The following is a 57,671-nucleotide window of genomic DNA, read 5'->3' as shown; positions in this document are numbered from 1 at the left end:
CATGGCGAGGGCCTCGCGGGGCGAGATGCCGAAGAAGCCGGGGTCGAAGGCGCACGCGTCGTGGAGGAATCCGCCTTCGCGCGTGTACGAGGTTCCCGGCGCGTCCGGGTCGTCGTCGAAGACGCCGTCGAGGTCCCAGCCCCGGTCGGCGGGGAAGCCGGTGACGGCGTCCCGCTCCTTGACGAGCAGTTCCCACAGGTCTTCCGGCGACTCGACGCCGCCGGGGAAGCGGCAGCTCATCGCCACCACGGCGACCGGCTCGCGGGCGCCGTCCGCCTCGTCGGCGAGCCTGCGGTTCTCCTGACGCAGGCGCTGGTTGTCGAGGAGGGAGGCCCGCAGAGCCTCGACCACCTGGTCGTCCGTGGACATGTTCTTCCCTTCTTCCCGCGCCGGATCAGGCACGATCGCCGCCGCCGAGTGCCATCCGCACGAGGCTGTCCACTTCCATCTCCCTGATCGCGTCGGTGTCGTCCGCCGTGGCCTCGGCCTCAGGCGCGGCTTCGGTTTCGGTTTCAGTGAGGCGGAGCACCGCGTCCAGGAGGCCGGCCGCGCGCAGCCGGGCCACCGGGACGGCGGCGAGCCGCCGTTGGAGCTCCCGGTCGCCGTCCGGACCGTCCGGGGCCGCGGGGGCGGTGGGGTCGGTGGCCGGGGCGAGGCGCGCGGTCACGTAGGCGGCCGCGGCCGCCGGGGTCGGGTGGTCGAAGACGAGGGTGGCGGGCAGCCGCAGGCCGGTGGCCGCGTTCAGGCGGTTACGGAGGTCGACGGCGGTCAGGGAGTCGAAGCCGAGGTCCTTGAACGCCTGCTCCGGGTCGATCGCTTCGGCCCCCCCGTGCCCGAGGACGTCGGCGACCCGGGCCCGTACCAGCTCCTCGATCCGCTCCCGGCGCTCCTCGGCACCAAGGGAAGCCAACTGCTCGCGCAGAGACGCTGCTTGAGCGATGCCGGCTCCGTCGGCGGTGGGGCGGGCGCCGCGCACCAGGCCGCGCAGCAGCGGCGGCACGGTGCCGCGCGCGGCACCCGCCCGCAGCCGGGCGGTGTCGAGCCGCACGGGCACGAGCAGGGCGTCGTCGCGGCGCAGTGCCGCGTCGAACAGCGCGAGGCCCTGGGTGTCGGTGAGCGCGGCGACACCGCCGCGGGTCATCCGCCGGGTTCCGGTCCCGTCCAGCGTGCCGGTCATCTCGCTGCGCTGTTCCCACAGGCCCCAGGCGAGCGACTGGGCGGGCAGCCCCGCCGCGCCGCGGCGCTCGGCCAGGGCGTCCAGGTAGGCGTTGGCGGCCGCGTAGTTGGCCTGGCCCGCGTTGCCGATGACGCCCGCGGCGGAGGAGAACAGGACGAACGCCGTCAGCGGCATGCCGCGCGTCGCCTCGTGCAGGGCGAGGGCCGCGTCCACCTTGGGCCGCAGCACGCGGTCGAGACGTTCCGGTGTGAGCGAGGTGATGACGCCGTCGTCGAGGACACCGGCGGCGTGCACGACGCCCGTCAGGGGGTGCTCGGCGGGCACCCTCGCCAGCAACTCCGCGACGGCGTCCGGGTCGGCGACGTCGCAGGCCGCGAACTCCGCCTCGGCGCCGAGGGCCCGGAGGTCGGCGAGGAGCACGCCGGCCCCGGGCGCGGCGGCTCCGCGCCGCCCGGCCAGGAGCAGGTGTCGGACGCCGTGGCGGTCCACGAGGTGCCGGGCCACGAGTCCGCCGAGTACGCCTCCGGCCCCTGTGACGAGGACGGTGCCGTCGGGGTCGAGCGGCGCGGGACGGTGGTCGGTCTCCCCGCCCGGCGCCGGGCCTCGGGTGAGGCGCGCCGCGAGCAGTTTCCCTTCGCGTACGGCCAGTTGGGGCTCGTCGAGGTCCAGGGCGCCCGGCAGCAGGGCGAGCGCGTCCTCGTGGTCCTGGGTGTCGACGAGGACGAGACGGCCCGGGTGTTCGGACTGGGCCGAGCGCACCAGGCCGCGTGCCGCCGCGGCCGCGGGATCGCTCAGGCTGTCGTCCGGACCCGTGCGGACGGCGCCGCGCGTGAGGAACACCAGGCGGGTGTCGGCGAACCGGTCGTCGGCGAACCATGCCTGGAGGGTTTCGAGGGTGGCGCCCACGAGGGCGCGTACGGCGGACGCGTCGCCCCCGTTCTTCCCCCGGACGTCCTCCCCGGCGGCCGCGGCGCACGGCACGAGGACCACGTCGGGCACGGGCGCCCCGCCGTCGACGGCCTCGGCGAGGCCCGCGAGGTCCGGGTAGCCGTCGGGCAGCGGCACGCCGGGGCCGAGTGCGACCCAACGGCCCTGCCGGGTGCGGTCGGCGGCGCCGGTGGACACGGGCGTCCACTCCAGGCGGTACAGGGGGTCGTCCGCCGCCGGGGCGGTGGCGGCGCGCAGGGCGTCGACGTCGACAGGCCGGACGGCGAGCCCTGTCACTGTGATCACCGGTCGGCCGGAGAGGTCGTGCGCGGTGAGGGACACGGCCCCGTCGGTGTCCGGGCTGTCGGCGCCGGGTACGCCGGTGTCCTGGGAGAGGCGGACGCGCAGGGCGGTGGCACCGGAGGCGTGCAGCGTCACGCCGGTCCACGCGAACGGGAGCCGTGCGGTGCCCGGTGCGAGGTCCGCGCCCCCGCTGCCGCCGGGCGCCAGCCACAGCCCTTGGAGCGCCGCGTCGAGCAGCGCGGGGTGGATGCCGAAGGCTGCGGCCGCCGCTTGCTGGTCCTCGTCCAGGCGTACTTCGGTGTAGAGGTCGCCGCCGTGCCGCCAGGCGGCTCGCAGCCCCTGGAAGGCGGGGCCGTAGCCGTATCCGGCCGTGGCGAAGCGCTCGTAGAGGTCGCCGACGTCGACGGGCTCGGCGCCGGCCGGGGGCCGCCCCGCCCTGCCGTCCCGTGGTTCTTCCGCGGCCGTTTCGGCCAGGACCCCCGAGGCGTGCGGCGTCCATGGCGCGTCGGCCTCGGCGTCCGGCCGCGCGTGTACGTCCACGGTGCGGCGGCCGGTGTCGTCCGGGGCGCCGACGCGTACCTGGAGCTGTACGCCGCCGGTGGCGGGCAGCACCAGGGGGGCCTGGAGGGTGAGTTCCTCCAGGACGGGGCATCCGGTCTCGTCCCCGGCGCGGACGGCGAGGTCCACGAACGCGGCGCCGGGCAGCAGCACGACGTCCGATACGGCGTGGTCGGCGAGCCAGGGGTGGGTGCGCGCCGAGATGCGCCCGCTGAGCAGCGTCTCGCCGGTGTCGGCGAGCTCGACGGACGCGGCCAGGAGGGGGTGACCGGTCGTGCCGAGGCCCGCTGCCGTGACGTCACCGCCGGTGTCCGGGCCCGGCACGGCCCAGTACGGCTGGTGCTGGAAGGCGTACGTCGGCAGGTCGACGCGGCGTGCCGCCGTGCCCGCGAACAGCGGTGCCCAGTCGACGGGGGCGCCGTGCGCCCAGGCGGCGCCGAGGGACTGAAGCAGGCGCTCCATGCCGCCCTCGTCGCGCCGCAGCGTACCGAGCACGGCCGCCGCTTCGGCGCCCGCCGACTCCAGGGTCTCCTCCACTGCCGGGGTGAGGACGGGGTGCGGGCTCACCTCGATGTACGTACGGTGGCCCGCCGCGGCGAGCGCGCGGACGGCGGACTCGAAACCCACGGTGCGGCGGAGGTTGGCGTACCAGTAGCGGGCGTCCATCGTCGCCGTGTCGAGCCAGTCGTCCGTCACCGTGGAGTACAGCGGGATGTCCGCCGTGACGGCCTCGATGTCCTTGAGGGCGGTGGTCAGTTCGGCTTCGAGGGCCTCCATGTGGGCGGAGTGGGAGGCGTAGTCGACGTCGACGCGCCGGGCGCGCACCCCGTCGGCCTCGCACGCCGTCACGAGCTCGTCCAGGGCGTCCACGTCACCGGAGACCACCACCGCCGACGGCCCGTTGACCGCCGCCACCGACAGCCGTCCGTCCCAGGCCGCGATCCGCTCGGCGGCCCGGCACGACGGCAGCGCGAGCGACACCATGCCGCCGTGCCCGGCGAGCCGGGCTATCGCGCGGCTGCGCAGGGCGACGACCTTCGCCCCGTCGTCCAGCGTCAGCGCGCCGGCCACCACGGCCGCCGCGATCTCGCCCTGGGAGTGCCCGACGACGGCGTCCGGGACGACGCCGTACGCCTTCCACAGTCGTGCGAGGGACACCATCACGGCGAAGAGGACGGGCTGCACCACGTCGACGCGCTCCAGTCCGCCGCCGTCGCGCACGGCGTCGAGCAGCGACCAGTCGACGTGCGGGGCGAGCGCGGCCGCGCAGGCGCGCATGCCGTCGGCGAACTCGGGTGACTCGTCGAGGAGTTGACGGGCCATGCCGGTCCACTGCGAGCCCTGCCCCGGGAACATCAGGACGGTGCGTGCGTCGGGGTCGGCGACGCCGCTGATGGCGGGGGCGTCGCCTGCTGCCCACTCCTTCAGAGCGGGCAGCAGGCGGTCCCGGTCGCCGACGAGGACGGCGCGGTGCGGGAAGGCGGTGCGCCCCGCGAGGGACAGGGCGACGTCCGCCGCGTCGGCTGGGCCCGTCCGGGTCAGGTGCCGGAGCAGGCGGTCGGCCTGGGCGCGCAGGGCGTCGGCCGAGCGGGCCGACAGGAGCCAGGGCACGACCTGGGCGGGCGGTACGGCCGGGGCGGCCGGGGCGAGTTCGGGCTGCGCTGCGGTGCGCTCGGAGCCCGGTGCGGTCTCCGAGTCTTCGGGGGGCTCGGAGCCTTGTGCGGCCTCCGGGGCTTCGGTGAGTCCGGGGCCTTGTGCGGTCTCCGGGGCTTCGGACAGCTCGGGGCCTTGTGCGGTCTCCTGGGCTTCGGGCAGCTCGGGCGCCTGTTCCAGTACGACGTGGGCGTTGGTGCCGCTGAGGCCGAAGGAGGACACACCCGCACGCCGCGGCCTGCCGGTCTCAGGCCACCGCTCGGCCTCGGTGACGAGCACGACGTCGCCCTCGGTCCAGTCCACGTGGGTGGTGGGGCGGTCGGCGTGGAGCGTCGCCGGGACGGTGGCGTGGCGCAGGGCCAGCGCCGTCTTCATGACGCCCGCGACACCCGAAAGTGCCTGTGTGTGGCCGATGTTGGACTTGAGGGAGCCGATCAGGAGGGGCCGCCCCTCGGGCCGGTCCTGACCGTACGTGGCGAGGAGCGCCTGGGCCTCGATGGGATCGCCCAGGGTCGTACCGGTGCCGTGGGCCTCTACCACGTCGACGTCCGCGCCGGACAGACCCGCGTCGGCGAGGGCGGCGCGGATGACGCGCTGCTGGCTGGGGCCGTTGGGGGCCGACAGGCCGTTGCTGGCACCGTCCTGGTTGACGGCCGAGCCGCGCAGCACGGCGAGGACGGGGTGGCCGTTGCGGTGGGCCTCGCCGAGCCGCTCGACGAGCAGCACGCCGGCTCCCTCGCCCATGCCCATGCCGTCGGCGTCTTCGGAGAACGCCTTGCACCGGCCGTCGGCGGCGAGGCCGCGCTGCCGCGAGAAGCTGATGAGGGCGCCGGGCGTCGCCATCACCGCGACGCCGCCGACCAGGGCCAGCGTGCAGTCACCGGCGCGCAGCGCGCGGGCGGCCAGGTGCAGGGCGACCAGGGACGACGAGCAGGCGGTGTCGACGGTGACCGCCGGGCCCTCCAGGCCGAGCGTGTAGGCGACGCGCCCGGAGACGACGCTGGGGGCGCTGCCGGTCAGCAGATGGCCCTCGCCCTCCGCGGAACGGGCCACCGCGGCGCCGTAGTCGCTGTAGTTGACGCCGGTGAAGACACCCGTACGGCTGCCGCGCAGCGCCTCCGGGTCCAGGCCCGCGCGTTCCAGGGCCTCCCAGGAGACTTCCAGGAGGAGCCGCTGCTGCGGGTCCATGGCGAGGGCCTCGCGGGGCGAGATGCCGAAGAAGGCGGCGTCGAAGTCGGCGGCGTCGTGCAGGAATCCTCCGTGCCGGGTGGTCGAGGTGCCCGGGTTCTCCGGGTCGGGGTCGTAGAGCGCGTCGAGGTCCCAGCCGCGCCCGGCCGGGAATCCGGTGACGGCGTCGCCGCGGTCGTCGAGCAATTGCCAGAGCTCCTCGGGCGAGGTGACGCCGCCGGGCAGGCGGCAGCCCATGGAGACGATGGCGATCGGTTCGTCGGCGGCTTCGGGAAGGGCGTCCGCCATGGCCACCGCCGACGCCGGGGCCCTCTCGTCCGCGCCGAGCAGGCAGGACTTCAGGTGGGTGGCGAGCGCGGTGGCCGACGGGTGGTCGAAGACGAGGGTCGACGGCAGCCGGAGGCCGGTGGCCTTGTTGAGGCGGTTGCGGAGATCGACGGCGGTGAGGGAGGCGAAGCCGAGATCCTGGAACGCCCTCCCCGGCGGTACGGCGTCGGCGCGGTCGTGGCCGAGGACGGCGGCGGCGTGGCCTCGGACTAGGTCCAGCAGCAGCCGGTCCCGCTCGGCGGGCCGCCGCAGCGCGGTGAGCCGCCGCCGCAGCTCGGACGCGGCCGGGGCGTCGGCTACGCCGTGGCCCTCAAGGGCGCGGCGGGCCTCGGGGACGGTGCGCAGGAGCGGGCTGGGGCGGCTGGAGGTGAACACCGGGGCGAACTGCTCCCAGTCCACGTCGGCGACGGTCACGAGCGTCTCGTCGTAGTCGAGGACGTGCTGGAGCGCGGTGAGCGCCCGTTCGGCGTCGATCCGGGGCAGGCCGTGCTCTTCGAGGTTGAAGAGATCGGTGTCCTCGGTGTCCTCGTTGACCGGCGCGCCGCCCTCGGCCGGGGGCGGCCCGGCCCGCCAGATGCCCCAGTCGACGGTGGTCGCGCTCAGGCCGCGGCCGCGTCGGTGCTGGGCGAGGGCGTCGAGGTGGGCGTTGGCCGCGGAGTACGCGCCGTGGTCGCCGCTCCCCCAGACGCCGGCGATCGAGGAGAACAGCACGAACGCGTCGAGTTCGCGGTCCAGCAGCGCGTCGAGGTGAGCCGCGCCGGCCGCCTTGGCGGCGACGACGCTCTCGTACGCCGATACAGGGATGGTGTCGAGTGGGGCGAGCGCGATGTACGCGGCGGCGTGCACGACGGCGGTGACGGGTGTGCCGTCGGCGTCGAGCCCGGCGAGGAGCCCTTCGACCTGGTCGCGGTCGGCCAGGTCGCAGACCGGCATGGCGAGCGTCGTACCGAACTCGTCGAGCTCGGCCCGGAGTTCGTCCGCTCCCGGTACGTCTTCCCCGCGCCGTCCGGGCAGGACCAGGTGCGCGGCGCCGCCGCGGGCCAGCCAGCGGGCCAGGTGCGGGCCGAGCGCTCCGGTGCCACCGGTGAGCAGGACGGTGCCCCGGGGCTTCCAGGAGCGCGCGGGGCGGGCGGGCCGGGGGGCGCGGACGAGACGGCGGACGAGGAGACCGGTGGGGCGCACCGCGAGCTGGTCCTCGCCGTCGGGGCCGCCGAGCGCGGCGCAGAGCCGTTCCCCGGCGCGGGCGTCGACCTCCCCGGGCAGATCCACCAACCCGCCCCAGCGCTGCGGGTGTTCCAGCGCGGCGACCATGCCGGTGCCCCACACCTGCGCCTGCGCGGGCGCGCTGAGCGGATCGGCCGCATCCGTGGACACGGCGCCCTGGGTGACACACCACAGGGGCGCGCCGACACCTAGGTCACCCAGCGCCTGGACGAGCGCGAGGGTCAGAGCCGTCCCGGCGGGCAGGCCCGGATGGCACGGGTGCGGGAAGTCGGCCATCCCGAGCAGCGAGAGAACCCCGACGAGGGGCCGCCCGTCGACGACGTCGGCGAGGACGACGGCGAGACGGGTGCGGTCGGTGGTGTCGCGGGGGGCGGGGGCGGGGTGGTCGGTGGTGTCGCGGGGAGCGGAGACGGGGTGGTCAGGGGCGCGGAGGTCGGTCGACGGGTGGTCGGTGCTGGGGCGGGTGGCAGCCGGGTGGTCGGCGGCGGGGAGGATGCCTGTGGCCGGGTGGTCGGAGGTGGGGACGTCTGGGGCCGCGTGGTCGGCGGCGCCGAGGCCGGTCGCCGGGCGGTCAGAGGCGCGGAAGTCTGGGGCCGCGTGGCCGGTGACTCCCAAGCCCGTCGCCGGGCGGTCAGCGGCGCGGAGATCTGGGGCCGCGTGGTCGGCGGCACCCAAGCCCTTCGCCGGGCGGTCGGAGGCGCGGAAGTCTGGGGCCGCGTGGTCGGCGGCGCCCAGGCCCGTCGCCGGGCGGTCGGAGGCGGGGAAGTCTGGGGCGCCAAGACCGGGCGCCGGGTGGGCGGAGGACGGGTGGGGGGCCTCGGGGCTCCGTACCCCACCTGTCACCGGGACCTCTGTCGTGAGTACCTCGGCTCCGTGTCGCCGCAGGGCCCGTACGACGTCACGTGCCGTTTCGGTCTCCTCGTGTCCCTCGGGGAGCAGAACCAGCCATGTTCCGTCGAGCGCGGGGGCCGGCGGGTCGGGGACGGGGTGCCAGGCGACGTGGTAGCGCCAGGCGTCGGAGAGGTCAGGGGTGGCCCGGTGGCGCCACTGGTTCAGGGCGGGGAGGACCTCGCGCAGGGGTGCCGCGTCCACGTCGAGGGCGGTGGCCGCTTCCGTCACGTCGCCGCGTTCCACCAGGTTCCAGAAGTCCGTGTCGCTGTGGACGGGGGGCGGCGGCGACGTGGGCGTCAGCCAGTGGCGGCGCTGTTGGAACGGGTACGTGGGCAGGTCGACGCGGCGCGCGTCCCGGCCCTCGTACACCTTCCGCCAGTCCACCGGCACACCGCGCGCCCACAGTTCGGCAGCGGAGGTGAGGGCGCGGCGCAGACCGCCCTCGTCACGGCGCAGGGTGCCGGTGACGACCGCGTCGGGGACGCCCGCGGACTCGGCGGTGTCCTGGACCGGCACCGTGAGGACGGGGTGCGGGGACACTTCGAGGAAGACGCCGTGGCCCTGCTCGGCGAGTGCGCGGACAGCGGTGTCGAAGCGCACGGTACGGCGCAGGTTGCGGTACCAGTACGCGGCGTCCATGACCGTGGTGTCCAGCCACTCCCCCGTGACGGTGGAGAGGAGCGGGACGCGGGAGGCGGCCGGGGCGATGCCCGAGAGGGCCGTCAGGATGTCGTGCTCGATGCTCTCGACGTGCGCGGAGTGGGAGGCGTAGTCGACGGGGACCGTGCGGGCGCGCACGCCGTTCGCGGCGCAGGCCGCGGTCAGTTCGGCGAGGGCCGCCGCGTCGCCGGACACCACCACCGACGCGGGGCCGTTGACGGCGGCGACCGACAGCCGCGACGCCCAGGGGGCGATCACTTCCTCGGCCCGCTCACGGGGCACCGCGAGCGAGACCATGCCGCCGTCGCCCGCGAGCGCGGCGATGGCCCGGCTGCGCAGGGCGACAACCTTCGCCCCGTCCTCCAGCGACAGCGCCCCGGCGACGACCGCCGCGGCGATCTCCCCCTGCGAGTGCCCCACCACGGCGTCCGGCTCGACACCCCAGGAACGCCACAGGGCGGCGAGCGACACCATCGTCGCGAACAGCGCGGGCTGCACCACGTCGACCCGGTCCAACGCCGCCGCGCCGGGGCCGCCGCGTACGGCATCGCGCAGCGACCAGTCGACGAAGGGGGCCAGCGCGTCCTCGCAGGCGGCCATGGAGCGGGCGAACTCCGGTGCGGTCCCGAGGAGTTCGCGGCCCATGCCGGGCCACTGCGCGCCCTGCCCCGGGAAGACCATGGCGATCCGGCCGGGTCCGGGCTCCGCGAGGCCGGTGACGGCGGCCGTGGCGTTCTCGGGGTCGCGGGCCGTCTCGTCCAGCGCCGCGAGGAGTTCGGCGCGGTCGGCGGCCGTCACGGCGGCGCGGTGCGCGAACGCGGTCCGCGTGGTGGCGAGCGAGTAGCCGATGTCGGCGGGGCGCGCCTGCGGGTCCGCGGCGAGGCGCGCCCTGAGGCGTACGGCCTGGTCGCGCAGGGCGCCCGCGGTGCGCGCGGAGAGCACGCAGGGCACGACGTCCGGGACGGTGCCGCCGGTGCTCTCGGTGCCTGAGGTGCTCTCGCTGTCCGGGGTGCTCTCGGCGCCCGGGGTGGCCTCGGTGCCCGCGGAACGCAGCGGCGGCTCGGCCTCCGGGGCCTCTTCCAGGATGACGTGGGCGTTGGTGCCGCTCATGCCGAAGGAGGAGACGCCCGCCCGGCGCGGCCCGCCGGTCTCGGGCCACTCCCTGGCCTCGGTCAGGAGCGCGACACCGCCTTCGCTCCAGTCCACGTGCGGTGTCGGCTCGGTGATGTGCAGGGTCGGCGGCAGCATCCCATGGCGCAGCGCGAGGACCGTCTTGATGACGCCCGCGACTCCGGCGGCGGCCTGGGTGTGGCCGATGTTGGACTTCATCGAGCCGAGCCACAGCGGCTGTCCGGCGCGGCGTTCCCTGCCGTACGTGGCGAGCAGCGCGTCGGCCTCGATGGGGTCGCCGAGGGTGGTGCCCGTGCCGTGGGCCTCGACGGCGTCGACATCGGCGGCGGACAGGCCCGCGTCGGCGAGCGCGTCGCGGATGACGCGCTGCTGGCTGGGCCCGTTCGGCGCGGTGAGACCGTTGCTCGCGCCGTCCTGGTTGACGGCGGAGCCGCGCAGCACGGCGAGGACGGGGTGCCCATTGCGGCGGGCGTCCGAGAGGCGTTCCAGGAGGAGCACGCCGACGCCCTCGCCCCAGCCGGTGCCGTCGGCGGTGGCCGAGAACGGCTTGCAGCGGCCGTCGGCGGCCATGGCTCCCTGCCGGCTGAACTCGGTGAAAACCGATGGCCGCGACATCACGGTGACGCCGCCCGCCAGGGCGAGCGAGCACTCCTCGGCGCGCAGCGCCCGCGCCGCCTGGTGCAGGGCGACGAGCGACGCCGAGCAGGCCGTGTCGACGGTGACGGCAGGCCCCTCCAGGCCGAGTGCGTAGGCGATGCGACCGGACATGACGCTCATCGAGTTGCCGGTCATCAGGAAGCCCTGGACGGTCTCGGGGGCGCCGGCGCCGAGCTGCGCGTAACCCTGGTCGATGGCGGCGGCGAACACGCCGGTGCGGGTGGCGCGCAGCGACGCCGGGTCGATGCCGGCGCGTTCGACGGCTTCCCACGCGGCCTGGAGCAGCAGCCGCTGCTGCGGGTCCATCGCGACGGCCTCGTGCGGCGACACGGCGAAGAACTCGGCGTCGAAGTCGGCGGCGCCGTCGATGAAGGCGCCCCGGCAGGGCACGCCGCCCGCGGTGAGGCGTGCGGTGTCCCAGCCGCGGTCGCCGGGCACGCCGGTGACGGTGTCACGGCCGGCGGCCAGGAGGTCCCACAGCTCTTCGGGGGTGCGGACACCGCCGGGGAAGCGGCAGCTCATCGAGACCACGGCGATCGGCTCGCGGTTCCTGCCCTCGGCCTCGCGCAGCCGTCGGCGGGTGTCGCGCAGGTCGACGGTGACGCGGTTGAGGTAGTCACGGAGCTTCTGCTCCGTGGGCTGCGACTTCGGTTCGGTGGACTGGGACTTCTGCTCGGTGGGCTGCGACTTCTGCTCGGTGGACTGAGCCTTTTGCTCGTCCCATGCGTGCTGCGGCTTCTGTACGGGACTCACGAGATGCCCAGCTCCTTGTCGATCAGGTCGAAGATCTCTTCGTTGGTGGCGGACTCGACGGCTTCGGCGGAGTCCGCGCCGCCGTCGGTCCCCGTGGCCTCCGCCGCCGGTTCGAGGCGGGCGAGGGCGCCGCGCAGCCGCCGGGCGAGGTCCGCGCGCCGCTGTGCCCCGTCGGTGCCCGCGCCGGCCAGTTCGGTCGCGAGCGCGTCGAGCCGGTCGAGTTCGGCGGCGCCCGGTGGCGCGGCCGGCGCGGCACCGGCGAGGAGCCGGGTGGCGAGGTGCCGGGCGAGCGCTTCGGGGGTGGGGTGGTCGAAGACGAGCGCGGCCGGCAGCCGGGTCCCGGTCACCGCCGTGAGCCGGTTGCGGAGTTCGACGCCGGTGAGAGAGTCGAAGCCGAGCTCCTTGAACGGCCGTTCCGCGCCGATCAGGTCGGTCGAGGCGTGGCCGAGCACGGCGGCCGCGTTGCCGCGCACCAGGTCGAGCAGGGCCCGGTGCGCCTCGGCGGGCGGCAGCTCCGCCAGCTGTTCGGCGAGCGAAGGCCCGGCGGGCGCGGCGGGCGCGGCGGAGACCGCGGGCACGGCGCCCTTGCGCGGTGCGCCGCGCACGAGACCGCTGAGCAGCGGCGGCAGCGGGCTTCCGGTGGCGGCCGCGGCGCGCAACGTCGCCGTGTCGACATCGGCGGCCAGTACGTGCGGCTGCGCCGCGGTCAGTGCCGCGTCGAAGAGGGCGAGGGCCGCTTCGGTGGACAGGGCGCCGATGCCGCCCCGCGCCATTTTCCGCACGTCGGTGTCGGTGAGGTGCGCGGTCAGGTTGCTGCGCTCCTCCCACATGCCCCATGCGACGGAGACGGCGGGCAGCCCTTCGGCACGGCGGCGTGCGGCCAGTGCGTCGAGTGAGGCGTTGGCGGCGGCGTAGTTGGCCTGTCCGGCGCTGCCGAGCAGGGCCGCGCCGGAGGAGAACAGGACGAAGGCAGCCAGGTCGTGTTCCCGGGTCAGCTCGTGCAGGGCGAGTGCGGCGTCCGCCTTGGGCCGCAGGACGCTTTCGAGCTGCTCGGGCGTGAGCGCGGTGACGGTGGCGTCGTCGAGGACTCCAGCGGCGTGCACGACACCGGTGAGCGGGTGCGCGTCCGGTACGTGCGCGAGGAGTTCGGCGAGCGCGGCGCGGTCGGTCACGTCGCAGGCCTCGACGCTCACCTCGGCGCCCGCCTCGGCGAGTTCGCGTACGAGCCGTTCGGCACCCGGGGCCGCCGTGCCGAGGCGTCCCGTCAGGAGCAGCCTGCGTACGCCGTGGGCGGTGACGAGGTGGCGGGCGACGAGCCCGCCGAGGGTGCCGGTGCCGCCGGTGACCAGGACGGTGCCCTGTGGGTCGAGGGGTGCGGGCAGGGTGAGGACGTTCTTGCCGATGTGCCGGGACTGGCTCAGGTGGCGGAACGCCTGTGGGGCCTGGCGCAGGTCCCAGCAGGTGAGGGGCAGCGGCTTCAGGACGCCCCGCTCGAACAGGGACAGGACTTCGGCGAGCATCGCGCCGACCCGTTCGGCCCCGGCCTCCATCAGGTCGAAGGCCCGGTAGTGGACGCCGGGGTGCTCGCGTGCCACCTCGGCGGCGTCACGTACGTCGGTCTTGCCCATTTCCACGAAGCGGCCGCCGCGCGGCAGCAGCGTCAGAGACGCGTCGACGAACTCCCGTGCCAGGCAGTCGAGTACGACGTCCACGCCCTGGCCGCCGCTGGTTTCGAGGAAGCGGTCGGCGAAGTCGAGGGTGCGGGTGGAGGCGATGTGGTCGTCGGTGAGGCCGGAAGACCGCAGCACGTGCTGCTTGGCCTGGCTCGCCGTCCCGTACACCTCGGCTCCGGCATGCCGGGCGAGCTGGACGGCGGCCATGCCGACGCCGCCTGCCGCCGCGTGCACCAGGACCGACTGGCCGCGCCGCAGCCCTCCGAGGTCGAACAGGCCGTAGTACGCGGTGAGGTAGACGATCGGCACCGACGCGGCCTGCGCGAAGGTCCAGCCGGCCGGTATCCGGGCGAGGGTGCGGCGGTCGGCGACGGCGGTCGGCCCGAAGGCACCGCCGAAGACTCCCATCACCCTGTCCCCCGGCGCCAGGTCGCCGACGCCCGCGCCCACCTCCAGGACGACTCCGGCGCCTTCGCTGCCGAGCCCCGCCTGGTCCGGGTCGAGTCCGAGGGAGACCACCACGTCGTGGAAGTTGAGGCCCGCGGCCCGTACGGCGACGCGCACCTGGCCGACGCCGAGCGGGGCGAGCGCGTCGGGCGCGGGGGCGATCGTGAGGCCGTCGACCGTGCCGTCCCCGGACAGGGCGATCCGCCAGGCGTCCGCACTGTCGGCGGGCGGCACCAGGGTGTCCCGGCCGGGCCCCGCGGTCAGGCGCGGCACGAGGACCTCCCCTGCGCGCACGGCGACGTGGGGTTCGCCCGAGGCGAGCGCGGCGGGCAGGGCGGCACGGGATTCCGGCCGGCCGTCGAGGTCCACGAGCAGGAACCGGCCGGGGTGTTCGGTCTGCGCTGTCCGCAGCAGCCCCCACACGCCGGACCGCGTCCAGTCGGCCGCCCGGTCGCCGGGTCCGGTGCTCACCGCGCCCTGGGTGACGACGGCGAGGACGGAGTCGTCGAACCGCTCGTCGGACAGCCACTCCTGTACGAGGGCGAGGCACTCGGCGGTGGCGGTGTGGAGCCCCGAGGCCTCGTCCGTACCGACGCCCGGGCCACCGTCCGTACCGCCTTCCGTACTGCCGGGCGGGCCTGCGTGTGCGGCGTCCTGCTGCGGGCAGTCGGCGACGACCACGGCAGGTACAGGACGGTCCGGCTCGGCACGCAGGACAGCTATGTCGGCCCAGCTCGGCGCCTCCACCGAGGCCTTGGCGTCCGGTGCGGACACCCAGTCCACCCGGTGCAGCCCGTCCCGGCCGTGCCCGGCACGCCGTGGCCCGGCCGCCGACGCGGGGCGAAGAGCGAGCGAACCGGCCGACAGGACCTCCTGTCCCGCGAGGTCGTACACGGTCAGGGCGACGGCTTCCGGCCCCTCGCCGGTGAGCCGGACCCGTACGGCGGTGGCTCCCGTGGCGTGCGCGGTCACGTCGTTCCAGCTGAACGGCAGGCGCGCGGTGTCGTCGCGGCCCGGCAGCAGCGCGGCGGTCTGCAGGGCGGCGTCCAGAAGTGCCGGGTGCAGGCGGTAACCGGGGGCGTCGGCGTGCTGCCGCTCGTCCAGGACGAGTTCGGCGCAGACCTCGCCGTCCCGGACCCAGGCGGCGCGGATGCCCTGGAACGTCGGCCCGTACGTGTATCCGGCGGCCGCGAACCGTTCGTAGAGGCCGCCGATGGCCACGGCCTCGCCGCCGGGCGGCGGCCAGGCGACGAGGGCGGGCCCCGCGGGCCGGGCCGAGGGGGCGACGGCTCCGGTCGCGTGGGCCGTCCACGAGTGCCCGGAGGACCCCGAGGCCCCCGAGGACACGGCCTCGGAGTCCGGGTCGGACTCGCGCTCGGCCCGCGAGAAGAGGCCGAGCGTGCGCCGCCCGTCCTCGTCGGGTGCCCCGAGCCGCACCTGTATGCGGACGGCACCCTCATTGGGCAGCAGGAGCGGCGCGGACAGGGTGAGTTCGTCCACGGTGGCGCAGTCGGCTTCGGCGGCGGCGCGCAGTGCGAGTTCCAGGAAGGCGGTGCCGGGCAGCAGGACGGTTCCGTCGACCGCGTGCTCGGTCAGCCACGGGTGGGTGCGCCGCGAGAGGCGGCCGGTGCACAGGAGTTCACCTGTGTCGGCGATCTCCACGGCGGCGCCCAGGAGCGGATGCCCTGTCGTCCCGAGCCCCGCGGAGGCGACGTCCCAGCTGGTGGTCGGGACGTCCAGCCAGAGACGGCGCTCCTGGAAGGGGTAGGTGGGCAGGTCGGTGCGGGTGGCTCCGGTGCCCTCGAAGACGGGCGACCAGTCGACCGTGATGCCGTGCGCGTGGGCCTGCCCCAGAGCGAGCAGCATCCGCCGGAGCCCGCCTTCGTCCCGGCGGAGCGTGCCCAGGACCACACCGCCGCTCGCCTCGGCCGCCTCCAGGGTCTCCTCGACCGCCATGGCCAGCACCGGATGCGGACTCACCTCGACGAAGGCGCCGAAGCCGTCACCGGCCAGGTCCCGTACGGCCGCCTCGAAGCCGACCGTGCGACGCAGATTCGCGTACCAGTACCCGCCATCCATCACCGAGGTGTCCAGCCAGTCGCCGGTCACCGTGGAGAACAGCGGGACGTCTCCGGCAACCGGCTCGACCCCTTCAAGGGCCTCCCTCAACTCCTTCTCGATCTCCTCCACATGGACCGAGTGCGAGGCGTAGTCCACGTCGATGCGTCGGGCCCGCACCCCCTCGGCCTCACAGCCGTCCAGCAGCTCTTCGAGGGCGTCGGAGTCACCCGACACCACCACTGCCGCGGGCCCGTTGACGGCGGCCATCGACAGGCGTCCGTCCCAGGCGGTCAGTCGCTCCTCCACCGAGGCGGACGTCAGCGCCAGCGACACCATTCCGCCGCGCCCGGCGAGGCGCACGATGGCCCGGCTGCGCAGGGCGACGACCTTCGCCCCGTCCGCCAGGGACAGCCCACCGGCCACGGTCGCCGCCGCGATCTCCCCCTGCGAATGCCCGACGACGGCATCGGGCACCACCCCGTAGACACGCCACAACCGCGCCAACGACACCATCACCGCGAACAGCACCGGCTGCACCACATCCACCCGCTCGAACCCCTCGCCCGAGCGCACCACATCCAACAGCGACCACTCCACGTAAGGAGCCAGCGCCGCCCCACACTCCCCCATGAACCCGGCGAACTCCACCGACTCATCCAGGAGTTCACGCGCCATGCCCACCCACTGCGCACCCTGCCCCGGGAACACGAACACCGTCCCGCCGGACACCGTCGCCTTCCCCGTCACGACATGCGGCGAGGGCTCGCCGGACGCCAAAGCGCCCACCCCTTGCAGCAGTTGCGCGCGATCACCGGCCACTACGGCCCGGTACTCGTGGAGCGCGCGGGTCACCGCCAGCGACAGGCCCACGTCACCGATCCGGACGACGTCCTCACCGCACGCCTCCAGCAGGCGCGCCGCCTGCTCCCGCAACGCCTCCGGCGACTTCGCCGAGAACACCCACGGCACCGGCGCACGCGCCTCGAAAGCCGGCGCGGCGGCGTCCTCCGGCACCTGCTCCAGAATCACGTGAGCGTTCGTCCCGCTCACGCCGAACGACGACACCCCGGCCCGGCGCGGACCGTCGGCGGCGCCCCATGGGCGCGCCTCGGCGAGCAGCCGCACCTCCCCCGCCGTCCAGTCGACCTGAGGGGTCGGTTCGTCGACGTGGAGGGTCTGCGGCAGCGTCCCGTGCCGCATGGCGAGGACCATCTTCATCACTCCGGCGACACCGGCCGCAGCGGAGGTGTGGCCGATGTTGGACTTCAGCGAACCCAGCCACAACGGCCGCCCCTCCACCCGCTCCTGGCCGTACGTCGCCAGCAGCGCCTGCGCCTCGATCGGATCCCCCAACGTGGTCCCCGTACCATGCGCCTCCACCGCGTCGACATCCATCGCCGACAACCCCGCATCAGCCAACGCCGCACGAATCACCCGCTGCTGCGAAGGACCGTTCGGCGCCGTCAGACCATTGCTCGCACCGTCCTGATTGACCGCGCTCCCCCGCACCACCGCCAGCACCGGACGACCGTTGCGGCGGGCGTCCGACAACCGCTCCAGGAGCAGGATTCCGGCTCCTTCGCCGAAGCCGGTGCCGTCCGCGCCCGCGGCGAAGGACTTGCAGCGGCCGTCGGCCGCCAGACCGCCCTGGCGGCTGAACTCCACGAAGAGTTCGGGGCTGGACATCACGGTGACCCCGCCCGCGAGGGCGAGCGCGCACTCGCCGCGGCGCAGCGACTGCACCGCTGTGTGCAGGGCCACCAGCGAGGAGGAGCACGCCGTGTCGATGGTGAGGGCGGGGCCTTCGAGGCCGAAGGCGTAGGCGATGCGGCCGGACACGACGCTGCCGGAGTTGCCGGTGCCCAGGAAGCCCTCGACGTCCTCGGGGATGTGCGGGAGGAGCCGTACCGCGTAGTCCTGCTGCATCAGGCCGATGAAGACGCCCGCGGGGGTGCCGCGCAGCGCGGCGGGGTCGATGCCGGCCCGTTCGAATGCCTCCCAGGTGAGCGTGAGCAGCAGGCGCTGCTGCGGGTCCATGGCGATCGCCTCGCGGGGCGAGATGCCGAAGAAGTCTGCGTCGAAGTCGCCTGCGCCGGTGAGGAATCCGCCTTCGCGCACGTACGAGGTGCCGGTGTGCGCCGGGTCCGGGTCGTAGAGCGTGTCGAGGTCCCAGCCGCGGTCGGTGGGGAACGCGGAGATGCCGTCGCCCCCGGAGGCCACGAGGCGCCACAGGTCGTCCGGGGTGCGGACGTCTCCGGGGAAGCGGCAGCCCATCGCGACGATGGCGATGGGTTCATCGGCGACGGAGACGGTGGACGTGGTCGAAGGCGCGGACGCGGATGCGGTGGGTTCCGCGTCCGTACCGGTCAGTTCGTCCCGCAGGTGGGCCGCGAGTGCCTCCGGCGACGGGTGGTCGAAGACCAGCGTGGCGGGGAGCCGCAGTCCGGTGGCGGCGTTCAGGCGGTTGCGCAGCTCGACGGAGGCGAGTGAGTCGAAGCCGAGGTCACGGAAGGCCCGCGCCGGAACGACCGCACTGTCGGAGGTGTGGCCGAGCACGGCGGCGGCCTGTGCGCACACCAACTGGACGAGTGTGCGCAGGCGTTCGGCCTCGGACAGTACGGCGAGACGCTCGGACAGTGCGGTGCCGGTGCCGGTGACCCCGGAGGGCGGGGCGATGGCTGCGGCGGCCCTGCGCACGGGCACGGGTACGCGGACGAACGATCGCAGCAGCGGCGGCACCGGCTCTCCCTCGGCCGCCCTGGCCCGCAGCGCGCGCGGGTCGAGCCGGAGCGGCACGAGCGCCGGTGCGTCGACGGTGAGGGCCGCGTCGAGGAGCGCGAGACCCTCGTCGGTGGTGAGCGGCGGCATGCCCGAGCGGGCCAGGCGGCGCAGGTCGGCGTCGTCGAGGTGGCCGGTCAGGGCGGAGCGCTGCTCCCACAGGGTCCAGGCGAGGGACTGCGCGGGGAGGCCGAGGGCGTGGCGGTGCCGGGCTAGGGCGTCCACGTAGGCGTTGGCGGCGGCGTAGTTGCCCTGCCCGGGGCCGCCGAAGGTGCCCGCGGCGGAGGAGAAGAGGACGAAGGCCCGCAGGTCCATGTCCCGGGTGAGTTCGTGCAGGTGGAGCGCGGCGTCGGCCTTGGGGCGCAGCACCGTGTCGACGCGGTCGGGCGTGAGGGAGGTGATGACGCCGTCGTCGAGGGTGCCGGCGGCGTGCACGACGGCCGTCAGGGGGTGGTCGGCCGGTATGCCGTCGAGCAGGGCGGCGAGCGCGTCCCGGTCGGCGACGTCGCAGGCGGCGACGGTGACGTGGGCGCCGAGCCCGGTGAGTTCCGCGGTGAGTTCCGTGACGCCCGGCGCGTCGGGTCCTGAACGCCCGGCGAGGAGGAGGTGGCGGACGCCGTGCCGGGCGACGAGGTGACGGGCCACGCGGGAGCCGAGCAGCCCGGTGCCGCCGGTGACGAGGACGGTGCCGTCGGGGTCGAGGGCGACCGGTACCGGGTCGGTGGCGGGGACCTTGGCGAGACGGGGCGCGAAGACGGTGCCACCGCGTACGGCGAGTTGCTGTTCGCCGGAGGCGAGCGCGGAAGTGAGGGCGAGAGGGAAGGTGGGAGTGAAGGCGGAGGTGAGCGGCGAGGTGGCAGCCTCCGAAGCCGCCTCCACCTCGGGCTCAGACTCAGGCTCCAGCGCCACCGCAGCCTCCAGCGCCACCTCAGCCTCCGCCTCCGCCCCGCCGTCCAGGTCCACGAGGACGAAGCGGCCGGGATGTTCGGACTGCGCGGAACGCACCAGCCCCCACACGGCGGCGCGGGCCGGGTCGACGGGCGCTTCCCCGACGGTGCTCCCATCGGCAACGGCGTCCCCGACGGCAGCGGTGCCCACGACGGCAACGACGTCCCCGGCCGCGAGGGCGTCCCGGGTGAGGACCGCGCCCCGCGTGACGAAGGCGAGTCGCGTGTCGCCGAGACGCTCGTCGGCGAGCCACGCCTGGAGGGTTTCCAGTGCCCGGTGAACGGCGGCGTGCGCCTCCTCCACGCCGTCCGTATCGCCGTCGCTGGAGGGCAGTTGAGGCACCAGCACCAGCGCGGGAGGTGCCGTGCCCGCGTCGAGGGCGGCGACGAACGCGGCGGTGTCGGCATGGACTGTCGCCCCCGGCAGGCCGAGGCCGTCGGGCCCGATGACCGTCCAGTCGGCGTCGACAGGAGCGGGCGGGCAGGTTACGGGGGCCCACTCGACCTGGAACAGCGAGTCGTGGTGGGTGCGGGCGGCGCCGGTACCCGGTGCGGCCGGGCGCAGGATCAGGGACTCCACGGAGGCGACGGGGCCTCCGGTGGCGTCGGCGACGTCGAGGGCGAGGGTGTCCGGTGCGGTCCGGGTCAGGCGGACGCGCAGCGCGGTGGCGCCCGACGCGTGAAGAGTCGCCCCCGACCAGACGAACGGCATGCGGCCGCCGTCGCCGCCGTCCACGCTGCCCCGGGCAAAGCCCTCCCCGCCGCTCTGGGCGAAGCCCTCCGCGCCGCTCCGCACGGCGGCCTGCGCGAAGCCCTCCCCACTGCCCTGGGCGAAGCCCTCCGCGCCGCTCTGCACGGCGGCCTGCGCGAAGCCCTGCCCGCCGCCTTGGGCGAAGCTCTCCGCGCCGCTCTGCACGGCGGCCTGCGGGAAGCCCTCCCCACTACCCTGCGCGAAGCCCTCCGCGCCGCCCTGTACGGCGGCCTGCGCGAAGCCCTCCCCGTCGCTCTGGGCGAAGCCCTCCGCGCCGCCCTGCACGGCGGCCTGCACGGCGGCCTGCACGGAGCCGCCCTCCGCGGCGCCACGCGCGTCCTCGGCGACGAGCCCAGTGGCATGCAGAGCCGCGTCGAGCAGCGCCGGGTGCAGAGCGAACCGCTGCGCGTCCTCGTGGAGTTCGAGCGGCAGCGCCGCTTCGGCGTACAGGTCGTCGCCGAGCCGCCACGCCGCCGTGAGCCCCTGGAAGGCGGGCCCGTAGGCGAAGCCGCCCTCGGCGTAGCGCTCGTACATGCCGTCGAGGCCGATGGGCTCGGCGCCGGGCGGCGGCCAGGCGCTCAGGTCCGCGGGGGACGCGGCGGCGGCCGGGGTGAGGACTCCCGTGGCGTGGCGGGTCCACTCCTCGTCCGTGTCCGGGTCGTCGGGCCGCGCGTGCAGGGCCAGGGTGCGGGTGCCGTCGGCGGCCGGCGCGCCGACGGACAGGCGCAGCACGACGGCTCCGTCCGGCGGCAGCGTCAGGGGGGCTTCGAGGGTGAGGTCGTCGACGCGGGGGCAGCCGGTGCGGTCGCCCGCGAGGACGGCGAGTTCGAGGAAGGCGGTGCCGGGCAGCAGGGCGTTCCCCTGGACGGCGTGGTCGGCGAGCCAGGGGTGGGTGCGCAGCGAGAGCCTGCCGGTGAACAGCATGCTCTCGCTGTCGGCGAGTGCGACGACAGCGCCGAGGAGCGGGTGCCCGGAGGGGTCGAGGCCGAGCGAGGCGGCGTCGGTCGCGGGGGCGCCGGTGTCCTCCAGCCAGTACCGCTCCCGCTGGAAGGCGTACGTGGGCAGGTCGACGCGGCGCGTGCTGTGCGCTGCGAGAGCGGTGTCCCAGTCGACGTGGACGCCGCGCACGTGCAGCTCGGCGAGTGCGGTGAGCACCCGGCGCGGGCCGCCGTCGTCGCGGCGCAGCGTGCCGAGGGCGAGGGCGTCGGTGCCGGTGGCGGCAGCGGTGTCCTGGAGGCTCGCGGTGAGCACGGGGTGCGGGCTGACCTCGACGAGTACGCGGTGGCCGTCGGCCAGCAGGGCGCGCGTGGCCTGCTCGAACTCCACGGTGTGGCGGAGGTTGTCGTACCAGTAGGAGGCGTCGAGGCGCTCGGTGGCCAGGAGGCCGCCGGTGACGGTCGAGTAGAAGGGGACGGCGGCCGGGCGGGGTGTGATGTCCGCCAAGGCCTCGGACAGCTCGTCGCGGATCGCTTCGACGTGCGGGCCGTGCGAGGCGTAGTCGACGGGGACGGCGCGGGCCCGTACACCCTCGGCTTCGAGGGCGGCGAGGAGTTCGGCGAGCGCTTCGGGGTCGCCGGAGACGACGGCCGACTCGGGGCCGTTCACGGCGGCGAGCGCGATGCGCCCGTCCCAGGGCGCGACACGTTCCCGTACGCGGTCGGCGGGGAGCGACACCGACGCCATGCCGCCGTGCCCGGCGAGAGCCCGCAGCGCTTTGGCGCGCAGGGCGACGACCTTCGCGGCGTCGTCGAGGGTGAGGGCCCCGGCGACGCAGGCGGCGGCCATCTCCCCCTGGCTGTGACCGACCACGGCGGCGGGCTCGACACCGTGGGCGCGCCACACCTCCGCGAGAGAGACCATCACCGCGAACAGGGCGGGCTGCACGACGTCCACGCGGTCGAACCCCGGGGCGCCGGGAGCCCCGCGGACCACGTCGAGGAGGGAGAAGTCGGTGTACGGGGCGAGGGCGTCGGCGCACTGGGCGAGGCGGGCGGCGAACACCGGTGAGGACGCGAGGAGTTCACGGGCCATGCCGGGCCATTGGGAGCCCTGGCCGGGGAAGACGAAGGCGACGGCCTCCCCGGTGCGGGCCGTGCCGCGCACGATGCCAGGCGGCAGCGGGTCGGCGTCACGGGCGAGTGCGTCGAGGCCGTCGAGCAGCGTCTGCCGGTCCTCGGTGATGAGGGCGGCCCGGTGTTCGTGCGCGGCCCGGCCCGTAGCCAAGCTGTGCGCGACGTCCGCGGGATGCAGGTCGGGCGCGCGCTCCACGTGGGCGTGCAGCGCGGCTGCTTGGGCCCGCAGGGCGTCGGCGCTGCGCCCCGAGACGACGCAGGGCACGGGTCCGGCGGGTTCCTCGGCGGGTGGCGGTACGTCGGCAGGCTGCGGCACGTCGGCGGGCTGCGGCACGTCGGCGGGTTCGGCCTCTTCCAGGACGACGTGGCCGTTGGTGCCGCTGACGCCGAAGGAGGACACGGCGGCGCGGCGCGGGCGCCCGGTCCCGGGCCATTCGGTGGGGTCCGTGACGAGCTTCAGCGCGCCCGTGGACCAGTCGACCTGCGGGGTGAGGTCCGTGCCGTGCAGGGAGGGCGGCACCACGCCGTGCCGCATGGCGAGGACCATCTTGATGACGCCGCCGACACCGGCGGCGGCCTGGGTGTGGCCGATGTTGGACTTCAACGAGCCGAGCAGCAGCGGCTGTTCGTCGGTGTGCTCCCGGCCGTACGTGGCGAGGAGCGCCTGCGCCTCGATGGGGTCGCCGAGCGGGGTGCCCGTGCCGTGGGCCTCGACGACGTCGACGTCCGCCGCCGTGAGCCGTGCGTTGGCGAGTGCCTGGCGTATGACGCGCTGCTGGGAGGGCCCGTTGGGAGCGGTGAGGCGGCTGCTGGCGCCGTCCTGGTTGACGGCGGAGCCACGGACGAGCGCGAGCACCGGGTGGCCGTTGCGGCGGGCGTCCGACAGGCGTTCCAGGAGGAGCATGCCGACGCCCTCGCCCCAGCCGGTGCCGTCGGCGGAGGCCGCGAACGACTTGCAGCGCCCGTCGCCCGCGAGACCGTTCTGCCGGCTCATCTCCACGAACGGCACCGGCGTGGACATCACCATGGCGCCGCCCGCGAGCGCGAGCGTGCAGTCGCCGTGCCGCAGCGCCTGGCAGGCCAGGTGGAGGGCGACGAGCGACGACGAGCAGGCGGTGTCGACGGAGACGGCCGGGCCTTCGAGGCCGAAGGTGTAGGCGATGCGGCCGGACGCGACGCTGTCGGAGCTGCCGTTTCCGAGGTAGCCCTGGACGTCGTCGGGCACTTGGCGCAGCCGGACCGCGTAGTCCTGGTACATCACTCCGGCGAAGACGCCGGTGCGGCTGCCGCGCAGGGTGTGCGGGTCGATCCCGGCGCGTTCGAAGGTCTCCCAGGTGGTCTCCAGGAAGAGCCGCTGCTGCGGGTCCATGGCGAGGGCCTCGCGCGGGGAGATCCCGAAGAAGCCGGGGTCGAAGCCGGCGACGTCGTCGAGGAAGCCTCCCTCGGCGCTGTAGGTGGTGCCGGGGCGCTCCCCCGCCGGATCGTGCAGCGCGGCGAGGTCCCAGCCGCGGTCGGCGGGGAAGGGCGTGATCGCGTCGGTGCCCGTCGACACGAGGTCCCACAGGTCCTCGGGGGTACGGACGCCGCCGGGATAGCGGCAGCCCATGGCGACGACGGCGATGGGTTCCCGGTCCTTGGCCTCGGCCTCGCCGAGGCGCTGCTTGGTCCGGTGCAGGTCGGCGGCCACCCGCTTGAGATAGTCGCGCAGCTTGTCGTCATTCACCGTGCATCGTCACCTTTGGTACGCGGGGGCGGGCGGAGGGCTGTCGGGGCGTGCGGGTGGCGTCGGTTACGTCATGGGCGGCCGAGTTCGCTGTCGATGAAGTCGAAGAGTTCGTCGTCGGTGGAGCCCATGCGGTCCTCGACGGCGTCCGCTTCGGGGTCGGTGTCCGGGCGCAGGGTCTCCAGGAGGCCCTGGAGCCGGGCCGCGAGCGCGGCGCGTGTCCCGTCGTCGTGCACGAGGTCGCGCATCGCGGACTCCAGGCGGTCGAGTTCGGCGAGGACCGCGGGTGCGGGACCGTCCGGGCCGTCCTCCGGGGCGAGCTCCTCGGCGAGGTGGCGGGCGACGGCGGCGGCCGTGGGGTGGTCGAAGAGGAGGGTCGCGGGGAGGTGCAGGCCGGTGGCGGACCGCAGCCGGTTGCGCAGCTCGACCGCGGTCAGCGAGTCGAAGCCGAGTTCGAGCAGGGGCAGTTCGGGGCCGACGGCCACCGGGTCGGGGAAGCCGAGCACCAGTGCGGCGTGGGTGCGGACCAGGTCGACGAGGGCCCGTTCGCGCTGCGCCGGGGGCAGCCCTGTCAGGCGCTGTCGCAGCGCGTCCGCGGCGTCGGGGCCCGGTCCCTCGCCCGCCGCGGCACGGCGTACGGGGGTGCGGACGAGTCCGCGCAGGAAGGCGGGCACTCCGCCCGCGGCGGCCTGTTCCGCGAGGGCGCCGGTGTCGAGGCGCAGCGGCATGAGCGCGGGTGCGTCCAGGCCGGTGGCCGTGTCGAAGAGGGCGATGCCGTCGGCGGGCGCGAAGGCGACGATGCCGCCGCGTGCGATGCGGGCGAGGTCGGCCTCGCCGAGGTGTCCTGTCATGCCTCCGCCGGTGGCCCACAGGCCCCAGGCGAGTGAGGTGCCGGGCAGGCCGCGTGCGCGCCGCCGGTGGGCGAGGGCGTCGAGGAAGGCGTTGGCGGCCGCGTAGTTGGCCTGGCCCATGCCGCCGAAGACGCCGGCGATGGAGGAGAACACGACGAACGCGGTGAGGTCCTGGTCGGCGGTCAGTTCGTGCAGGTTGACGGCGGCGTCGACCTTGGGGCGCAGCACGTGGTGGAGCTGCTCGGGCGTCATGTCGGCGACCACGCCGTCGTCGATGACGCCCGCGGTGTGCACGACCGCGCGCAGCGGATGCTCCAGGCCGTCGAGGAGTTTTTCCAGGGCTTCCCGGTCGGCGGCGTCGCAGGCGACGATCTCGGTGTCGGCCCCCAACGCGGCGAGTTCTTCGAGGAGTTCACCCGCGCCGTCGGCGGTGGGTCCGCTGCGGCTGGTGAGCAGCAGGTGTCGTACGCCGTGCTCGCCCGCGAGGTGGCGGGCGACCAGCGCGCCGATGGAGCCGGTGCCGCCGGTGATCAGGACGGTGCCGTCGGGGTCCCAGGGGGCTTCGGCCGTGGGCAGGGAGTCGGGCACGCGGGCCAGGCGCGCGATGTGGAGTCGCCCGGCGCGCAGGGCGAGTTGGGGCTCGCCCGTGGCGAGCGCCGTGCCGAGTGCCGCGGTCAGGGCCTCGCGGGAGGCCGCGTCGCCGTCGGTGTCGAGGAGTACGAACCGGTCGGGGTTCTCGGTTTGCGCGGAGCGGACCAGGCCCCACACGGCGGCGTGCGCCGGGTCGGGCACGTCGTCGCCGGGGGCCACGGGGACGCCGCCCTCGGTGACGAGGACCAGCCGCGCCTTCGCGAACCGTTCATCGGCGAGCCACCTCTGGACCAACTCAAGCACGTGCGCGGTGAGTTCGTGCACGGACGCGACCAGGTCGTCGCCGCTGCCCGCACCCGACAGGGCGGTCAGCACCAAGCGGGGCATCTCGGCGCCCGCGTCGACCGCCGCGCCCAGGGCGGCGAGGTCGGCGAAGTCACTTCCGTCGGCGAAGTCACTTCCGAGGACGGCCAGGGACTCGGGCCCGTCCGTGGCGTTCGCGGCGACGGGCCACTCGAGGCGGAACATGTCCTCGTACGCGCCCGTGCCGCCGGACTCGGCGCCCGTGCGGGACTCCTGGATCCGCTCGGCCGTCACCGGCCTGAGCACCAGGGAACGGGCGGAGGCGACCGGCGCTCCGGTGGGGTCGGCGACCGTCAGGGCGACAGCGTCGCCCCCCGTGGGCGTCATGTGCAGCCGCAGGGCCGCCGCACCCGACGCGTGCAGCCGTACGCAGCTCCAGGAGAAGGGCAGCCAGCCCTGGTCGCTGCCTTCGAGCACGCTGAAGGCCAGCGAGTGCAGGACGCTGTCGAGGAGCGCCGGGTGGAGACCGTAATGGCCGGCGTCCGCCTGCTGCTCCTCGGGCAGGCGTGCTTCCGCGTAGATGTCGGCGCCGAGGCGCCAGGCGGCGCGCAGGCCCTGGAAGGCGGGCCCATAGGCGAAACCGCCGTCGGCGAGACGCTCGTAGAGGTCGTCGACGTCGAGGGCTTCGGCTCCGGGGGGCGGCCATGCCGTGAGGTCGTCGGCCTTCGCCGGCGCACCGTCGCCGAGGTGGCCGCTCGCGTGCCGGATCCAGGGCTCGTCGGGCGCGGCGTGTTCGGTCCTGGCGTGTACGGCGAAGGCCCGGCCGCCCGTCGCGTCGGGCGGCTGCACGGTGAGCTGGAGGGTGACGGCGCCCTGCTCGGGCAGGGGCAGGGGGGCTTCCAGGGTGAGTTCGTCGACCTCCGCGCAGCCGACCTGGTCGCCCGCGTGGACCGCGAGTTCGAGGAAGGCCGTGGCGGGGAAGAGGGCGCCGCCGTGGACGGCGTGGTCGGCGAGCCAGGGGTGGGCGGCCACGGACAGCCGGCCGGTGAACAGGAATCCTCCGGTGTCGGCGAGCGGGGAGCCCGCGCCGAGCAGCGGGTGCGTGGACGGCAGGAGACCCGCCGCGGGCATGTCGCCCGCGGCCTGGGTGGGCGGCAGCCAGTAGCGGGAGCGCTGGAAGGCGTACGTGGGCAGCGCGACGTGTCCGTCGGGCACGTCGGCGAACAGCGGTGCCCAGTCGACGGCGACGCCGTGGACGTGCAGGCGGGCCAGGGCGGCGGTGACCGCGGCGGGCTCCGGCGTGTCCTTGCGCAGCAGCGCCACCGAGGCGACACCGGCAGCCCCATCGACACCGGCAGCCCCATCGACACTGGCAGCCCCATCGGCCCCGTCGACACCGTCGGTGCTGCCGTCGGCTCCGGTCAGGCAGTCCTGGCTGAGCGCGGCCAGGGCGCCGTCGGGGCCGAGGTCCAGCAGGGCGGTGGCGCCCTCGGCCGCCAGGGCGCGTACGACGTCGTGGAAGCGGACGGTGGAGCGGACGTGGCGGACCCAGTGGTCGGGGTCGCGCAGTTCGTCGGTGGTGGCGAGGGCGCCCGTGAGGTCGGAGACGACGGGGATGCGCGGCTCGTGATAGGTGATCTGTTCGGCGACGGCCCGGAACTCGGCCAGCATGCCGTCCATGTGCGGCGAGTGGAAGGCGTGGCTGACGGTGAGCCGCCGGGTCTTGGCGCCCTTCTCGCGCCAGTGTGCGGCGATCTCCTCGACGGCCGCGGCGTCGCCGGACAGGACGGTGGCGGCGGGCCCGTTGACGGCGGCGACCGCGACCTCGTGCTCCCGGCCCGCCAGTTGGGGCAGCAGCTCCGCCTCGGGCACGGTGAGCGCGACCATCGCGCCGCCCTCGGGCATGGCCTGCATCAGGCGGCCGCGCGCGGCCACGAGAGCGGCCGCGTCGGGCAGCGACAGCACCCCGGCGACGTGCGCGGCGGCCAGCTGTCCCACGGAGTGCCCGGTGACGAGGTCGGGCCGTACCCCGTACGACTCGACGAGCCGGTGGAGGGCGACGCCGAGCGCGAACAGGGCGGGCTGGGTGTAGGCCGTGGTGTCGAGCAGCGCCGCGTCGTCGCTGCCCGCCACGGCGTGGACGACATCGCGCAGCGGCCGGTCCAGGAGAGGGTCGATCTCCGCGCACACCGCGTCGAAGGCGTCGGCGAACACCGTGGAACTGTCGAGGAGTTGGGCGCCCATGCCGAGGCGTTGGCTGCCCTGCCCCGGGAACAGGAAGGCGGTCTTGCCGACCCGTCCGGCGACGCCCGTGATCACGTCGGGTGAGGCGGTGCCGTCGGCGAGCGCGGCCAGGGCGGCTACCAGCGCGTCCTGGTCGGCGCCGACCAGGACGGCCCGGTGCTCGAAGGAGCTGCGGCCGGTGGCCAGGGCCTTGCCGATGGCGTCGGCATGGGCAAGGGCATGGGCATGGGCATGGGGCGACGGATCGGCGGTGCCGACGGTGACACGGTCGAGGAGCCGGCGGGCCTGGGCGCGCAGCGCCTCCTCGCCGCGGGCGGAAAGCAGCCATGGCAGGAAGGACGCGTCCGACGGTACTGCGGCAGGCGTCGGGGCCGGGGGCTCGGGGACGTGTTCCAGGATGGTGTGGGCGTTGGTGCCGCTGACGCCGAAGGACGACACGGCGGCGCGGCGCGGCCGGTCGCCGTCGGGCCACGCGGTGTTCTCGGTGAGCAGCCGCACATGGCCCGCCGTCCAGTCCACGTACGGCGTCGGCTCGTCGACGTGGAGGGTCGCCGGGAGCGTGCCGTGCCGCATGGCGAGGACCATTTTGATGATCCCCGCGATGCCCGCGGCGGCCTGGCTGTGCCCGATGTTGGACTTCAGCGAGCCGACGAGCAGCGGGCGTTCGGCGGGGCGCTGCTGCCCGTACGTGGCGAGGAGCGCCTGTGCCTCGATGGGGTCGCCGAGCTTCGTTCCCGTGCCGTGGGCCTCCACGGCGTCGACGTCTCCGGGTGCGAGGCCCGCGCCGGCGAGTGCCTGGCGGATGACGCGTTGCTGGGAGGGCCCGTTCGGGGCGGTGAGGCCGTTGCTCGCGCCGTCCTGGTTGACGGCGGAGCCACGGACGAGCGCGAGTACCGGGTGGCCGTTGCGGCGGGCGTCCGACAGCCGCTCCAGGAGCACCATGCCCGCGCCCTCGGCCCAGGCGGTGCCGTCGGCGGCGGCCGCGAACGGCTTGCACCGGCCGTCGGCGGCGAGGCCGCGCTGGCGGCTGAACTCGACGAACGCGCCCGGCGTCGCCATCACGGTGACACCGCCCGCGAGCGCCAGCGAGCACTCGCCGCCGCGCAGCGCCTGCGCCGCCATGTGGACGGCGACCAGCGAGGACGAGCAGGCCGTGTCGACGGTCACGGCCGGGCCTTCCAGGCCGAAGGTGTAGGCGATGCGGCCGGAGGCGACGCTGCCCGCGCTGCCGATGCCGAGGTAGCCCTCGAACTCCTCGGACGGCTCGGTGACGCGGGAGCCGTAGTCGCGGTAGCTGGAGCCGACGAAGACGCCGCCGTCGCTGCCCTTGACGGTCCGCGGGTCGATGCCCGCCCGCTCGAGCGCCTCCCAGGCGGTTTCAAGGAGGAGGCGCTGCTGCGGGTCGACGGCGAGGGTCTCGCGGGGCGACATGCCGAAGAAGGCCGGGTCGAAGTGGTCGGCGTCGTAGAGGAATCCGCCTTCGCGGGCGTAGGTGCGGCCGACCTTCTCCGGGTCGGGGTCGTAGAGGCCCGCCAGATCCCACCCGCGGTCGGTGGGGAACGCGGAGATGGCGTCGGTGCCTTCGGCCAGGACCTGCCAGAACTCCTCGGGGCTGGTGACGCCGCCGGGGAAGCGGCAGCTCATCGCGACGATCGCGATGGGGTCGTCGTCCAGGACGACGCGGGCCATGGGGGCGTGCTCGGCGGTGGGCGCGCCGGTGGGATGCGACGCGCCGGGCAGTTCCGCGAGCAGGTGCTCGACGAGCGCGGCGGTGGTCGGGTGGTCGAAGACGAGGGTGACGGGAAGGCGCAGGCCGGTGGCCTCGGCCAGGCGGTTGCGGAGCTCGACGGCGGTCAGCGAGTCGAAGCCGAGGTCCTTGAACGCCCGCTCCGGTTCGATCGCGGCGGGGTCGTCGTGGCCGAGGACGTCGGCGGCGCACGACCGCACCAGGTCGGCCAGCTTTTCGCCGCGTTCGGCCTCGGAAAGGCCGGCGAGCCTGGCTGCGAGGCCGTCCTCTCCCCCGCCGGGCGCGGCCGCGTTCTCGGCGACGCGGCGTACCTCGGGGAGGTCGCCGAGGAGGGCGCTGGGGCGCAGCGCGGTGTAGGCGCGGACGAAACGGTCCCAGGCGAAGTCGGAGACGATCAGGCGGGTCTCGTCGTCGTCCAGGGCCTGCCACAGGGCGTCGACGGCGAGCTCGGGGTCCATGGCGGGCAGGCCGTTGCGGACGAGACGCTCGCTGGTGGCGCCCGCGGCCAGGCTGTCGCCGCCCCACAGGCCCCAGGCCACGGAGGTGGCGGGCAGGCCCTGGTCACGGCGGGTCTGTGCGAGGGCGTCGAGGAAGGCGTTGGCGGCGGCGTAGCTGCCCTGCCCGGTGCCGCCGAGCGTCCCGGCGAGCGACGAGAACAGCACGAAGGCCGTCAGGTCCGCACCCCGGGCCCGGGTGAGCTCGTCGAGATGGAGTGCGGCGTCCGTCTTGGGGCGCAGCACTCCGGCGGTGCGCTCGGGGGTGAGGGTGTCGAGGACGCCGTCGTCCAGGACGCCCGCGGCGTGGAACACGGCGCGCAGCGGCCGTTCCGCCGGGATGCCGTCGAGGAGCCGTGCGAGGTCGTCGCGGTCGGCGACGTCGCAGGCGGCGATGGTGAACTCGGCCCCTGTGGCGTTGAGTTCGTCAGCGAGTGCTTCGGCGCCGGGGGCGTCCGGGCCGCCGCGGCTGGTGAGCAGCAGGTGTGCGGTGCCGCTGTGGGCGAGCCTGTGGGCGATGCGGGCGCCGAGCCCGCCGGTGGCGCCGGTGACGAGGACGGTGCCGTCGGGCGTCCAGCCGGTGCCGACGGGTTCGCGCCGCGGCTCGGCGTGGGCGAGGCGCCTGCCGAAGACCCCGGAGGCGCGCACGGCGAGCTGGTCCTCGCCGTCCGGGTGGGCGAGGAGGGCGGCGAGCCTGCCGCGGGCCCGTTCGTCGAGCCGTTCGGGCAGGTCGACGAGGCCGCCCCAGCGCTCGGGGTACTCGACGGCGGCGACCCCGCCGAGGCCCCACAGCAGCGCCTGGAGGGGTGCGCCGAGCCGGTCGGAGCGGCCCACGGCGACCGCGCCCCGGGTCGCGCACCACAGCGGTGCCCGCACGTCCGCGTCGCCGAGCGTCTGAAGCAGCGCGGTGGTGAGGGCCAGGCCGGTGGGCAGGGCGGTCCCTTCGGCGTACGGGGACTCGGCGAGGGCCAGCAGGGAGAGCACGCCGTCGGCCGGAGACTCCTCGGCGAGGGCGCGCAGGCGGTCGGCGAGCGGTCGCCGACCGTCTCTCCCGGCGTCCTCGGCGCCGAGTTCCACCAGGACAAGGTGTGCACCGTGCTCGCGCAGGGCCTGCGCGCAGGCGGTCACGGCCGGGGCCTCGGCGGCACCTTCGGACACTGCGAGCCACCACGTACCCGTGAGACCCGAACCGCGCTGCTGCGCAAGGGCTTTGAAGGTGACGCGGTGGCGCCAGGAGTCCAGCGTGGAGCGGCCCCGGCGCCCGCGCAGCCAGCCGGAGAGGGCGGGCGTCACGGTGGTCATGGCGGCCCGTACGTCGTCGTCCTCGATGCGCAGGTGGGTGGCGAGGGCGTCCGCGTCCCGCCCGGTCACGGCGTCCCAGAAGCCCTGGTCGACGGGGTCGGCGCCGCCTGCCGCCTCGCTGCGGGGCGAGGGCTCCATCCAGTAGTGACGGCGCTGGAAGGCGTACGTGGGCAGCTCGCAGCGGCGGGCCTCGGTGCCGTCGAACACCGCGTCCCAGTCCACCGGGTGGCCGAGGACGTGGAGTTCGGCGAGCGAGGTGAGTACGCGGGCGCGGCCGCCCTCGCCCCGGTGCAGGGTGCCCACGACGCCCCCGGTGCCGCCGGCCGTCTCCAGTGCCTCCTGGAGCCAGACGGTGAGCGCCGGGTGGGTGCTGGTCTCGACGAACAGGCGGTGCCCGTCGGCGACGAGGGCGTCCACGGCCCGGCGGAAGGCGACGGGTTCGCGCAGATTGCGGTACCAGTACGCGGCGTCGAGTCCGGAGGTGTCGAGCGCGCGGCCGGTGACGGTCGAGTAGAAGGGCACGCGGGACGGGCGCGGGGTGATCCCGGCGAGCAGGGTGCGCAGTTCGTCGTGGATCTCGTCGACCTGCGGCGAGTGCCCGGCGAAGTCGACGCCGGGGATGGGCCAGCACAGCACGCCGTCGTCGGCGAGCGCGCCGTGCAGCTCATCGAGGGCGGCGGGGTCGCCCGAGACGGTCACCGTCGTGGGGCCGTTGACGGCGGCGATGTCGAGCCGGTCCGCCCAGGGCGCGAGCCGGGCCTCGACCTGCTCCACGGGCAGCGGGACGTAGAGCATGCCGCCCCGGCCGGTCAGCGCCACCAGCGCCTTGCTGCGCAGGGCGACGACGCGGGCAGCGTCCTCCAACGACAGCGCCCCGGCCACACAGGCAGCCGCGATCTCCCCCTGCGAATGCCCCACCACAGCAGCCGGCTCCACCCCGTACGACCGCCACACCTCCGCCAACGACACCATCACCGCGAACAACACCGGCTGCACCACATCAACACGGTCCAGCGACGGCGCATCAGAAACCTCACGCAGTACGTCGACCAGCGACCAGTCCGTAAACGGAGCGAGAGCATCACCGCACTCGGCGATACGAGCAGCGAACACCGGTGAGGAGTCCAGGAGTTCACGCGCCATCCCCGGCCACTGCGACCCCTGCCCGGGAAAGACGAACACCGCGCGGCCGTCCTGGGCGGCGGTGCCGCGTACGGCGTCGGGGCCGGTGCGGCCGTCGATGAGGGTGTCTAGCGCGGCGAGGAGGGCGCCCCGGTCGGAGCCGACCACGGCGGCGCGGTGCTCGAAGGCGGTGCGCGTGGTGGCCAGGGAGTGCCCGACGTCGGCGGGGCGCAGGCCGGGCCGGTCGGCGACGTGGGCGCGCAACCGTACGGCCTGCTCGTGGAGGGCTTCGGGGGTGCGCGCGGAGAGGACCCACGGCACGTCCAACTCCACGTCCGGAGCCTCGATTACGGCTTCCGCCTCGGCGGGCGGCTGTTCGACGATGACGTGGGCGTTGGTGCCGCTCAGCCCGAAGGAGGAGATTCCCGCGCGCCGCGGGTGTCCGTTCGCGGGCCAGGGCGCGGCGTCGGTGAGCAGTGAGACGGCTCCGGCGGACCAGTCGACGTTCGGGGAGGGCGCGTCCACGTGCAGGGTCGCCGGGAGCACCTCGTGGCGCATCGCCAGGATCATCTTCATGATGCCCGCGACGCCCGCGGCGGCCTGGCTGTGTCCGATGTTGGACTTCAACGAGCCCAGGTGGAGGGGTGTTTCGCGGTCCTGCCCGTACGTGGCGAGGATGGCCTGGGCCTCGATGGGGTCGCCGAGGGTGGTGCCGGTGCCGTGCGCCTCCACGGCGTCGACGTCGGCGGCCGTGAGACCGGCGTCGGCGAGGGCTTCGTTGATCACGCGCTGCTGGGCGAGGCCGCTGGGGGCGGTGAGGCCGTTGCTCGCCCCGTCCTGGTTGATGGCGGAGCCGCGCAGCACGGCGAGCACGGGGTGGCCGTTGCGGCGGGCGTCGCTGAGCCGCTCCAGGAGCAGCAGGCCGACGCCCTCCGCCATGCCGAAGCCGTCGGCCGACGCCGCGAAGGACTTGCAGCGCCCGTCGGCGGCGAGCCCGCGCTGACGGCTGAAGCCGGTGAAGGTGAGCGGTGAGCCGATCACGGTGGCGCCGCCCGCGAGCGCGAGGGCGCAGTCGCCGTTGCGCAGCGCCTGCGCGGCCATGTGGACGGCGACGAGCGAGGACGAGCAGGCCGTGTCCACGGTCACGGCCGGGCCCTCGAGCCCGAGGGTGTACGCGATGCGGCCGGACAGGACACTGGTGGAGATGCCCGCGACGAAGAGCCCTTCGAGCTCCTCGGGGACGTCGTCCATGCTGCCGCCGTACCCCTGGTAGGCGGCGCCCGCGAAGACGCCGGTGCGGCTGCCTCGCAGGGTGCGCGGGTCGACGCCGGCCCGCTCCAGGGTCTCCCAGGAGGTCTCCAGGAGGAGCCGCTGCTGCGGGTCCATGGCGAGGGCCTCGCGCGGCGAGATCCCGAAGAAGCTCGCGTCGAAGCGGCCCGCGTCGTACACGAAGCCGCCCGCCGCCGCGTAGCTGGTGCCGGGCCGGTCGGGGTCGGCGTCGTAGAGCGCGTCCAGGTTCCAGCCGCGGTCGGCGGGGAGTTCGGCGACCGCGTCGCGGCCTTCGGCGACGAGCCGCCACAGCTCGTCGGGGGTGGCGACGCCGCCCGGGTAGCGGCAGCTCATGGAGACGACGACGATCGGGTCGTCGTCGTCCGCGGCGGCGCGTACGACCGGCGTGGCGGCCACGGGGGCCCGGCCGCCCAGGAGTTCGGTGCGCAGGTGGCGGGCGAGGGCGCCGGGCGAGGAGTAGTCGAAGACGACGGTGACGGGCAGGCGCAGACCGGTCGCGGCGGTGAGCCGGTTGCGCATCTCGACCGCGGTGAGCGAGTCGAAGCCGAGGTCGCGGAAGGCGCGGTCGGGCGCGATGGAGTCGTCGGTGTCGTGGCCGAGCACGGCCGCGGCCTCGGTGCGCACCAGGTCGGTCAGGGCGCGTTCGCGCTCGGGTTCGCTCAGGTCGCGCAGCCGGTCGCGGAGGCTCCCGGTGGCCGGGGCCGTGTCGTCGTGGTCCGGGGCGGTGCCCGGCTCCAGGGCGGCGTGGGCCTCGGGGACGGAGCCGATGAAGGGGCTCGGCCTGCCGGTGGTGAAGACCGTGGCGAACCGGTCCCAGTCGATGTCGGCGACCAGGGTGAGGGTCTCGTCGTGGTCGAGGACCTGTTTGAGGGCGGTGACGCAGGTGGCGGGCGGCATGAACACCACGCCCTGGGCGCGCAGTTGGTCCTCGGCGAGGTTCGCGGCCATGCCGCCGCCGTCCTCGGGGCTCCAGATGCCCCACACGACGGAGGTGGCGGTGAGACCGCGTGCCCTGCGGTTCTCTGCGAGCGCGTCTAGGTGGGCGTTGGCGGCGGCGTACGCGCCGTGGATGGCGCTGCCCCACATGCCGGAGATGGAGGAGAACAGCACGAAGGCGTCGAGCGTGTCCCGGTCGAACAGCGCGTCCAGGTGCGCCGCGCCGAGCGCCTTGGCGTGCAGGGTGTCGGCGAACTCGTCCAGGTCCGTCTCTTCGAGGGCCACGAGCGAGCCCCCGGCGGCGGCGTGCAGCACGGAGCGGATCTCACAGCCGTCGGCCGCCAGGTCGGCGACGAGGGCGGCGAGGGCGTCCCGGTCGGTGATGTCGCAGGCGGCGACCGTGGCGCGGGCGCCCAAGTCGGCCAGTTCCCTGACGAGTTCCTCGGCTCCGGGCGCGTCGGGGCCGCGGCGGCTGACGAGGACGAGGTGCTCGGCGCCTTCGCGGGCGAGCCAGCGGGCGATGTACGCGCCGAGGCCGCCGGTGCCGCCGGTGATCAGCGTGGTGCCGCGCGGGGTCCAGGTGCGGCGCGGCGCGGCGTCGCCGAGCGGGGCGCGGACGAGCCGACGGCCGTGCACGCCCGCGCCGCGCACGGCGAGCTGGTCCTCGGCGCCGGGCGCGGCGAGCACCGCGCACAGCCGGGCCGCGGCCCGCGCGTCGAGTTCCCGCGGCAGGTCGACGAGCCCGCCCCAGCGGCGCGGGTGTTCCAGGGCGGCGCACCGGCCGAGGCCCCAGCTCACGTGCTGGGCGGGGCTGACGGCCGCGTCGGCGGGGCCGACGGCGACGGCGCCGCGCGTGGCCCACCACAGCGGCGCGTCGACACCGGCGTCACCGAGTGCCTGGAGGAGGGCGAGATTGAGGGCCGCGCCGACGGGTACCGCCGGACGGCGCGGGTGCGGTTGTACGTCGGTGGCGAGGAGCGACAGGACACCTGTGGGCTCGGCGTCCGCGAGGGCGTCGGTGAGCCGGGTGGCGAGCGGGCCGCGTTCGGTGTCGGTCTCGTCGAGGACGACGGCGACCGCGGTGGCACCGGCCTCCTCCAGGGCGCGTACGCAGGCGAAACTCCACTCGGCCGCGGCCTGCGGGGCGGGCGTCAGGACGAGCCAGGTGCCGGACAGGCGGGCGGCGGCCGGCTCGGGCAGGGGCTGCCAGGTGGGCCGGTAGCGCCAGGACTCGACGGTGGCGAGTTCGGCGCGCCGCTCCCGCCAGGTGGCGAGCGCGGGCAGGACGGCGCTGAGCGGTTCGTCGGGGCCGACACCGAGGGTGGCGGTCAGCTCGGGCAGGTCGCCGGTGCGGACGGCCTCCCAAAAGCGGTCCTCCACGGGGTCGGCGGGCGCTCCCGCCGCGGTCGGCGTGGGCGGCGACTCCAGCCAGTACGGACGTCGGCGGAAGGCGTACGTGGGCAGTTCGGCCACCGCGTCGTGCCCGGCGAACACCCGGGACCAGTCCGGGGAGAGGCCGCGGGTGTGGGCCTGGGAGAGGGCGAGCAGGAAGCGGTCCTGGCCGCCTTCGTCGCGGCGGAGCGTGCCGAGCACGGCGGCGGGCCGTTCGAGGCCCGCGGCTTCGGCGGTCTGCTCCACGCCCACGGTGAGCACCGGGTGGGCGCTGATCTCGACGAAGAAGCCGTACCCCTGGCCGAGCAGACCTCGGACGGCCTCTTCGAAGCGCACGGTCCGCCGCAGGTTGCGGTACCAGTACGCGGGGTCGAGGACCGTCGTGTCCGGCACCCAGTCGGCGTCGACCGTGGAGTAGAACGGCACCGCGCCGGCGCGCGGTGTGATGCCCGCGAGCACGGTGTGCAGCCGCTCCTCGATCTCCTCGACGTGCGCGGAGTGCGAGGCGTAGTCGACGGGGATGACGCGGGCCTGCACGTCCTGCGCGACGAGCGCGGCGACGACGCCCTCGATGGCCTCCGGGTCCCCGGAGAGGACCGTGGCCGACGGCCCGTTGACGGCCGCGACGGACAGCCGCCCGGCCCACGGCTCCAGGTGCGGGCCGACGTCGGCGGCGGGCAGTGGCACGGACGCCATGCCACCGCGCCCCGCGATCTCCCCCAGCGCCCGGCTGCGCAGCGCGACGACCTTCGCCGCGTCGTCCAGGGACAGCGCGCCCGCCACGCACGCGGCGGCGATCTCCCCCTGGGAGTGCCCGACCACCGCGTCCGGCTCGATCCCGTACGAGCGCCACAGCTCCGCCAGCGACACCATCACCGCGAACAGCGCGGGCTGCACGACATCCACGCGCTCCAGGGACGGCGCGCCGTCCGCGCCGCGAAGCACCGCCTCCAACGACCAGTCCACGTACGGCGAGAGCGCCCGCTCGCACGCCGCCATCCGGGCCGCGAACACCGGCTCCGCGTCACGGAGACCGACCGCCATGCCCGGCCACTGGGAGCCCTGGCCGGGGAAGACGAACACGGTCTTGCCGACGGGCCCGGTCGTCCCTCGCACGACGTGCGGGGACGGGGTGCCCGCGGCGAGCGCGGCGAGCCCCCCGACGAACCCGGCCCGGTCGTCCGCCACGACGGCGGCGCGGTGCTCGAAGGCGGAGCGAGTGGTCGCGAGGGCCCGGCCGATGGCGCCGTCCGTCGCTGCCGGAGCCTCCGGGGCCGAGGCCGCGTGCGGGGCCGCCGCCGTGGCCTCGACGTGTGCGAGCAGACGCGCGGCCTGGGCGGGCAGGGCGTCCGCGTCACGCGCGGAGAGCACCCAGGGCAGGGGGCGACCTGGTGCGGCGTCCGGTACGGCGTCCTGCGCGACCTCCTCCGCGGCCACCGGCGCGAGGTCTTCTTCGAGGACGAGGTGCGCGTTGGTGCCGCTCACGCCGAAGGCGGACACCGCGGCCCGGCGCGGCCGCCCCGGCGTGTCCCAGGAGCGGGGCTCGGTCAGGACGCGGACGGCGCCCTGCGACCAGTCGACGAACGGGGTCGGCTCGTCGACGTGCAGGGTGCGGGGCAGCCGCCCGTGGCGCAGCGCCATGACCATCTTGATGACGCCGCCGACGCCGGCCGCGCCCGAGGTGTGGCCGATGTTGGACTTCAACGAGCCGATCCACAGCGGCTGTTCGGGATCGCGCCGCCGCCCGTACGCGGCCAGCAGGGCCTGCGCCTCGATGGGGTCGCCGAGCCGGGTGCCGGTGCCGTGCGCCTCGACGGCGTCGACGTCGCCGGGCGCGAGCCGGGCGTCGGCGAGGGCGTCGGCGATGACGCGTTCCTGGGCGGGCCCGTTGGGGGCGGTGAGGCCGTTGCTCGCGCCGTCCTGGTTGACGGCGGAGCCGCGGACGACGGCGAGCACCCGGTGGCCGTTGCGGCGGGCGTCCGCGAGGCGTTCGAGGACGACGACGCCGGCGCCCTCGGACCAGCCGGTGCCGTCGGCGGAGGCCGCGAAGGCCTTGCAGCGCCCGTCCGCGGACAGGGCGCGCTGGCGGCTGAAGGCGACGAACGCGTCCGGCGTCGCCATCACCGCGACACCGCCCGCGAGGGCGAGGGAGCACTCTCCCGCACGGAGCGAACGGACCGCGAGGTGCAGGGCGACCAGGGACGACGAGCAGGCGGTGTCGACACTGATCGCGGGGCCTTCGAGGCCGAGGGTGTAGGCGACGCGGCCCGAGACGACGCTGGCGGCCGTGCCGGTGTCGAGGAGGCCCTGCAGCTCGGGGATGTCACGCGAGGCGCTGCCGTAGTCGTTGCGCATCGCGCCGATGAACACGCCGGTCCGGGTGGAGCGCAGCGCGGCCGGGTCGATGGCCGCGCGCTCGACGGCCTCCCAGGCGGTCTCCAGGACGAGGCGCTGCTGCGGGTCCATGGCGAGGGCCTCGCGCGGCGAGATCCCGAAGAAGCCCGGGTCGAAGTCGGCGGCGTCGTGCAGGAACCCTCCGTGGCGGGTGGCGGAGGTGCCGGGGTGGTCGGGGTCCGGGTGGTAGAGCGCCTCGGTGTCCCAGCCGCGTCCTGTGGGCCATTCGGTGATGGCGTCGGTGCCGCTGTCGACGAGGTCCCAGAGCCGCTCGGGGGTGTCGGCGCCGCCGGGGTAGCGGCAGCTCATGGCGACGATCGCGACGGGTTCGTGGCGGGCGTCCTCCGCCTCGCGCAGGCGCCGCCTGGCGTCCCCCAGGTCCGCGGTGGCACGCCTGAGGTATTCGAGGAGCTTGTCGTTGTCCGGCATGGGTGTCTCGCTTCTCCCTCAGGCGCCGTAATTGTTGTCGAGCAGTTCGAAGAGTTCGTCGGCGGTGGCGGTGGTCGTGTCGGCGCCCTCCGCCCCGTCGGTGCCGCCGTTCTCCCGCGGTCTGCGGCCGTTCCAGGCGCGCAGCAGCTCCCGCAGACGCGCGCCGATCTCGTCGGCGTCGGGTGTATCCGTGCCCGCGGTGGCCAGCGCGTCGGCCAGTCGGTCCAGTTGGGCGAGGACGGGCCGTTCCGGTTCGGGTGGCGCGGCGAGCCGTTCGTGGAGGTGGCCGGCGAGCGCGGTGGGCGTGGGATGGTCGAAGACCGCGGTGGGCGGCAGCGGAATCCCCGTCGCCTCGCTGAGGCGGTTTCTGAACGTCATGGCGAGCATCGAGTCGAACCCCGCGTCGGAGAAGGGGCGTTCGGGCTCGACGGACGCGGTGCCGGCGTGTCCGAGCAGGGCGGCGGCGTGCGCGACGACCAGGTCGAGGACGGTGCGGCGGCGGTCGGGATCGTCCAACCGGGCGAGCTGCGCGGTGAGTTCGGCCGCCGGGTCGGTCTCCGGCGGTCCGGCCGCGGGTTCGGGGACGGTGACTGCGGCCGTCGCCGCGACGCCGGCGGACCGGCCCGGGGTGGGCAGCCAGTACCGCTCGTGCTGGAAGGCGTAGGTGGGCAGGGGGACGTGCGGGGTCGTGGGCGGGGGCAGCACGGCGGCCCAGTCCACGGTGGCGCCGTGCGTCCACGCCTCGGCGAGCGAGGCGAGGAGGCGGTCGGTGCCGCCGTCGTCGCGGCGTACGCTGCCGACGGCGGCGACGGGCAGTTGCGCCCGCTCGGCGGTGTCGGCGACCGCGGCGGTCAGCACCGGGTGCGGGCTCATCTCGACGAACAGGTCGTGCCCGGCGGCGAGCAGGGTCTCGGTGGCGCGCGCGAACTCGACCGGCTCGCGCAGGTTGCGGTACCAGTAGCCCGCGTCCAGTACGGCTCCGTCGACGACGTCCCCGGTCACGGTCGAGTACAGCGGCACGTTCGGGGTGCGGGGCCGCACTCCGGCGAGGGCGGTGCGCAGCGCGTCGCCGACGTCGGTGACCTGAGCGGAGTGGGCGGCGTAGTCGACGGGGAGCCGCCGGGCCCGTACGGCCTCGCGTTCGCAGTCGGCGAGCAGCGCCTCCAGCGCGGCGGGCTCGCCCGCGACGACGACGGCCTGCGGACCGTTGACCGCGGCGACACCGATCCGCTCGTCGTACGGCAGCAGCATTTCCCGTACGCGTTCCTCGGGTGCGGCCAGGGAGACCATGCCGCCACGGCCCGCGAGGCGCAGCAACTCCCGGCTGCGCAGGGCGACGACGCGGGCGGCGTCCTCCAACGACAGCGCCCCGGCCACACAGGCAGCCGCGATCTCCCCCTGCGAATGCCCCACCACGGCAGCGGGCTCCACCCCGTACGACCGCCACACCTCCGCCAACGACACCATCACCGCGAACAACACCGGCTGCACCACATCAACACGATCAAGCGACGGCGCACCAGGAACCTCACGCAGCACGTCGACCAGCGACCAGTCCGTAAACGGAGCGAGAGCCACACCGCACTCGGCCACACGAGCAGCGAACACCGGTGACGAATCCAGGAGGTCACGCGCCATCCCCGACCACTGCGACCCCTGCCCGGGAAAGACGAACACGGCCCGCGCCTCGCCCGCGCGGCCCGTGACGGCGCCGGGTGCGGGTGCCCCATTACCCAGCGCCGCGAGCGCGCCGAGGATCTCCTGCCGGGTCCGGCCGGTCACCGCGGCGCGGTGGCGGAACGCGGTGCGGGTGGTGGCGAGCGCGTGGGCGAGATCCGTGAGGGGCCGCTCGGGCGCCGTTTCGGCGTGCTCGCGCAGACGGCGGGCCTGGTCGCGCAGGGCGGGTACGGAGGCGGCGGACAGCGGTAGCGCCACGGTGTCGCCAGTGATCGGTTCGGGTGCGGCCGGCCGCTCCGACGACGGCGACAGCCAGGCCTCATCCGGGGCCTGTTCGAGCACCGCGTGCGCGTTGGTTCCGCTCATGCCGAACGACGAGACACCCGCGCGGCGCGGGCGGCCGGTGTCGTCCCACGGCCGTGCCTCGGTCAGCAGCCGTACCGCGCCCTTGGACCAGTCCACCTTGGTGGAGGGTGTGTCGACGTGGAGGGTGCGGGGCAGCAGGCCGTGGCGCAGGGCCATGACCGTCTTGATGACGCCCGCGACACCCGCGGCGGCCTGCGTGTGGCCGATGTTGGACTTCAGCGAGCCGAGCCACAACGGCTGTTCCTCGGGGCGGTCCTGGCCGTAGACGGCGAGCAGGGCCTGCGCCTCGATGGGGTCGCCGAGTGTGGTGCCGGTGCCGTGCGCCTCGACGAGGTCGATGTCGCCGCCGGTCAGCCCGGCGGTGGCGAGCGCACGGTGCAGGACGCGTTCCTGCGCGGGACCGCTCGGGGCGGTGAGGCCGTTGCTCGCGCCGTCCTGGTTGACGGCGGAGCCACGGACGACGGCGAGGACCGGATGCCCCTGACGGCGGGCCTCGGAGAGCCGCTCGACCACCACGACGCCGACGCCCTCGCCCCAGCCGGTGCCGTCGGCGGCGTCCGCGAAGGACCGGCAGCGGCCGTCGGGCGAGAGGCCGCGCTGACGGCTGAACTCCACGAACGCGTCGGGGGACGCCATGACGGCGGCGCCACCGACGAGCGCGAAGGAGCACTCCCCGGCACGCAGTGCCTGTCCGGCCAGGTGGAGCGCGACGAGCGAGGAGGAGCACGCGGTCTCGACGGTGACCGCGGGGCCCTCGGTGCCGAGGGTGTAGGCGATGCGTCCGGAGGCGACGCTCGTGACCGTGCCGCTGAGCAGGTGGCCCTCCACGTCGGCGCTCGGATCCTGTGGCCCGGCGCCGTACCCCTGCCCGGCGACGCCCAGATAGACGCCGCCCTGGCTGCCGCGCAGCGACCCGGGGTCGAGGCCCGCGCGTTCGAGGGCCTCCCACGAGGTCTCCAGGAGGAGGCGCTGCTGCGGGTCCATGGCGAGCGCCTCGCGCGGCGAGATCCCGAAGAACTCGGCGTCGAAGTCGCCCGCGCCGTCGAGGAATCCGCCGCCGCTCGTGTAGAAGGTGCCCTCGCGCTCGGGGTCGGGGTCGTAGAGGGCGTCGAGCGGCCAGCCGCGGTCGTCGGGCAGCGGGCCGATCGTGTCCCGCTCCCCGGCGACGAGGTCCCACAGGTCCTCGGGGCTCCGGACTCCGCCGGGGAAGCGGCAGGCCATGCCGATGACGGCCAGCGGCTCGTCGGAGGCAGCGGCGGTGGCGACTGACGTGCTCGGTGCGGGGATCGCGCCGGTCAGTTCGTCGTGGAGGCGGTCGCCGAGCGCCGTGGCCGTGGGGTGGTCGAAGACGGTGCTCGCGGGCAGCGTGAGACCGGTGGCGTCGGCGAGGCGGTTGCGCAGTTCGACGGCGGTGAGCGAGTCGAAGCCGATGTCGTGGAAGGGCCGCCCGGCGTCGACGGCGGCCGTCGAGTCGTGGCCCAGGACGGCGGCCGCCTCGGCGCGCACGAACTCGGTGAGGACGCGGTGCCGTTCGGCGTCGGAAAGGCCGGCCAGCCGCTCGCGCCAGCGGACGGCGGCATCGGGCTCCGTTTCCCCCGCCACCCCTTGCTGCGGCTCGGGCGCCGCCTCGGGAAGGTCGCTGAACAGAGCGCTCTCACGGCCTGAACGGAAGGCCGGTGCGAAGCGCGCCCAGTCCATGTCCGCGACGGCGATGCCGCTGTCGTCGCGCTCCAGGGCCCGCCACAGCGCCCCGAGTGCCGCCTCGGGTGCCATCGGGACCAGGCCGAGGCGGCGCAGCCCCGCGCCCGTCTCCCCCTGCGCCATGCCCGCCCCTGCCCACGGCCCCCAGGCCACACAGGTGGCGGCACGCCCCTGTGCGCGCCGCCGTTCGGCGACGGCTTCGAGGAGGGCGTTCGCGGCCGCGTAGGTGCCCTGCCCCGCGCTGCCCCATGTGGCGGAGACCGACGAGAAGAGCACGAAGGCGTCCAGGTCGTCGCCGAGGAGGGCGTCGAGGTGGGCGGTTCCCCGCACCTTGGCCGCGGTCTCCTCGGCGAGCAGCGCGGGTGTGCACTCCGCGATGCGGGTGTCGGAGGTGACACCGGCGGCGTGGAAGACGGCCCGTACGGTGTCGCCACCGGCCGCGAGGTGGGCGAGGAGGTCCGCGAGGGCCGACCGGTCGGCGACATCGCACGCCGCGACGGTGGTGCGCGTACCCGACGCGGTGAGTTCCTGGACGAGTTCGGCCGCACCGGGCGCCCGAGGCCCTTGACGGCTCGTCAGGACGACGTGGTCGGCGCCGCTCCGGGCGAGCCGGCGGGCCACGTGCGCGCCGAGGCCGCCGGTGCCGCCCGTGACGAGGACGGTGCCGCGTGCGGTCCACGCGGGCGTGCCCTCATCAGACGTACGGCGGTGACCGGCGACCGGCTCCCTGACCAGGCGGCGGCCGTGGAGGCCGTCCGCGCGGACAGCCACCTGGTCTTCGGCGCAGCCGCCGTCGCGGGTGCGCACGGTTCCGGACAGCAGGGCGCACAGGCGCCGCAGGGCGGTGTCGTCGGGCTGTTCCGGCAGGTCCACGAGACCGCCCCAGCGCTGCGGGTGTTCGAGTGCGGCGACCCTGCCGAGCCCCCACACCCCGGCCTGGCCGGGGTGGTCGGGGCCGCCGCCGTCCACGGCCACGGCGCCGGTGGTGACGCACCACATCGGGGCGTCGGCGCCCGCGTCGCCGAGGGCCTGGACGAGCAGCAGGGTGGTCTCGGGCCCGGTGGCGGGCGCGAGCAGCGACAGCACGCCGCTCACGCCGGACGGTACGCGGGCCGCGAGCCCGGCCCGGTCGACGCCGTCGGGGACGGCGAGGAGGGACACATCGGCGCCGTGCCCGGTGAGCGCGCCCCGGCACGCCTCGGCGAGCGGCGCGCCCGCGGCGGTCTCGGGCACGACGAGCAGCCAGGTGCCGGTGAGCCGGGCGGAGGAGGCCGGGTCGGGCAGGGCGCGCCAGGTGACGCGGTAGGTCCAGGCGTCCGCCGCGCCGGCGGGGTCGGCGGTGCGGTCCTGGCGCGGCGCGGGCCAGTACCTGCGGCGCTGGAACGGGTAGGTGGGCAGGTCGATTTGGGGTGTGCGGGCGGGGGCTCCCGCGGTCCAGTCGACGGGTACGCCGCGGACGTGCAGGGTGGCGAGGGCGCCGGTCAGCGACTCGGCTTCGGTGCGTCCTTCGCGGAGCAGCGGTACGGCGCGGCAGTCGTCCCCGGCGGTGCGGCACTCCTCGACGAGGCCGGACAGGACGCCGGCCGGGCCGAGTTCGAGGCAGCTGGTGGTGGATTCGGCGAGCAGGGTGCGGGCGCCGTCGAGGAAGCGGACGGTGCCCCGGACGTGCCGCACCCAGTACTCGGGGTCGCACAGTTCGTCCGCGGCGGCCCGCTCGCCGGTGAGGTTGGAGACGACGGGGATGCGCGGCGGCTCGTACGTCATCCGCCGTGCCACGGAGCGGAACTCGCCGAGCATCTCCTCCATGTGCGCCGAGTGGAAGGCGTGGCTGACGGTGAGTTCCTTGGTACGGCGGCCCCGCGCCCGGAAGGCTTCGGCGAGGCGGAGGACGGGCGTGCGGTCACCGGACAGGACGGTGGAGCGCGGCCCGTTGACAGCGGCGATCGACACGCTGTCCCTGTGGGCGACCGACACACTGTCCGCGTCGGCACCCGACCCGGTGCCCGCTTCCGCGAGCAGCACCCGGACCTCTTCCTCGTCGGCCTCCACGGCGACCATGGCGCCGCCGCCGGGCAGCGCGTCCATGAGACGGCCGCGCGCGGCGACGAGGGCGCAGGCGTCCGGCAGACCGAGCACCCCGGCCACGTGGGCGGCGGCGAGCTCGCCGATGGAGTGCCCGAGCAGCACGTCCGGTCGTACGCCCCAGTGCTCCATCAGCCGGAACAGCGCCACCTGAAGGGCGAACAGCGCGGGCTGGGTGCAACCGGTGCGATCCAGGAGTACGGCGTCACGAGTACCCGGGGCGGCGAACATGACGTCGCGCAGCGGCACTCCGAGGTCCGGGGAGAGGTGCGGTGCCAGATGGGTGAGGACGTCGTCGAGCGCGTCGGCGAAGACAGGTTCGGTGCGGTACAGCTCGGCGCCCGCGCCGGGCCGCTGGCTGCCCTGGCCGGGGAAGAGGAAGGCGGTCCGGCCGGGCGCGGCGGCATGGCCGGTGACGAGTCGTCCGGAGGACGTCCCGTCGGCGAGGGCGTCCAGGGCGGCGAGGACCGCGTCGGGGTCGTGTCCGAGGACGGCGGCGCGGTGGTCGAGGGCGGCGCGCCGGGTGGCGAGGGCGTGGGCCACGTCCGCGAGGCGACGGGCGGCGTGTTCGTCGGGGTGTGGAAGTAGGTCTTCGGGGCGTGTGCGTAGGTCTTCGAGGTGTGTACGCAGGTCGTCGTCGGGGTGGGTGCGCAGGTCGTCGTCGCGGTGGGTACGCAGGCCGTCGTCTGGATGGGTGCGCAGGCCGTCGTCGAGATGTGCTCGTACGAGATGCGTACGCAGCTGGGCGGCCTGGGCTCGCAGGGCGTCCGGGGTGCGGGCGGAGAGCAGCAGCGGCACGGCGACACCGGTTTCCGGCGCGCAGTCGTCCGCCGGGGCCGCGGCGGGCGGCGCCTGTTCCACGACGATGTGGGCGTTGGTGCCGCTGATGCCGAACGAGGAGACTCCGGCGCGCCGCGGCTCGTCCGTCTCCGGCCAGGGCGTGGGCCCGGTCAGCAGCCGTACGTCGCCGGCGGACCAGTCGACGTGCGGGTTCGGTTCGTCGGCGTGGAGCGTGCCGGGCAGTTCACCGGCGCCGAGGGCGAGCACGGTCTTCATGAGCCCGGCGACTCCGGCCGCGGCCTGGGTGTGCCCGATGTTGGACTTGACCGAGCCGAGCCACAGCGGCCGTTCGGCGGGGCGCCCCGCGTACACGGCCTGGAGCGCCTGCGCCTCGATGGGGTCGCCGAGCACGGTGCCCGTGCCGTGCGCCTCCACGGCGTCGACCTGGTGGGGGCGCAGGCCCGCGTCGGCGAGCGCGGCGCGGATGACGGCCTGCTGGGAAGGCCCGTTCGGGGCGGTCAGGCCGTTGCTCGCGCCGTCCTGGTTGACGGCGGAGCCCCGGATCACGGCGAGCACGCGGTGGCCGTCGCGGCGGGCGTCGCTCAGCCGCTCCAGGAGCAGCACTCCGGCGCCCTCCCCCCACGCGGTGCCGTCGGCGCCCGCCCCGAACGCCTTGCACCGCCCGTCGCGGGCCAGGCCGCGCTGGCGGCTGAACTCGACGAAGAGACGGGGCGTGCTCATGACCGTGACGCCGCCCGCGAACGCCTGGTCGCAGTCGCCGCGCCGCAGTGCCTGGGCGGCGAGGTGGACGGCGACCAGCGATGAGGAGCAGGCCGTGTCGACGGTGAGGGCGGGCCCTTCGAGGCCGAGGACGTAGGAGATGCGGCCGGACATCACGCTGGCCGTGTTGCCGGTGAGGAGGTGCCCTTCGGACACCTCGGGGTCGCCACCGGCGAGGCTCATGTAGTCCTGGCCGTTGGTGCCGACGAACACGCCCACGCGGCGCCCGCGCAGCGCGGCCGGATTCTGCCCGGCGTGCTCCGCGGCCTCCCACGAGGTCTCCAGGAGGAGCCGCTGCTGCGGGTCCATGGCGAGCGCCTCGCGCGGCGAGATCCCGAAGAACTCGGCGTCGAAGTCGGCGGCGTCCGTGAGGAACGCGCCCTGTGTGCAGTAGGTGGTGCCGGTCCGGTCCGGGTCGGGGTCGTACAGTCCGGCCGTGTCCCAGCCGCGGTCCTGGGGCCACTCCGTGACCGCGTCCCGGCCCTCGGCGAGCAGCTGCCACAGCTCGTCGGGGCGTCGTACGCCGCCGGGGAACCGGCAGCCCATGCCCACGACGGCGATGGGTTCGCCGTCGTGGGGAGCCGGGGTCGCGGAGGAGCCGTGAAGGGCCGGGGCGTCGGCGGTCTCGCCGGGCGTACCGAGTTCACTCGCTACGCCCAGTTCACCCCGTGCACCCAGTTCGCCCAGTTCACCCAGTTCGCCCAGTTCACCCAGTTCGCCCAAGAGGTACTCGGCGAGGACGGCCGGTGTGGGCCGGTCGAAGAGCACGGTGGCGGGCAGCCGTACGCCGGTGGCGGCGGCCAGCCGGTTGCGCAGCTCCACCGCCGTCAGCGAGTCGAACCCCATGTCGGTGAAGGCCCGTTCGGAGTGCACGGCGTCGGGCACGGTGTGCCGCAGGACGGCCGCCGCGTGCGTACGGACGAGGTCGGTGACGAACCGGGCCCGTTCGGCGGCGGGCACGGCGGCGAGCTGCTCGCGGAACGCCCCCTCGGTCCCCGCGGACCTGCCAGCCCCCTTGGAACCGCCCGTCCTGCTCCCACCGCTGTCGTCGTCGCGGCCGGTCAGCCCGGCGAGCAGCGTGGCGGCGCGCGGTCCCGTCGTATCGGCGAACCGCCGCCAGTCCGCGTCGGCGACGACGACCAGCGCGTCGTCCTCGGCGAGGGCGCGTCCGATGGCGGTGACGGCGGCCGCGGGCTCCATGGAGGGCAGACCACGGTCCCGCAGCCGGCCCGCGACCCCGTCGACGAGCATGCCCTCACCGGCGGCCCAGGCGCCCCAGGCGAGGGCGGTGCCGGTCAGCCCGTCGGCCCGCCGGGAGGCGACGAGAGACTCCAACGCGGCGTTCGCGGCGGCGTAGTTGGCCTGCCCGGCGTTGCCCACGACCCCCATGACGGAGGTGAAGACGACGAAGGCGGAGAGGTCCAGGTGGGCGGTCGCCTCGTGCAGGACCTCGGCGGCGGTCACCTTGGCCCGGAGCGACACGGCGAGCCGCGCGGGTGTGAGGTCGTCCAGCATGCCGTCGTCGAGGACGCCCGCCGCGTGCACGACCGCGGTCAGCGGGCGGTCCTGCGGCAGCGTTCCGAGCAGTTCCGTCACCTGCTCGGGGTCGGCGACGTCGCACGCCGCCACGGTCACGGCAGTGCCCGACTCCGCCAGCTCGGCCCGCAGCGCGTCCGCGCCCGGCGCCCGCTGCCCGCGCCGGCCGACGAGGAGCAGATGCCCGGCGCCACGTCCGGCCAGCCACCGCGCCACGTGGGCGCCGACGCCGCCGGTGCCACCCGTGACGAGAACCGTGCCGTGCCCGAACGCATCGTCGTTCTCGGGCAGTTCACCGTGCACCGGCGCGGGCAGCAGGCGCCGTCCGTGGACGCCCGTCGACCTCACCGCGACCTGGTCCTCGTCGGTCACGGACGTCAGTACGGCGCACAGCCTCCGCAGCGTCCGCTCGTCGGGATCGTGGGGCAGGTCCGCCAACCCACCCCAACGGTTGGGGTGTTCGAGCGCGGCGCAGCGGCCCAGCCCCGCGACGGCCGCCTGCGCGGGGGCGCCCGGCCGCTCCCCGGGTGCGACCAAGGCGGCGCCGCGCGTCACGCACCACAGCGGTGCGTCGATCCCCGCGTCTCCGAGCGCCTGCACGAGCGCGAGGCTGAGTGCGAGCCGGCCCGGCAGCTCGGCGTACTCGGGATGCGGGCGTCGTTCGTCCGCGAGCAGCGAGAGGACACCGGCCACGGGCAGTTCCCCGGCCGCGGAGCCGAGCGCGTCGGCCAGCGCGGCGCGGCTCGTCCCTGGCCCCCCACCGCGGACGACGGTGAGGTCGAGGCCGACCGCCACGAGTCCGCGTACGACGTCGTCCGCGTCCCCTTCCTTCGGAGCTCCCTCCTCCGCGGCCCCCTCCTCCGGGCACACGGCGAGCCAGCGCCCCACCGGCGCCGACGCGGGCGGCAGGTCCAACGGCTGCCAGCCCACGCGGTGCCGCCAGGAGTCGGCGCGCCGCTCCCGCGTCCGTTCCGCACGCCAGACGGCCAGCGCGGGCAGCACCTCGTCCAGGGCCTCGGGAGTCACCCGCAACGTCTCCGCGAGGCGCGCGGGCTCCGCACCGGCGAGCGCCTCCCACAGCCCGTCCGTCTCCCCGTCCGCGTCGGACGCCTGCGCCGCGACCTCCGTGGCCTCCCCGGCCTCCCCGGCCTCCCCGGCCTCCAGCCAGAACCGTTCGCGTTGGAAGGCGTAGGTGGGCAGGTCGGTGCGGATGGCTCCGGTGCCCTCGAAGACGGGCGACCAGTCGACCGTGATGCCGTGCGCGTGGGCCTGCCCCAGAGCGAGCAGCATCCGCCGGAGCCCGCCTTCGTCCCGGCGGAGCGTGCCCAGGACCACACCACCCGCCCCGGCCGCCTCCAGGGTCCCCTCGACCGCCATGGCCAGCACCGGATGCGGACTCACCTCGACGAAGGCGCCGAAGCCGTCACCGGCCAGGGCCCGTACGGCCGCCTCGAAGCCGACCGTGCGCCGCAGATTCGTGTACCAGTACCCGGCCCCCATCTCCGAGGTGTCCAGCCACTCCCCCGTGACGGTCGAGAAGAGCGGCACGTCACCGCGGACCGGCGTGATGCCGTCCAGGGCCGCCGTCAACTCGCCCTCGATTCGCTCCACATGGGCCGAGTGCGAGGCGTAGTCCACATCGATGCGCCGCGCCCGCACCCCGCCCGCCTCGCAGGACACGAGCAGCTCGTCCAAGGCGTCCGTGTCTCCGGAGACCACGACCGCCGAGGGTCCGTTGACCGCCGCGATCGACAGGCGTCCGTCCCAGGCCGCGATGGTCTCTTCGACCCACTCCGACGACATGCCCAGTGACACCATGCCGCCCTGCCCGGCGAGGCGCACGATGGCCCGGCTGCGCAGGGCGACGACCTTCGCCCCGTCCGCCAGGGACAGCCCACCGGCCACGGTCGCCGCCGCGATCTCCCCCTGCGAATGCCCGACGACGGCATCGGGCACCACCCCGTAGACACGCCACAACCGCGCCAACGACACCATCACCGCGAACAGCACCGGCTGCACCACATCCACCCGCTCGAACCCCTCGCCCGAGCGCACCACATCCAACAGCGACCACTCCACGTAGGGAGCCAGCGCCGCCCCACACTCCCCCATGAACCCGGCGAACTCCACCGACTCATCCAGGAGTTCACGCGCCATGCCCACCCACTGCGCACCCTGACCGGGGAACACGAACACCGTCCCGAGGAGCCGCGCGGCCCGGCCCTCGACCACGAGCGGAGACGGCTCGCCGTAGGCCAACGCCCGCGCGCCCTCCCACAGCTGTCGGCGGTCTCCGGCCACTACGGCCCGGTACTCATGGAGCGCGCGGGTCACCGCCAGCGACAGGCCCACGTCGCCGATCCGGACGACGTCCTCACCGCACGCCTCCAGCAGCCGCGCCGCCTGCTCCCGCAACGCCTCCGGCGACTTCGCCGAGAACACCCACGGCACCGGCGCACGCACCTCGGAAGCCGGCGCGGCGGCGTCCTCCGGCACCTGCTCCAGAATCACGTGAGCATTCGTCCCGCTGATCCCGAATCCGGAGACGCCCGCCCGGCGGGGCCGGTCGCTCTCCGGCCAGGGCGTGGGTTCGCCGAGCAGCCGCACGTCGCCGGTGCTCCAGTCCACGTACGGCGTCGGCTCGGTGCTGTGCAGGGACCGGGGCAGCAAGCCGTGCCGCATCGCCAGGACCATCTTCATGACGCCGCCGATCCCGGCGGCGGCCTGGGTGTGGCCGATGTTGGACTTCAGCGAACCCAGCCACAACGGCCGCCCCTCCACCCGCTCCTGGCCGTACGTCGCCAGCAGCGCCTGCGCCTCGATCGGATCCCCCAACGTGGTCCCCGTACCATGCGCCTCCACCGCGTCGACATCCTTCGCCGACAACCCCGCGTCAGCCAACGCCGCACGAATCACCCGCTGCTGCGAAGGACCGTTCGGCGCCGTCAGACCATTGCTCGCACCGTCCTGATTGACCGCGCTCCCCCGCACCACCGCCAGCACCGGACGACCGTTGCGGCGGGCGTCCGACAACCGCTCCAGGAGCAGGACGCCCACACCCTCGGCCAGGCCGAATCCGTCGGCCTGTGCGGAGAACGCCTTGCAGCGGCCGTCGGCGGCCAGGCCGCCCTGGCTGCTGAACTCCACGAACATGCCCGGCGTCGGCATCACCGTGGCGCCTCCCGCGAGCGCGAGGGCGCACTCGCCGCGGCGCAGCGACTGTGCCGCGAGGTGCAGGGCCACGAGCGACGAGGAGCAGGCCGTGTCGACGGTCACGGCGGCGCCTTCGAGGCCGAGGGCGTAGGCGATGCGGCCGGAGGCGACACTGCCGGTGTTGCCGGTGAGGAGGTGGCCGTTGCCGTCCGTCGCCTCGTGCAGGCGGGGGCCGTAGTCCATGGTCATCGCGCCGACGTAGACGCCGGTGCGGCTGCCGCGCAGGGTGTGCGGGTCGATGCCGGCGCGTTCGAGGGTCTCCCACGACGTCTCCAGGAGCAGCCGCTGCTGCGGGTCCATGACGAGGGCTTCGCGGGGCGAGATGCCGAAGAACTCGGCGTCGAAGCGGTCGGCTTCGTGCAGGAACCCGGCCTCGCGCTGGTAGTGGCGGCCGGGCGCCATGTCCTCGGGGGCGCAGGCACGCCCGGCGCTCCAGCCGCGGTTGTCGGGGAACGGCGTCACGGCGTCGGTGCCGTCCGACAGGAGCTGCCACAGGCGCTCGGGGCTGTCGGCGCCGCCGGGATAGCGGCAGCCCATCGCGACGATCACCACAGGGTCGTCGTCCGGGGCCGGGCCGGTCGTGCCGTGCCCCTGCGGGCCCCCCGGGTCCGCGTGCCGGTCCGTTCGGGAGGGGTCGGTGAGCAGTTCGTGCCTGAGGGCCTCGGCGAGCGCCCTCGGTGTCGGGTGGTCGAAGACGGCGGTCACGGGCAGCGCTCCGGCGCCGGTGACAGCGGCGACGCGGTTGCGGATCTCCACCGCTGTCACGGAGTCGAGGCCGAGGCCTGTGAACGTGGCGTCGGGGTCGACGGGCCGTGCGTCGCCGAGCACCGCGGCGACCTCCTGGCCCACGACACGCAGCAGGCGCTCGCGCTGTCCGCCGGCGGTGAGTCCTGCTAGTTCGTCGCGGAGGGCCGCCCCGGTGTCCTCTGTGTCCGTGGCGCGTGTGACCGGAGCGCCTGTGACCGTGTCGTCGTCGGCCTCCCACAGGTCGGCGGGCAGTTCGGCGGGGCGGGCGTCGAGTCCGGCGAAGACGGCCGCGCGGTCCGGGGTGACGCCGTGGACGTACGCCTCGCCGAGCGCGGTCAGGAACTGGGAGCGGCCACCGTGACCGCGGCGCAGGGTCGCGCCGGTGTGGGCGGTGAGGTTCTGTTCGGTGGCGGTCGCCTGGAGGGCGGTGGTGAGGACCGGGTGGGGACTGATCTCCAGGAGAGTGTGGTGGCCGTCGCGCAGCAGGGCCGCGGTGGCTTCGTGGAAGCGGACCGTGTTGCGCAGGTTGCGGGCCCAGTAGTCGGCGTCCAGGAGCGGCTCCCGCAGGCGGTCGCCGGTGAGGCCGGAGTAGTACGGGAGGTCGCCGGGGAGCGGCCGGACAGGGGCCAGGTCGGAGTGGAGGCGCGGCACGATGGCGTCGATGTGCGGGGAGTGGGCGGCGAGGCCGACGGCGATGCGGCGTGCGTGGAGGCCCTCGGCGGTGAGCCGGGCGACGAGTTCCGTGGCGGCGTCGGTGTCGCCCGAGACGATCACGGAGCTCGGCCCGTTGACGGCGGCGACCCCCAAACGGCCGCCGTATTCCTCCAGTCGGGCCGCCACATCGGTGACGGGGGCCATGACGGAGACCATGTCTCCGCGTCCGGACAGGGTGGCCTGTGCCTGGCTCCACAGGGCGACGACGCGGGCGCTGTCGTCGAGGGAGAGTGCGCCGGCGACGGCCGCGGCGGAGATCTCGCCGCAGCTGTGGCCCAGGACCGCGGACGGCTCCACGCCGTGGTCGCGCCAGAGTCCGGCCAGCGAGACGCCGACGGCGAACAGGGCGGGCTGCACGATGTCGGGGCGTTCCAGGGCTGGCGCGCCGTCGGCGGCGCGCAGCACGTCCATGAGGGACCAGTCGACGAAGGGTTCGAGGGCCTGTGCGCAGGCGTCCATGCGCCGTGTGAACCCTGGTGCGGCGGTGAGGAGTTCGGCGGCCATGCCGGGCCACTGGGAGCCCTGACCCGGGAAGACGAAGGCGACGCCGGTGGCGGGGCCGCCCGATCCCTCGACGAGGCCGGAGGCGCCGCGTCCGTGGGCGAGCGCGTCGAGGTGCTCCAGGAACTCTTCGCGGGTCCGGGCGACAAGGGCGGCACGCCGTCCCTGCCCGGCCGTGGTGTGCGCGAGGGCGAGCCCGACGTCCGCGGGGCTCCACTCGGGCAGGGTGCGCAGGTGGCCACGCAGCCGTCGCGCCTGCGCCATGAGGGCGCCCCTGCTGTCGCCGGACAGGGCCCACAGGAGGGAGGTCCCGGCAGGGGATTCGGGCACGTTCACGCCATGGCTCCTCAGCACGCACAGGGGACTACGGGACAGGGACTGCGGGGCGCGGGCCGGTGGCACGGCTCACGCGGGCACGGCGGCGCGCCGGGGCACTGCTCGGCCCGGGGTCCGCGGTGGGGCGAAAAGCCTCCGTAGGTGACGTTCCGTCAGTAGAGGCCCTCGGGCGCCGTGTTGGCGATCTGGAGCGGCCGGACGTCGGCGACGCCGTCGCAGGGCCACTCGGTGTCGAGGTGGCGTGCCGCCTGGTCGCGTTCGAGGACGTTGGGCAGGAAGAGGTCGTCGTGCAGGACGGTGAGGCGGACCTGACCGGTGGCACCGGGTGCGACGACCGAGCGCCAGTCGTCCTTGCGCACCACGGCCATGGTCACCTGCGGGTAGTTCGGCATGTACGGGAGCGGGCCGCCGTTCTCCGGTACGCCGAGGAACGCGGCGTTGCCGAAGGTGTTGCCGTAACTGATGCCGCAGATCCCGCCGTCGAGGGCCGTGCGGAAGTCGCGGTACATGGCGGCGTTGATCTGGGTGCCGCTCAGGCGTACCCCGGCGAGGGCCGCGACGTGTTCGGGCGAGCGTCTGCACAGGGCGGCGAAGAGGGCCGGGGTGGTGTTGAGGTAGTCGATGTCGCCCTGGTCGAGTGCGTCGGTGATCTGGTCCAGGAGGTGGCCGGTGTAGCGCTCGACGTCGGCCGGGCGGCCTTCGCGGATGAGGCGTTTGACCCAGCGCGGGTCCATGTCGATGGCGTACACCAGGCCGGCGTACAGATCGGCGACCTCCCAGGCGCCGTGCCCGACGAGGTGCGGTCCGGTGGGTGTCGCCTGGAGCCAGCCGCGGCCGGGCGCGAACCCTTCGTGGACGAAGGACCAGCGGCGCCAGATGGCGCGGTGGCGGAGCATGGCGGGGGTGTAGAAGACGCGGCAGGGGGTGCCGGTCGTGCCGCCGGTGTCCCAGACGCGGCCGGCGAGCGGTCGGCGCAGGGCGCGCGGCACCAGATCCGCCGGGTCCACGCTGCGCAGGTCGGCGAGCGGGAAGGGGCCGAAGGCGGTGAGTTCCTCGTGGCGTGTGATGTCGTACGGGTCGAAGTCGAGCCGCTCGCGGCGGCTCAGCCAGTAGGGGCTTCCGTCACCGGGGTCGAAGGTGCGCCGCACGACTCTGCGCGTCCATTCGTCGATGTCGATGTCGAGCCACTTCTTGACGACTACGTCGGGGTCGGTTGCGTGGAATTCTTCGGGTCCCGCTGCGTGCTCGGCCCCCCGCATATCAGCGTTCCCGTGCGCCGGAGTCGCCTCCGGAGAAGCTGATTCCGAGGTCGTAGGCAGTACTGACAGCGAGCTGTATATGCTCGGTTGTTTCCACGTGAACAACAGGGAACGGGAAAGCGAGCATTCCTTCGGGAATGGCGGGGCCCATGACGAGGCCGAGCCGTACGTCGTGACTCCGCATTCCCTCGTAGATGTCGACGAGGCTGATCGGGTCCGTGGGATTGCGCTCGAACATTTCGCGCACTTCATCCGCCGTTTTCAGCTCTCCGCGCTCCAGACAGGAAAGCAGAGGAATGCGGGGTGCGGTGAACGGCATCCGGGCGACGTGGGGTGCGATGAAGTCGCGGAAGGGCCGGCGCAGCGGCGAGTGCACGGCGATGTTGCGGCCGGGCAGCGGCACGATCGCGCCGGGAGCGGACTCGGCGGCCAGGAGCTCGATCGCCGTGCGGTGACCGGCGAGCATGAGAATGCGCTGCGAGCCGTCCACGACGGGGCCGAAGTCGCCGGCGAGGTAGACGTCGGGGCGCCCTTCCCAGGGGGGTGGGGTCTGTGCGTCCGCTGCCTTCACGAAGGCGAGGGCCATGCCCTCGTCGGCGGCGTCGGGTCGCGGACCTGGGGCGTCGGCCGTCCGGGCCAGCATGGTGAACAGTGCCCGGCGGTCCAGGGCGCCGGCCAGACAGCTGGCCGTCATCGCTCCCAGGCTGAGTCCGCCGACCACGTCCGGGCGCAGGCCCGCGTCCGCCAGGAGGTCGTGCACGGCGACGGCGAGCGCCGCTTCGCGTATGGTTCCGGCGCTCTGCCGGCGCTCCCGCTCCTCGGGCAGTTCGCCCCGCAGAATCTGCTCGGCCGTCAGGCCGGTCCATCCGGATATCTCTTCGTAAAGCTGCCTTACGAGCGGTGACGCCTCATACAGTTCGATCCCGTGCGGTTCGGTCCCGACGCCACCGCCGAATAAGTACCCCAGGGGCATGCCTACTCCTGTCACACTTCAGAAAAGCTCTTGCCGCACGAACTCAGCGCCGAGTCCGAACCACCGGTGAAGACCTTCCCATGCTTCGACGTTAAAAATCTACAACAACCTTAAATATGCCACACGCTATTCACGTGAGGCCGAAATCAGGTGGCTGTTTCGGTACGCCGAAAGGTACGGGAATGAGACATAGGGGAGCCTAACATCGGGGCCGCGACGGCAGAACAGCACCTTCTCGATCCAGCCACCGTTTATGTGCGTCGGCCCGCCACAGCGAAAAGGCGCAAACAAGCCAACGCCGAACGCCCCGCAGACCGTGCGCCCGGAATACATTCCGCAGGCCACAGGCGCGTTCCCGCGGGGTCGGGAACGCGCCTGTGGCAGGTGCCACACAGGGTTGCCGTACGGGCAGGACGACACATCCGCGCAACATGCCCGTACGCATCCGGCCCTCCGGAAGTGGCGCGAAGCCTTAGCCAACTGTTCGATGTATCCCCCGCACGAGCGCGCGTCTCCGAACAGAAGACCGCTTCCGGCCGTCCTCATCTCGCTGCGGAGTTGGCGCGTCTGCGGCCACCGCGGCCTGCGCGGTCGGCGCGACGTCGGGTTCAGCGCTCGTCGCGGGTACCCGGTTCTGCCGGGCGGTGAGGGGCGTCGTCGGCGCGGAACAGCAGGACACGATGCCGCTTCCCGGGTGGTCCGTCGGTCACACGCGCGTGAGACTGCCTCGCATGCGCTGCGGTACCGGCGCGAAGCGGCAGGCCATGGTGACGGTGTCGATGTTCGGGACGTCCAGGCGGTAGCGGGTGCTCATCAGATAGCACAGGGCCATCAGTTGGAGCGTGCCGATGTCCGCGCCGATGCACTTCTTCGGCGCCCAGCCGAAGGGCACGTAGCACATCCGGTCGGCGGGACCGTGCGGTGCACCGGGCAGGAAACGGTCGGGATCGAAGGTGTCGGCCTGCTGCCAGAACCGGCGATCCCGGTGGATCATGTGCGGACTGACCAGGTAGCTCTGCCCCTTCTCCAGTCGGACGGAGCCGACGTCGAGCGAGACCCGTGCGTCCCGCACCAGCAGAAGTGGAGGGCTCCACATGCGCAGCACCTCCTTGACGAACCGGTGGGTGACCGGCGCCGACTTGGTCGGGGCGGCGCAGAATTCGGCCGCGTCCACGCTTCGCAGCTCGCGGGTGAGCCGCAGCGCCCACCGCGGGTTGCGGGCCAGTTCGTACAGCACGCTGGCGGCCGCGGAGCCGGGCGGGCCGCCGATCGCGGTGAGCACGGCAGTGACGACGTCGAGCGCCCGGTCCATGCCGAGTTCGGGAAGCAGCTCGACGATCGGGTCGGTGAGGTCCTGTTCACGCGCGCGGCGGCCCGACGCACGGTCGCGCAGCACTCTTCGCACGACAAGGCCGGCCCGGACCTGAACTGCGGCGAACCGCACGTGATGGCGCAGCCCGCGGCCCGGGTGACGGTCGATCAGGCGCAGCAGTTTCTGGTGCAGGTCCTCGGTGATCCGCACCGATTCGCGGGCGGTGAGCCCGGACAGGGCGACCGGCAGGATGGACTGCACGGCGATGTCCTGGGCAAGCAGCACGAGGTCGATGTCATCACCGAGCCGGCCGTCGGTGACCTGTTCCATTCGCTTGATCATTTCGGCGGTGTGCTCGCCGGTGAGGAGTGTGTGCAGCTGGGTGAGCCACGCCGTCCGTACGCGCGTCCACGGAATCTGTGCGCTCTGCCTGCGCCGGATCATGTCGATGAATCGGTCGGTCATCAGGAGACCGTTCCAGTTCGCACGGCTCAGCAGGCGTGCCGCGGCCGGGTCGAAGACGGCGAGCTGATCGTCGTTGAGCCAGAAGATGCCGCCCTCGGCCGCGCTGCGCAGCCTCAGATCGTGCAGGAAGTCATCACCATGGTGCGGTGTGGTCATGGCGCTGCCTCTCCCAGCCGGTGTGGGCAGCGACCGGGTGGAGGCCGCCCACACCGGTTCCGATCAGATGTGGTGGT

At 74.7% G+C, this 57,671-nt stretch carries 9 protein-coding genes (2 of these 9 running past the window's edge); all 9 read right to left on the bottom strand.

Annotated elements, in window-relative coordinates:
- Positions 1–369, bottom strand: the 5' end (the start) of a protein-coding gene (locus AC07DO_RS37740) for a type I polyketide synthase (protein WP_479066646.1). It extends 5,949 nt beyond the left edge of the window; only the first 369 of its 6,318 coding nucleotides appear in the window; the start codon lies at positions 367–369; its stop codon lies off the left edge, out of view.
- Positions 370–394: 25 nt separating this feature from the next.
- On the bottom strand, positions 395–11,449 hold the full coding sequence (locus tag AC07DO_RS37735; protein ID WP_479066644.1) for an SDR family NAD(P)-dependent oxidoreductase: 11,055 nt from the start codon (positions 11,447–11,449) through the stop codon (positions 395–397).
- Positions 11,446–23,901, bottom strand: a complete 12,456-nt coding sequence (locus AC07DO_RS37730) for an SDR family NAD(P)-dependent oxidoreductase (protein WP_479066642.1) — start codon at positions 23,899–23,901, stop codon at positions 11,446–11,448. Before AC07DO_RS37730 ends, AC07DO_RS37735 begins: the two co-directional genes overlap by 4 nt.
- Before the next feature lie 71 nt (positions 23,902–23,972).
- Complete coding sequence (locus AC07DO_RS37725) at positions 23,973–38,996, bottom strand: type I polyketide synthase (RefSeq protein WP_479066640.1); 15,024 nt, start codon at positions 38,994–38,996, stop codon at positions 23,973–23,975.
- 18 nt (positions 38,997–39,014) lie between these two features.
- Complete coding sequence (locus AC07DO_RS37720) at positions 39,015–53,429, bottom strand: type I polyketide synthase (protein ID WP_479066638.1); 14,415 nt, start codon at positions 53,427–53,429, stop codon at positions 39,015–39,017.
- Positions 53,430–53,581: 152 nt separating this feature from the next.
- Positions 53,582–54,688, bottom strand: coding sequence for an acyl-CoA synthetase family protein (locus tag AC07DO_RS37715; RefSeq protein WP_479066636.1), 1,107 nt, complete (start codon positions 54,686–54,688; stop codon positions 53,582–53,584).
- Position 54,689: 1 nt separating this feature from the next.
- The gene (locus AC07DO_RS37710; protein ID WP_479066634.1) at positions 54,690–55,661 is read right to left on the bottom strand and encodes an ACP S-malonyltransferase; all 972 of its coding nucleotides are present in this window, start codon (positions 55,659–55,661) and stop codon (positions 54,690–54,692) included.
- Between the two features lie 706 nt (positions 55,662–56,367).
- Positions 56,368–57,594: a cytochrome P450 gene (locus AC07DO_RS37705; protein WP_479066632.1), complete on the bottom strand. Its 1,227-nt coding sequence runs from the start codon at positions 57,592–57,594 to the stop codon at positions 56,368–56,370.
- Positions 57,595–57,657: 63 nt separating this feature from the next.
- A protein-coding gene (locus tag AC07DO_RS37700; RefSeq protein WP_479066630.1) for a hyalucidin A family RiPP precursor crosses the window boundary here: on the bottom strand, positions 57,658–57,671 show its final stretch. It continues 79 nt past the right edge of the window; only the last 14 of its 93 coding nucleotides appear in the window; the start codon falls outside the window, past its right edge; the stop codon is at positions 57,658–57,660.

The sequence above is a fragment of the Streptomyces sp. NPDC045678 genome (assembly GCF_056432085.1).
Note: the sequence above shows the minus strand (reverse complement) of the source record. Positions and strands in the feature narration are given on the sequence as shown.

Bases quoted from the DNA above. Each gene is read 5' to 3' on its own strand.
- AC07DO_RS37725 (WP_479066640.1), bottom strand. From the start codon at position 38,996: ATGCCGGACAACGACAAGCTCCTCGAATACCTCAGGCGTGCCACCGCG.
- AC07DO_RS37715 (WP_479066636.1), bottom strand. From the start codon at position 54,688: ATGCGGGGGGCCGAGCACGCAGCGGGACCCGAAGAATTCCACGCAACC.
- AC07DO_RS37710 (WP_479066634.1), bottom strand. From the start codon at position 55,661: ATGCCCCTGGGGTACTTATTCGGCGGTGGCGTCGGGACCGAACCGCAC.
- AC07DO_RS37705 (WP_479066632.1), bottom strand. From the start codon at position 57,594: ATGACCACACCGCACCATGGTGATGACTTCCTGCACGATCTGAGGCTG.